Source organism: Kitasatospora sp. NPDC043950 (assembly GCF_056435345.1).
Genome location: NZ_JBWKER010000044.1, coordinates 15565 through 70533, shown reverse-complemented (window position 1 = coordinate 70533; position 54969 = coordinate 15565). Strand labels below are relative to the sequence as shown.

The window sequence follows — 54969 nt, the reverse complement described above, 5'->3', positions numbered from 1 at the left end:
CCGCCTACGGCGAACGGTTCGCGCCGCCGGCGCTGCTGGAGCGGATCGCGGCGGAGGGGCGTACCTTCACCGACTGACCGTCAGGCCTGAGCGGGTGGGGCCGGGTGCCGGACGGCCCCACCCGGCTCCTCCTGCGGTTGCCCGCCCAGGTCCTTGCTCAGCTTCCCGCTCAGCTCCTCGCCGAGTTCCTTGCTCAGCTTCCCGCTCAGCTCCCCGCCGAGTCCTCCCGCAGTTCCTCGCCGAGTTCCTCCCGCAGCGAGCGCTGGAACGCCGTGACCAGTGCCTGCGCCACCATCGGCTGGATGTGGTCCGTCAGCGCCCTCATCCGGGCGAGCTCGTCCGGCGCCGGCTCGCTCTCCCGGTAAGGCCGCCACACCGTCTCCCGGAACAGCCGCTGCAACTCCCGGGCCGTCGCCCGGCTGTGCTCCAGCACCACCGCCCGCGCGGCCAGCAGCGTCTCCAGCGGGATCGGCACGTCCAGGATCCGCACCCCCAGCGGCAGCAGGCCCGGATCCACCCGGAACAGCTCCGGATCGGCCGTCCGCTCCAACGCCCCCATCGCGACCAGGCGTTGCACCTGTTCCTCCGACAGCCCCCGCCCGGCCCGCCGCTCCAACTGCGCCCGGCCCAGTTCCTCCGCCGCCTCGGGCGTCCAGGACGCCACCAGCGCCCGGTGGATCGCCAGGTCCAGCGGCGTGCTGTCCTCCGGCAGCCGGGACAGGTACCGCTCGATCGCGGCCAACGTCAGCCCCTGGCGCTGCAACTCCTCGATCAGCTCCAGCCGGTCCAGGTGCGCCGCCCCGTACAGCCCGACCCGGCGCGGCCCCAACTCCGGTGGTGGCAGCAGGCCCTTCGTCCCGTAGAACCGCACCGTCCGGACCGTCACCCCGGCCCGCGCCGCCAGTTCGTCGACCGTCAGCCGCACACCGCCCCCGTCTCCCACGGCCCCGCGCTCCCCCATCTGCCGCCTCCTGCACTGGCACACTTCCACTGTGACAGCAGCAGTGTGACAGTGCCCGTCCCCCTGGTCCACCGGCTGTTCCACCGGCTGGTCCACCGGCGACGGCGGCCCGTCGCGCACGTGAGTCCGCCCCCGCCGCTGGGGAGCGGCGGGGGCGGACTCGGGGTGCCGGTGACTCTGGCGGCGCCGCTTCTGGCCGGAGCCTGCTCTGACCGGCGCTGCTCCTGCGCTGCGGCGCGACTGGTCCCGGCCTCCGCGGCGTGGGGCTACCGGGAGGCGGCGTCGGCCAGGTCGGCGTGGTGGCGGCGGGTGACCTCGGGATGGGCCCTCGTGTAGCCCTTCCACTCGTTGAGGCCGAACTCGGCGAACAGCGGGTTGTCCGGATCCTCGGTGGCGCCGGGGGCGTGCCGGGCGAACGGGAAGTCCAGCGGCTCGATGTGGGCGTCGAGACGGGGGTTGTAGAAGAACGGGACGGAGAAGCGCTCGCGGGCGCCGACCGGGCTGACCACGCGGTGGTTGGTGGCCTTGAGGTAGCCGTCGGTGGCCACCTCCAGCAGCTCGCCGAGGTTGACGACGAAGGCGCCCGGCATCGGCGGGACCTCCAGGAAGGTGCCGTCCGGGCGCTCGACCTGGAGGCCGCCGACGGTGTCCTGGAGCAGCAGCGTGATGAAGCCGTAGTCCTTGTGGGCACCGACGCCCTGGCCGGCGCCGTTCGGAGCGGTACCGGGGTAGCGGACCAGCTTGAGCCGCAGGTGGGGGTGGCCGGCGAAGGCCTCGTCGTAGAAGTCGGGGCGGGCGCCGATCGCGGTGAGGAGCTCGTGCAGCAGTCGGCGGGCGGTGCCGCTGAGGTGGTCGATCCAGCCGAGCGCGGCGGTGCGCAGCTCGGGGAGCGCAGCGGGCCACTGGTTGGGGCCCTCCAGCCACCAGTACGGGGGCTCGTCGGTGCCGGGGACGTGCGGGGGCAGCTCGGCGCCGATGTCCAGCTGGTCGCGCCAGTCCTGGCTGCCGCCGGTGCGCTCGTCGCCGGTGCGGGTGTAGCCGCGGTAGTGGGGGGAGTTGAGGTTGCTCACGGCGAGCCGGTCGGCCTCGGGGAGGGCGAAGAAGGCGCGCATCGCGTCGGCGAGCGCGGCCGTCTCCTCCGGGGTGATGCCGTGGCCGACGAGCTGGAAGAACCCGACGTCGGTGGCCGCGGCACGGAGTTCGTCGTGCAGCCGGCGGCGGTCGTCCGGGCCGCCGTCGGCGAGCGAGAGGTCGATCACCGGGAGTGAGTCGGATATGGGGGTGTACTGCTGCGACATGTGTGACATCCGCTGGTCTCGTCCCGGCCGGTCCCGGTGATCGACCGGGGGATGGCCGGAGTGGCCGCCTGGTGCGGCGGGTGCTCCGGGAGCCGGGAGGCGGAGGCGGCCGGGTGGAGGCTGCCCTTGAGGGTGGTGGCGCGAGGTTCAGCTGGAGCGTCGACAGGACATGCTTGTCACGCGGAGCAGGTCCACGTGGCGACGGCGAACAAGGATGAGCACGTCACCAGCGTAGATGACCTTGACCGGAGCGGGCGAGCCCCCTGCGGCGGAGGGCTGCCTCTCACTTGGCAGTGGCCCTTCAAGGGTGGAAAGCCTTCCTGTGTCGCCCCTCTCAGCCGTTGTTGAGGTAGGCCAGCACGGCCAGGACGCGGCGGTTGTCGTCGTCGGAGGGCTGGAGGTCGAGCCGGACGAAGATCGACGCGGTGTGCTTGGCGACGGCCCGCTCGGTGATCACCAACTGCTGGGCGATCGCCGCGTTGGAGCGCCCCTCGGCCATCAGGGCCAGCACCTGCCGCTCGCGCGGGGAGAGGGTGGAGACCGGGCCGGCCGAGGAGTTGTGGGCGAGCAGCCGGGTGATCACCTCCGGGTCCATCACGGTGCCGCCCCGGGAGACCCGCTGCACCGCGTCGATGAACTGGGCGCCGTCCAGCACCCGGTCCTTCAGCAGGTAGCCGATCCCGCCGGTGCTGCCGGCCAGCAGCTCGCGCGCGTACAACTGCTCCACGAACTGCGACAGCACCAGGACGGGCAGCCCGGGGTGTGCCTGGCGGGCGGCCAGCGCCGCCCGCAGCCCCTCGTCGGTGAAGCCGGGCGGCAGCCGGACGTCGACCACGGCGATGTCCGGCCGGTCGGCGGCCACTGCGGCGAGCAGTTCGTCGCCGGTCTCGACCGCCGCGGTGACCTCCATGCCGCTGGCCTCCAGCAGCCGAGTCAGGCCGTCCCGGAGGAGGAAGAGGTCTTCGGCGATGACAACGCGCACGGGATCTCCAGGTTCACAATGGTCGGGCCACCGGATGGGCTGCTGATCGCGAGCACCCCGTCGAAGGCGGCCAGTCGGCGTTCGGTTCCGCTGAGGCCGGTCCCCCGGGACGGGTTGGCGCCACCGCGCCCGTCATCGGTGACCGATATCCGCAGCAGCCCGCCACTGTGCCCTATCTCGATCCACACGTGCGAGGCGCCGGCGTGTTTCACCACGTTGGCCAGCAGCTCGCTCACCGCGAAGTAGACGGCGGACTCCACCGGAGCGGGCGCCCGGCCGGGCAACCCGCCGGTGAAGGTGACCGGCAGCGGGAGGTCCAGCGCGGTCGCCTCGACCGCGTCGGCCAGGCCTCGGTCGGCGAGCACCGGCGGATGGATGCCCCGGACCAGGTCGCGCAGCTCGCTCAGGGCCTTGACCGAGGACATCCGGGCCTCGACCAGCAGGGGTTGCAGGGCCTTCGGGTCGTCCTTCACCTGCTCGGCCACGGTCAGCAGCATGCCCAGGGCGACCAGCCGGGCCTGCGCCCCGTCGTGCAGGTCCCGCTCGATCCGGCGCAGCTCGGCCGCCCCGGCGTCGATGGTGTCCGCCCTGGTCCGGGCCAGATGACTGACCTGGCGGGCGAGTTCGCTCCGTCGGGACGGGCCGAGCAGAGCGCGGGCGGCCCGCTCGTGCACCCGCAGGACCGGCGGCGCGGCCCACAGGGCGGCCAGCGGGGAGATGTAGAGCCCCATCAGGTAGAGGGGCCCCAGCGGGAGGAACGGCCCGTTCCGGCCGAGCACCTGGAGGGCGATCGGGGTCAGCACGACGATCACGGCGGTGATCGGGATGGCGCAGCCGGAGACGAGCACCCAGAGGAGGTCCCGCCACGTCGCCGGATCGGCCAGCCAGCCGCCGGCGCGCAGTCGCTGCCACGGCCCGGCGTCGACGCGGTGGTACGGCACCGGGATCGGCCGGCCGCTCCACCGGCCGACGATCCGCCGGTTCTCCGTCGCGATCCAGCGCGTGCCGAGCAGGCCGAGCACCAGCATCGCCGGCCCCAGGCAGAGGGATCCGGACCGGCCGCCGGGCGGGGCGCCGCCGTAGAGGTCGGTGGCCATCAGCGCGAGCGAGCCCGGCGCGAACAGGACGGCCCCGGCCGCCCGGCCGCCGCCCCCGGTGGCCCAGCAGAGCGCCCAGAGGGCGACCGGCGCCAGCGGCACCAGCAGGATCAGCGGCCCGCCCGGACCGTGGGCGAACGGCTCGGTGTCGTCGGGGCCGAGCAGGGCGGCGGCCAGCAGGACCGGCCCGGCCAGCAGCGCCATCAGCCCCGTGACGGCCAACGTGACCATGTAGAGCGCCCGCACGCCGGCCACGACGGCCCCCTCCAGCTGCGCGACGGCCCTGGACACTGCGCTCGTCCTCATCCCGCGCCTCCCCTCCGGTCGGTGGCCCCGCGGCCCCGGTTGATCATCCGGCGTCAGTCTGCCGCGCCGTGACGTGCGGCGCTCTAGGTCTGCGCCCCCAATCCGGGGTGTACCTGGATACACCCCCGAGAGGCCGTCCAGACGGCTGTCCGCGCCCCGCCCCGGATTCGTAGCGTCATGTCCCGTCAGCCGGCCCGGACTTCCGGCGCCGGACCTCGAATCGTGGAGGGCCCGTGAACGCGCCGATCATCCGGATCCGCGGCGTCAGCAAGACGTACGACCGATCCGACGCCGCCCACCCCGCGCTGGCCGGGCTCGACCTGGAGGTCCGGGCCGGCGAGGCGCTGGCCGTGCTCGGCCGCTCGGGCAGCGGCAAGTCCACCCTGCTGAACCTGGTCGCCGGCCTCGACCGCCCGAGCGAGGGCGCCGTCGAGGTGGACGGTGTGGCCGTCCACGAGCTCGGCGAGGCCGCCCTGGCCGAGTACCGGCGGAAGCGGATCGGCATGGTGTTCCAGTTCTTCAACCTGCTGGACGACCTGAACGTCGAGGACAACGTGCTGCTCCCGGCCCAGCTCGCCGGGATGCGGCGGGAGCGGGCCCGGGTCCGGGCCGGCGAGCTGCTGGAGCGGCTCGGGGTGGCCCGGCACGCCAAGGCCTTCCCCGGTCGGCTCTCCGGCGGCGAGCGCCAACGCGTCGCGGTGGCGCGGGCCTTGATGAACCGCCCGCCGCTGCTGCTCGCCGACGAGCCGACCGGGGCGCTGGACACCGCCTCGGCCGCCGACGTCCGCGACCTGCTCCGGGGGCTCAACGCGGAGGGCCAGACGATCCTGCTGGTCACCCACGACACCGCGCTCGCCGAGGCCTGCGCCGACCGGACCATCGAACTGCTCGACGGCCGGCTGGTCCGGGACACGGCGGCCGTGCCGGCCCCCGGCGGTGTGCGATGAGCGAGCGGTGCGCGATGAGCGAGTGGTGGGGGTGCCCCCGGCCGGAGGCTGGGGGAGAGCGGATCACGGGAGGGCGCGTGCGGGCGAACGCCCCCGCCGGGCGAAGGGAGGCGGGCGCATGAGCGTACTGGGCAAGGTGGTTCGCGCCGGCGTCGGCCGCAAGCGGGTGCAGACCCTGGTCATGGTGCTCACCACGATGGCGGCCGTGACGGCGTGCATCCTCGCCACGGGCCTGCTGGTCGCTTCCCAGGGCCCGTACCAGCGCACCTTCGCCGACCAGCGCGGCGCGCACCTCAACGCGCTGTACGACCCGGCCAGGGCGAGCCCCGCCCAACTCGCCGCGACCGCGCACGCCCCCGGCGTGACGGCCTCGGCCGGCCCCTACCCGGCGCTCACCGTCCAGCCGCGCGCCGGTGACGAGCTGCGGATCCCGCCGGCCGGCAGCCTGCTCCCGCCGGTGACGCTGGTCGGCCGGGCGAAGGACGGCCCGCTGGACGGTCTGCGGATCACCATGGGCCGCTGGCTCGCCGGCCCCGGCGAGGTGGTGTTCCTGGACGGCCACTCGCCGCTGGGCGTCGGCGACAGCATGCAGTTCCCCGACCTCCCCGGGCACCCGGTCCTCAAGGTCGTCGGCCTGGCCGCCTCCCCCTCCTGGAGCGCGGACGGCTGGATCGCCCCCGAACAGGTCGCCGGGCTCACCGCGCCCGGTGCGGCGCCCGCCGCCCAGTACCTCTACCGCTTCGCCCACGCCGACACCGACGCCGAGGTGGAGGCGGACCGCGCCGCGCTCGCCGCCGCGGTGCCGGGCGGCGCCCTCGCCAGGGCCACCTCGTACCGGCCGGCCCAGGCGGAGGCCAACCGGACGGCCGCGACCTTCGTCCCGTTCGTGACGGCCTTCGGGGTGCTCGGCCTGGCCATGTCGGTGCTGATCATCGGCGTCGTGGTCAGCGGCGCCGTCAGCGCCGCCACCCGGCGGATCGGCATCCTCAAATCCCTCGGCTTCACCCCGTCCCAGGTGGCGCGCGCCTACGTCGGCCAGGCACTGATCCCGGCCGGGGTCGGCACGGCGCTCGGCGTGCTCGGCGGAAACCTGTTATCCGTGCCCGTCCTCGGGATGGCGCACAAGGCCCTGCGCGGCGGCCTGCTCGGCATCCCGCTCTGGGTGGACGTCGCCGTTTCGGCGGTGGCCCTGGCGGCCGTGGCGGGCACCGCCCTGGTGCCCGCGCTGCGGGCCGGCCGGCTGCGCACGGTGGAGGCGCTCGCGGTCGGCCGGACGGCGCCGGGCGCCCGGCGGGCAGCCTCCCGCGGCGGCCCGGGTCCGGCCGGGGCGTCGGGTCCGGCCGCCAGGATCCAGCAGCTCATCGGCCGCCTACCGGTGCCGCGCGCCCTGAGCCTCGGGCTGGCGACCCCGCTCACCCGGCCGGGCCGCTCGGCGACCACGGCCGCCGCGGTGGTGCTCGGCACGGCCGGAGTCACCCTGTGCGTCGGCCTGACGCTCTCGCTCGGCTCCTTCCAGGACGGCCTCCAGGCCGGGCGCTCCGGCAAGGTCGTGCTCCAGACCCCGATCGAGAGCTCGACGAAGGCCCCCGACCACGTGGACGAGGCCGCCGCGACCAGGGCGATCACCGGCCGCCCCGGTACCCGGGCCTGGTACAGCACCGCTCCGACGCCGGTCGCCGTGGCCGGGAACACCGGGCGCACCGCGGTGATCGCCTTCACCGGGGACGCCTCCTGGGGCGGCTACCAGCTGATCTCCGGCCGGTGGTTCCAGGGCCCCGGCGAAGTGGTCGTCGCCACCGCCTTCCTGCGCGCCAACCAGGTGCGCGTCGGCGACACCGTCACCCTCACCGACCACGGGCGCAGCACCCCGGTGCGGATCAGCGGTGAGGTCCTGACCACCAGCGACCAGGTGTTCGTCGACCGGGCCGCACTGGCCCCGCTCGGCACCGCCGTCCAGGCCGACGCGGTCGCCTTCCAGATCGACCTCACCCCGGGCACGGACGCGAAGGCGTACGCGGACGGGCTCGACGACGCCGTCCGGCCGCTGGGCCTGAGCGCCGAAGCGGGCGGGCAGCAGATCAGCATCGTGATGCTGGCCATGAACACCCTCGCCGGGACGCTCACCCTGCTGCTGGCCGTGGTGGCCGGCCTGGGCGTGCTCAACACGGTGCTGCTGGACACCCGGGAGCGGGTGCACGACCTCGGGGTGCTCAAGGCGCTGGGGATGTCGCCCCGGCAGACGGTCGGCATGGTGCTCACCTCGGTCTGCGGCAGCGGGCTGACGGCCGGGCTGATCGGGGTACCGATCGGGATCCTGCTGCACCACCAGGTGATGCCGGCGATGGCCCGCGCCGCCGGGGTCGGGGTGCCGGAGGCGGACCTCACCGTGTTCCACCCCTCGGTGGTGGGGCCGCTGATACTCGGCGGCCTGGTGCTGGCGCTGCTCGGGGCCCTCCTCCCCGCCGCCTGGACGGCTCGCACCCGGACGGTCACGGCGCTGCGCACCGAGTGACGGCGGGGCGGGGCGGTAGGGAAGGCCCGCTCCGCCGGTGACTCAGACCAGCCGTGCCGCCGCGTACGCCTCCAAGGCGGCCCGCTGGTACGCGGCCAGGCCCGGGGTGATGGCCTCGTACGCGGCGCTCCACTGGGCGTTCTCCGTGCAGGAGCGCGCGATCGCGCGGAACTCCTCGACGGAGACCGTCCGGAGCGCGCTGAGCGCCCGGTACTCGGCGTCGATGTGGTTCTGCACGGGCTCGGCGTCCGCCGGGTGGCCGGCCGTCAGCAGCTCCGCCAGGCGGATCATCCGCGCCGTCCGCTCGCGCTGTCCGGCCTCGACGTCGGCCTGGCTCATCGCGGCGGTGGCGCGCCGCGCCGCCTCGGCGTGCTCGGGGAAGTCCCGCAGGCTCTCCTCGACGTCGCCGGGCTGGATGCCCTCGAACAGGTTCTCCGGTCGGTTGATGCTGGTCATGGGTGTGCCGTCCTCTCGGGAACGTTCCAGATCGGCGATCGTGCGGGAGACGGTGGCGGCCAGGGTGTCCAGCCGGTCGCGCTCGGCGAGCAGCCGGTGCTGGTGGTCCCGCAGGGCCTCCAGCTCGTCCACCTGGTCGCCCAGGATCCGGGCGATCTCGGTCAGCCCGACCCCCAGCGCCCGCAGTACGAGGATCTGTTGCAGCTGGAGCAACTGCCGTTCCTCGTAGTAGCGGTGGCCGTTGGAGCCGATCCAGGCCGGTGGCAGCAGTCCGATCTCGTCGTAGTGCCGCAGGGTCCGGGCGGTCACGCCCGACATCCGGACGACTTCCGCGATCGGCCAGACCGCTGCCATGCGCCGTCTCCCTCGTTCACGTTCGCTTGGACCAGGGCCGGTTCCTCCGGCCCTGGTCACGACGGTAGAAGCTGACGCTGCGGCAGCTTCAAGCCCCGAGACCGTCCCGGGGCTGGAACCAGTCGAGGGACTGCCCGTGCGGTCCGGTGAAGGCCACCGGCCGCTCGTCCAGGGCGAGCGCGAACAGCCCGGATCCGACGGGCGCGGGGTGGGGGAGACGTCGCTCGACGGTCGGCAGCACCGAGACGGCCTCGTTGGAGATCCAGTGCCCGGGCAGGCCGCGCATGGTCACCGCGAACTCCTCCCGCGCCTCCGGGGACAGGTAGGCGAGCACCGCGCTGTGGAACACCACCGGCGTGGCACCGGCGGGCACCTGTGCCACCAACTCCCTCACCGTCGCGTTGAGGTCGCCGCGCACCAGGTGCGGCGGCTCGGCCCGGGCGACCTGGACGGCGCCGCGCAGCCGCTCCAGCCGGTGGGCCTGCTCGGGCCAGACCAGCGACTCCAGCCAGCGCATGTCCTCCTCGTCCCGGACGTCCAGCGGGTTGAGGTCGATCCCGGCGCGCCACACCACCTCGGGCAGCCGCTCCCGCAACGACGCCGACAGCGGTACCGGCCCGCGCACCGCGCACTCCAGCGTCACCGGGCTCTCCTGGGCGCCGAACTCGATCGCCGGGCCGCCTGCTTCACCCGCTTCGCCTGCTTCGCCCACCTCAACCGTGTATCGGTACCGATACCGGTCCGGGTAGAGGCAGAGCCCCGCCGAGGCCCCCACCTCGATCAGCGCGAGGGGCTGCGGCAGCGCCGCCAGCAGCGGCAGCAGGGTGGCGCACCGGCCGGCCTCGTTGGTCTGCGTCCGCCGTCGCAGCATCGTCGCCGCAACCTCGTCCCAGTGCGCCGACACCCAGGTGCGGAAGGCCGGATAGCCGGCCGTCACCGGTCCGCCGAGGTGGCGGACCGAGCCGAACAGCAGGTTCGGCTGCCGCTTCGCGGCCGGCAGCCCGTCCAGCAGGGCGCACAACTCATCGTCCCCGGCGGCGCGTTCGGCGAGGCCCTGGTAGCTCGCCGAGTTGCCGCGCGCCTCCCGCTCCGCGAAGGCCCGGTAGAGGTCCCCGATAGCACTGTCCACGTTCCGTACTTCCTTTCTCTTCGACTCTCTTCAGCTCTCTTCAGCTCTCTTCAACGAATTGGCACAGCCTTGTCCGTGCCTTTCCGGTCGGGCCGGTGGTCCTACGGCTGCGCCGCCGCCCGCAGCGCGGACACCAGCGCGCCGAGCGCCGGCTGTCCCCAGGCGCCCTCGCGCACTGCGGCGTGCAGCGCACGGACCGGCTCCGGGCCGCGGAGCCGGCGCACGGTGACGCCCGGGTGGCGCTGGGCGAGCCCGAGGGCGGGGACCAGGGCGACGCCCAGTCCGGCCGCGACGAAGCCCTGCGCCGTCGCGTAGTCGGCGCTGTCCACCGCGACGGACGGCCCGAACCCGGCCGCGTCGCAGGCCCCCCGGACGACCTCCCGGCACGGGCCGGGCGGCTCGGCCCCCACCCAGGGCTCGTCCGCGAGCTCGGCGAGGTCCAGGACGCGTTTCGCGGCGAGCCGGTGGCCCTTGGGCAGCACCGCCCGGTACGGGTCGTCGCGCAGGTGGACCAGCCGCAGGCCCGGGTGCGCGGCGCCGTCGGACCGGACCACCACCGCGAGGTCGGCCCGGCCGTCCAGCACCTCGGTGAGCGGGTCCTCCGGGTCGGTCATGCCGAGGTCGAGTCGTACGCCCGGGTGCGTCCGGCGGAACGCGGCCACCGCCGGGGCCACCAACGCGGCGCCGGCCGTGGCGAAGTAGCGCACGGTGAGGCTGCCGCTGCGCCCGGCCCGCAGGTCGGCCAGCGCCGCGCCGGCCTCCGCGACCTGCCGCTCGATGACGGCGGCGTGCCCGGCGAGCAGCAGTCCGGCGGCGGTCGGCCGCACGCCGCGCCCGACGCGTTCCAGCAGGGCCGTCCCGGTCTCCCGCTCCAGCGCCGCCACCTGCTGGCTGACGGCGGACGGGGTGTAGCCGAGCGCGCCGGCCGCCGCGCTCACCGAGCCGTGGTCGACCACGGCCCGCAGGACCTGCATCCGTCGGACGTCGAGCACCTCATTCATGTAGCTCAGCTTAAAGGTGGTGAAGAACATTTCGCTTGTGCTACCGGATCCCGTCGCGGGACCGTCGTCGAACGCCCCGACACCCCCTGACACCCGCCCCCTGACACCCGCCCCCCGACACGCGCCCCCCGACACCCGACATCGACACACCCGACACCGTCACCTCGACAGAAGGAGCACCGCCCGTGCTGCGGATGGCCGTTCTCGCCCTGTTCTGGGGTTCGGGCTTCCTCTGGATCCGGCTCGCGCTCCAGCACGGGCTCACCCCCGTGCAGATCACCGTGCTCCGCTCGGTCCTCGGCGCCGCCGTCCTGCTGCTGCTCGCCCGTTCCGCCCGGCAGCGCCTGCCGCGCGGTGCCGCCGTCTGGCGCCGGCTCACGCTGGCGGCGCTGCTCTGCAACGCGCTGCCGTTCCTCCTGACCGCGTACGGCGAGCGCGGCGTCGGTTCCGGCCTGGCCGGGGTGCTGCACGCGACCACCCCGCTCTGGTCCCTGCTGGTCGGCCTCGCCCTCGGCACCGAACGCGCCCGCGGCCCGCTGCGGTCGGGTGGTCTGGTGCTCGGCTTCGCGGGCGTGCTGCTGATCTTCTCCCCGTGGCGGGACGGCGGTGGCCTCCCCGCCCTGCCCGCACTCGCCCTGCTCGGTGCGGCGGCCAGCTACGCCATCGCCTTCGCCTACATGGCCCGTGCCCTCACCGGCACGGGAGCGGCCCCGTTGGCCCTCTCCGCCGCCCAGCTCACCGCCGCGGCCGGGCTGAGCACGCTCGCGCTGCCGGTCGGCGGCTCGCTCGACCCGGTCGCGGGCGCCGATCCGCTCGGACTCGTCGCCGTCGCCGTCCTCGGCGTCGCCTGCACCGGGCTCACGTTCCACCTCAACTACCGCCTCATCGCCACGGAGGGCCCCACCAGTGCGGCCACCGTCGGCTATCTGCTGCCGGTGGTCTCCACCGCGCTCGGCGCGCTCGTCCTCGGCGAGGAGCTGACGATCCGGACCGTTGCCGGAATGATCGTCGTACTCGCCGGTGTTTTCCTGACGAAACATCACAGGGCCCAGGCCCCCGCCCTCATGCCGACCCCCACCGCTTCACGCGACTGAACGGACCATGCACCCCCACTCCCTCTGGCGAACCGCCGACTTCCGCACCCTCTTCACCGCGACCGCCCTCGCTCAACTCGGCACCAACGTCGGCTACGTCGCCGTCCCGCTGATCGCCGTCGAGGCGCTCGACGCGGGCCCGGGGCAGGTCGGCGTCCTCGCCACCCTGAGCACCCTCGCCTTCCTGCTCATCGGCCTGCCCGCCGGCGCCTGGGTGGACCGGATGCGCCACCGCCGCGTGCTGATCGTCGCCGACCTGGTGAAGGCCGCGCTGTACGCCTCCATCCCGCTCGCCTGGTGGCTGGGCGGGCTCACCCTCTGGCAGCTGTACACGGTCGCGCTGCTCACCGGCTGCGCGACGGTCTTCTTCGACGTCGGCTCGCAGAGCGTGCTGCCCCGGTTGGTCGGTCGCGGGCACCTGGTGCAGGCGAACGCCGCCGTCGTCGGCCTGATGGCGGTCGGCAACGTCGCCGGGCGCGGCGCGGGCGGCCTGCTGGTCCAACTGCTCACCGCGCCGTTCGCGATCGTCGCGACCGCGCTCAGCCACCTCGGCTCGGCGCTTCGCCTGATCGGGCTGCGCCGCACCCCCGCCTCCGAACCGATCGCCGACAGGGGCAGGGGCGAGGGCGGGGACGGGGACGCCGACAGGGGCAAGGGCAGGGGCGAGGGCGGCGGGCTCGGAGCGCAGATTGCCGAGGGGCTGCGGCACGTCCTCGGCAACCGGGAACTGCGCGCGCTCGCCCTCACCGCGGCCCTCACCAACCTGGGCTTCCAACTCGTCAACACGCTGCTCCCGGTGCTGTTCGTGCGGGAACTGGGCCTTTCCGCCGGGGCGTTGGGCCTGTTCTGGGCGGTCGGCGGGGTCGGCATCCTGCTCGGCTCGCGCTGCGCCCGCCCGATCGCCGCCCGACTCGGCTACGGACGTACGCTCGGCCTGGCCGGCGTCTGCGTGGCGCCCGCCGGGCTGCTGGTGCCGCTGATCGGGCACGGCCCCTGGCTGTTCGCGGCGGGGGCGGGCTGGCTGCTGGTCTCGCTCAAGACCGGGATGGACAACGTCCTCGGGGTGAGCCTGCGCCAGCGGATGACCCCGGACGCGCTCCTCGGCCGGATGAACGCCACCTTCCGCTTCCTGCTCACCGGCGCGCTCGCGATCGGCTCCGCGCTGTCCGGGCTGCTCGGCGAACTCGTCGGCCTGCGGGCCACCCTCTGGTGCGGCGGAGCCGTCCTCGCGGTGGCCTTCCTGCCGGTCTTCCTCTCCCCGATCCGCACCCGCCGCCGGCTCCCCGAAGCCGAAGCCGAAGCCGAAGCCTCCGAAGGCCCCGTCCCCGCGCAGACTCCCACCCAGCTCCCCGCGCAGCCCCGACAGGCCTGAGACCTACCAGCCCGGCCCGTGCCCCGGCTGCCAGTCCAGCCCCAGGTGCGGGCGCGGGCGGTGGATCCGCAGCAGCGCGGTCACCGACCAGACGACCAGGGTCAGCAGGGCGTAGAACAGCAGCAGCGCCCAGAACGGCGTGGTGGACATGCTCCCGTCCTCGAACCGGCACCACGCGTCCGGCGGCAGCCAGGACGCGCCCGTCTCCAGCAGCCGTCCGCCGCCGGGTACCAGGCCCTGCTCGCAGCGCTCGCCGAAGTCCAGTGACCGCACGTACAGCAGCCCGTACAGCGAGCCCGCCGCCGCGAGGGACAGGACGGCGCCGAAGGTGAGCAGCACCGCCCGCCGTCGCCCGGTCGCCGTACGGATGTTCGTCACCGGGGCAGCGTACCGGCGCCCCAGCCGGGGCGCCCCGTGATCACCCGAGCAGGCCGCCCATGTGCGCGTCCTCGGCGAGCAGCCGCCACGAGCACCCGGGCGAGGCGAACGCCTCCGGGTCGACGGCCTCGACGAGCCGGTCCACCACGGTGCTCAGCAGCGACTGCGGGTCGAACACCGCCCAGGTGTCCCGGGCCCGCCCGCAGTCCCAGCGCTCCCACTCGGCGCGCAGCCGCTCGTACGTCCACAGCGCGTACAGCAGGGCGGACAGGTCGCGGTTGAGGTAGGCCTCCGGCTGGCCGTCGTCGTACCAGTCCGGCAGCTCCAGGCGGCCGGTGACACCGTCCAGGGCGATCGTCAGATCCGTCGGCCAGTCCCCGAGGGCCAGGAACTCCCGCTGGTACGGGCGCTCCTCCTCGCCGTCGAAGTACTCCGGGTACGCCTCCGCCATCGTGACCAGCGGTTCCTCGCAGACCCCGAACATCGCCCCGCCCAGCGGCAGTCCGATCTCGGTCAGCAGCCGCCGGGTCGGCTCGTGCACCAGCCCGGCGGGCAGCTCCTGCGCCCGGTAGCGGTGCACCAGGCCCGCGCCGCCCTCCTCGCCCGTCAGCGCGGCGAGCTCCGCCACCAGCTCCGGGCCGACCTCGTACGCCGGACCGCCCGGACCGCCCGGCAGCGCGCCCCAGCCCAGTGCTCGCACGAGCAGCGCCGTGCCCCAGTGCGCGGGCGGCGTCGCGGACCGCCCGAACAGCCCGGGGTCGATCTCCCGCATCCGCCGTTCGGCCCCGGCCGTCACCTCGGCGACCACCGCGGGGCCGCGCCGCCCGTCCAGCGCGTCCGCCCGCCGGGCCGACTCGGCGACCGCCTCCACCTCCCGCACCAGCCCGGCCAGCGCGGGCAGACCGGAGGCCAGCAGGTCCCGCCGCGGGCCGGGTTCGCCGAGGAACACCTCGCCGGTCGTTCCGTCGAGCAGCACCAGGCCGCCGGCCGCGGCGAACGGCGCGCAGTACTCCGTCTCGCCCAGGACGAACAGCCGCTCCGCCTCCGGCAGCGCCGGAGGCGGCCCGCCGCCGAGCACCCCGAAATCCAGGAACGCCCCCGAGAGCGGCAGCCCCTCCCGGATCAGGAACTCCCGGCTCCCCGGATGCACCACCCCACTCGGCAACCTGTCCGCCGCCACCCGCGCACACCCCGCGTCCCCCATGCCCCCCACGTCCCCCCGCCCTCCACCGCCCCGACCCTTGACCCCCAGACCCTAGCCGCCCCATCCGACACCAGAGCCGGCAAGCCGCCGCAAGCCGCCGCAGGGCTCCAGCTGGACCAGAGCGGACCAGGGCGGACCAGGGCGAGCCGGTTTCCCGGATCCGCCCCCCACCCCACCCGGGCGCCGTACGGGGCGGGTCAGACGAGCCCGCCGGCCTCCTGGGCGGCCCGCTCCACGCGGGCGTGGTGGGCCTGCCACCAGGCCGCGTCGCCGGGGGCGGTGTTGATCCCGTCCGGGCGCTGGCCGGTGGTGCCGTCGACGAGTTCGCGGAGGAGGTCGGCGTGGCCGGCGTGGCGGTGGGTCTCGGCGATCATGTGGACGAGGACCCGGTGCAAGGTCTGCTCGGCCCGCCGGCCGAACGGTATCCGGCCGATCGCGTCCAGCGGCAGCGCCTCGATGGTGGCGTCGGTGTGCGCCCAGACCCGGCGGTAGCGTCCGGTGATCTCCTCCGTGGTCTCGTCCGCCCGCGCCCACAGGTCGGCGTTCGGCTCGGCGTCGCCGGTGAACCACAGCGGCGTCGGTTCGGGGAACGGCCGCCCGAAGGTGTCGCCGAAGTACATCGCCTCGGCCCCGGTGACGTGTTTGACCAGCCCCAGCAGATTGGTCCCGGTCGGGGTCAGCGGGCGCCGGAGGTCGTATTCGGAGAGGCCGTCGAGCTTCCACAGCAGGACGTCGCGGGCGTCCTGGAGATAGATCCGGAGGTCGGTCCTGGGATCGGTCTTGGGATCGGTTGCCGTCATGGCATCAGTCTGTTGATCGCGTCGGACCTGTCCACCGAATTCCGCGCACCCAGGGGCCGGCAAGGGGAACTACGGAGTGTGACGGGTGGGGCGGGGAGGGTGTGGACTTGAATCTTTGCGAACGAATGTTCGATCCTGGGGTTGTGTCCGTTTTCGAACCTGTTTTCGATTCCATCGCCGAGCGACCGACGCTCCGGCCGGTGGCGTCGGCCGCCGTGCCGGCGGAAGGGCGGGCCGGGCGGGGCGTGGTGCCGGTGGTGCCGGCGCTGCGGGAGGTGCTGCCGGACGGCGGGCTGCGGCGGGGGACGGCGGTGTCGGTGGCGGGCGGGGACACCGGGCTGCTGCTGGCGCTGGCAGCCGGGGTGAAGGAGACCGAGGGCGGCTGGGCGGCGGCCGTCGGGCTGCCGGACCTGGGGCTGGCCGCGGCCGAGGGGTACGGGCTGGACCTGCGGCGGCTGCTGGTCGCGGACGACCCGGGGCCGCACTGGGCCGAGGTGGTGTCGGTGCTGGCCGGCGCGGTCGAACTGGTCATGCTGCGCCCGGACGGCCCGGTGCCGCCGAAGCTGGCCACCCGGCTGGCGGCGGTGCTGCGGCGCAGCGGCTGCGTGCTGCTGGTGGCCGGGCCGTGGCCGGGGGCGGCCCTGCGGCTCGGGGTCCGGTCCGGGCGCTGGTTCGGGCTGGGGGACGGTTACGGGCAGCTCGCCGGGCGGCAGGTGGAGGTGGTGGCCGAGGGGCGCGGTTCGGCGGTGCGCGGGAGGACCGCCCGGCTCTGGCTGCCGGACGAGCACGGCGCGGTACGGGCGGTCCCGGACAGACCGGTCCTGGACCGGCCGCCCCTGGAGCGCCCCGTCCTGGAGCGTCCCGTTCCGGGGCGGCCCGGGGCCGTCGAGCAGCCGCTCGAACGGGTAGCGGTGGTGTGAGCGATGGCGGACGACAGGACACCGCGGGTGCTGGTGGTCTGGTGCCCGGACTGGCCGGTGGCGGCCGTCACCGGCGACGACCCGGTGGCGGTGACCGAGGGCGGGCGGATCCTCGCCTGCTCGGCGGGTGCCCGGGCGGCCGGGGTGCGGCAGGGGCAGCGGCTCAAGCTGGCCCAGCGGCTCTGCCCGGCGCTGGAGCTGCGCGACCGCGACCCGGAGGCGGAGACCGGCCGCTTCGAGCCGGTGGTCGCGGCGGTGGAGGCGTTCACGCCCCGGGTGGAGGTGGTCCGCCCGGGCCTGTGCGCGATCCCGGTGAAGGGGCCGGGCCGCTACTTCGGCGGTGAGGAGGCGTTGGCGGCCAAGGTCCGGACGGCGGTGGCGGATGCGCTGGCGCGGGAGCCGGTCCCGGACGCCGCCCCCGGCGCGGTCTCCGTGCCCGGTACGGACGCCACCCCCGCCACCACACCCCCCGCCACCCCTGCCGCCACGCCCCCCGCCCCCACCGGGACCGAGCACCCCCCGCCCCCGCCCGCCCAGGTCGGGGTCGCCGACGGCCTGTTCGCCGCCGTGCTCGCCGCCCGCGCCGGAGTGCTGGTGCCGGCCGGGCGGACGGCGGAGTTCCTCGCGCCGTACCCGGTGGGCGTGCTCGGCGACGAGGCGCTGGCGGAGGTGCTGGGGCGGCTCGGCCTGCCGACCGTCGGGGCGTTCGCCGCGCTGCCGTCCGAGGCGGTCGTGGACCGCTTCGGCCCGGCCGGGGCGGTGGCGCACCGGCTGGCCCGGGGCTTGCAGCCGCGTCCGCTGGTGCCGCGCGACCAGGAGCCGGACCTCGCCGTCGAGCAGCGCTTCGACCCGCCCGAGCCGCTGGCGGAGCCGCTGGTGTTCGTCGCCCGCACACTGGCCGAGCAGCTGCACCAGCGGCTGGCCGGGGCCGGGCTGACCTGCCGCCGGGTGGCCGTCGAGGTGGCCTGCGCGGACGGGCGGACGGCCTCGCGGCTGTGGCGGCACGAGGGCGGGCTGTCGGCGACGGCGCTGGCCGAGCGGGTCCGCTGGCAGCTCCAGGCCTGGCAGGGCGCGGGCACGTTCGCCGCGTCCGGGGAAGCGCCCGACGCCGGGTTCGCCCTGCTCCGGCTGGCCCCCGACGGCCTCTCCCCGGACCAGAGCCGTCAGTTGGCGCTGTGGGGCCAGGCGGTCGCGGACGACCGGGTGGAGCGGGCGGTGGCCCGAGTGCAGGCGGTGCTCGGACACGCCGGGCTGCGCCGGATCGAGCCGGCCGGCGGGCGCGGTCCGGGTGAGCAGGCGGTCAAGGTGCCGTGGGGCGAGCCGTACGAGGCGGCGGGGCCGGCCGGCGCGCCCTGGCCCGGGCGGCTGCCGGACGTGTGGCCGGCGGTGGTGCTGCGGGAACCGGTGCCGGTGCGGGTGCTGGACGAGGCCGGGCTGCCGGTCACGGTGGACGGCCGGGCGGGGGTGTCGGCCCGGCCGGCCCTGGTGGTGTTCCAGGGCCGGCCGGGCCGTGGGGGACAGGGGCGACAGGAGCGGGTGGACGGCTGGACCGGCCCCTGGCCGGCGGTCGAGTACTGGTGGGACCAGTCGCTCGCCCGCCGCCGGGCCCGGTTCCAGGTCGTGCTGGGCGGTGGCCGGGCGCTGCTGCTCACGGTGGAGGGGGGCGCGTGGTACCTGGAGGCCGGCTACGACTGACGGCCGCCGGCCCGAGGGGGGGATCCGAGGGGGACCCGAGGGGGGAGAGGTGACGAACCGCGAGAACGAAGGCGACCCCCGATGGGCTTCACCAGCCACCCCACCCTCCCCTGGAGCGAGCTGCACCGCCGCCTGACCGGCGCCGTGCCGGACCGTACGGTCGTCCCCCTGCGCCGCCCCGCCCAGGAGGAGCCCGCCCCCGGAGTCCCCGGAGCCCCCGCCCCCGGAGCCCCCGGCGACGGCGGCGAGCCCTGGGCCGAACTGCACGTCCACTCCGCCTTCAGCTTCCTGGACGGCGCCAGCGACCCGGAGGACCTGGTCGCCGAGGCGGCCCGGCTGGGCGTGGAGACGCTGGCGATCACCGACCACGACGGCCTGTACGGCGCGGTCCGGCTGGCCGAGGCGGCCCGGGGGACGGGCGTGGCCACCGCGTTCGGCGCCGAACTGACGATCCGTCACAACGGCGCAGAGGTGGAACACTTGCTGGTCCTGGCCCGAGACCCGGCCGGCTACCGCCGGCTGTCCGCCGCGATCGCCGCCGCCCAGCTGGCCGGCGGCGCGAAGGGCCGCCCGGCGTACGACCTCGCGGCACTGGCCGGGGCGCACGACGGGCACTGGGCGGTGCTCACCGGCTGCCGCCTCGGCCGCGTCCCGGCAAAACTCGACGACGGCACGGCCGGGCACCAACTCCGCACCCTGACCGATGCGTTCGGCCGCGACAACGTCCACGTGGAGCTGATCGACCAGTGGCTTCCCGGCGACGACCGGCGCAATGACGCCCTCGCCGCGCTCGCCGCCGAGCAGGGCCTCCCGGTGGTCGCCTCCACCAACGCCCACCACGCCGGCCCGGCCCAGGGCCGGCTGGCACAGAGCCTGGCCGCGCTGCGCGGGCGCCGCACCCTCCAGGACGCGGTCGGCTGGACACGGGCCGCGGGCACCGCGCACCTGCGCTCCGGCCGGGAGATGGCCGCCCGGCTGGCCCGCTTCTCGGGGGTGCGGCGGGCCACCGCCGAACTCGGCCGTTCCTGCGCCTTCGACTTCACCGGGCTGGACCCGGAGCTCCCGGGTTTCCCCGTCCCGGAGGGCGAGAGCGAGATCAGCCACCTGCGCGCCCTGGTCGCCGCCGACGGCCCGGTCCGCTTCGGGCCCGGCAACGCCGCCGCCCGACGCCAGCTGGCCCTGGAACTGGACGTCATCGACGACCTCGACCTGGCCGGCTACTTCCTGATCGTGCACGACATCGTCGACTTCTGCCGGAGCCAGGACATCTGGTGCCAGGGCCGCGGCTCGGCCGCCAACTCGGCGGTCTGCTACGCCCTGGGGATCACCGCCGTCGACCCGGTCCACTACAAACTGCTGTTCGAACGCTTCCTGTCCATCGCCCGGGACGGCCCGCCCGACATCGACCTGGACATCGAGAACCGCCGCCGCGAGGAGGTCATCCAGTACGTCTACCGCCGCTACGGCCGCGAGCACGCCGCGCAGGTCGCCAACGTGATCACCTACCGGCCCCGGCTGGCGATCCGCGACGCGGCCAGGGTGCTCGGCTACCCGCAGGGCCAGGTGGACGCGTTCAGCCGGCAGACCGACTTCCGCTCCGCGCCCGGCGCGGACGCCGTGATCCCCGCCGACGTGCTCTCGCTCGCCGGCCAACTCCACGGCCTGCCGCGCCACCTGGGCATCCACTCGGGCGGCATGGTGCTCACCAGGGAGCCGATCGGCGAGATCTGCCCGACCGAGTGGGCCCGGATGCCCGGGCGCTCGGTGCTGCAGTGGGACAAGGAGTCCACGGCCGGCGCCGGGCTGGTGAAGATCGACCTGCTCGGCCTCGGCATGCTCGCCGCGCTGCACGACGCCTGCGACCTGGTCGCCGAGCACCACGGCCTGCGCTACGACCTGGCCACCATCCCGGACGGCGACGCGGGCGTGTACGCGATGCTGCGCCGGGCGGACACCGTCGGCGTGTTCCAGGTCGAGTCGCGGGCCCAGATGGCGACGCTGCCCCGGCTCAAGCCGGACCACTTCTACGACCTGGTGGTCGAGGTCGCGCTGATCCGGCCCGGCCCGATCCAGGGCGGCTCCGTCCACCCGTACCTGCGCCGCCGGGCGGGCGCCGAACCGGCCGGCTGCCCGCACCCGTTGATGGAGAACGCGCTCGGCAAGACCCTCGGGGTGCCGCTGTTCCAGGAGCAGATGATGCAACTCGCCATCGACTGCGCCGGGTTCACGCCCGCCGAGGCGGACCGGCTGCGGCAGGCGATGGGCGCCAAGCGCTCGCACGAGCGGGTCGCCCGGCTGCGCGAGCGGCTGCTCGGCGGGATGGCCGAGCGCGGCATCCCCGAGGAGGTCGCCGAGGACGTCTACGGCAAGATCGAGGCGTTCTCCAACTACGGTTTCCCGGAGAGCCACGCGATCAGCTTCGCCTACCTGGTGTACGCCAGCGCCTGGCTCAAGTACCACTTCCCGGCGGCCTTCACCTGCGCCCTGCTGGCCAACCAGCCGATGGGCTTCTACTCGCCGCTGAGCCTGGTCGCGGACGCCCGGCGGCACGGCGTGCGGGTGCGCGGGGTGGACGTCAACGCCAGCGCGCCGCGCCCCACCCTGGAGCCGCACCGGGGGCCGACGCCGGAGCCGCCGCTGACCGCGGGCCGCCCGCAGCCGGCGATCCGGCTGGGCCTGGAGACGGTGCGCGGCATCGGCGCCCCGCAGGCCGCGGCGATCGCGGCCGGTCAACCGTACGCCGACCTGGAGGACTTCGCGCGCCGTACCGGTCTGCCCGCGCCGGCGCTGGAGGCGCTGGCGACGGCGGGCGCCTTCGACTGCTTCGGGCTGACGAGACGTCAGGCGCTGTGGACCGCCGGTGCGTTCGCCGGTATCTCGGCCGCACTGATCCCGGGGACCACCCCCGGGACGGAGGTGCCGCCGCTGCCCGGCATGAGCCCGGTCGAGGAGACCATCGCCGACCTGTGGGCCACCGGAACCTCCGCCACCAGCCACCCGCTCCAGCACCTGCGCGCCCGCCTGGAGCGCGGCGGCGCCCTGTCCGCCGCCGAACTCCCGGACACGGCACCGGGATCGGAGGTGGTGGTCGGCGGCCTGGTCACCCACCGGCAGCGGCCGCCGACGGCCGGCGGGGTGCTCTTCCTCAGCCTGGAGGACGAGACCGGCCTGATCAACGTGGTCTGCAACCGCCCGGTCTGGGAGTCCCAGCGCCGTACGGCCCTCGACCGGGCCGGCCTGCTGGTCCACGGCCGCATCGAGCGCGACCGCGGCGCCACCAACCTGATCGCCACCCGGCTCACCCCGCTGCGGATCGGACTCTGAGCGGGGCAGGGGGGTGGCCTCCAGGCCTGCCGTCCGCACCGCCGCAGATGGCGACCCGGTCGGCTCAGGCGGGCGTCCGCCCCTTGCCCGGGGCGCCGGCGAAGACCTGGGCGATGGGGAGCCAGGCGGTCGCGGTGGGGCCGGTGGCGGTGAGGGCGAGGTCGTCGCGGTGGCGGCGCTGGGTCACCAGGAGGCAGAAGTCCAGGGCCGGTCCGGTCACCCGGTCCGTGGCGCCGTCCGGCCCGAAGGTCCACAGGCCGCCGTCGGGCGCGGTCAGTTCGAGCCGGACGGGCGACTCGGGGGCGGGCAGCCCGTGCAGGGTGAACGCGAAGCCGAGGGTGCGCAGCCCCAGGTGGGCGATGTGCCGCAGTCGGGCGGTGGGCTCGCGGGCGGCGCCGAGCGCGTCGGCGACGTCCTGGCCGTGTGCCCAGGTCTCCATCAGCCGGGCGGTGGCCATCGAGGCGGGCTTCATCGGCGGGCCGAACCACGGCAGTCGGGTGCCGGCCGGGGTGGCGGCCAGTGCGGCCGACACCTCCTCCCGGCCGGCGCGCCAGCGGGCGAGCAGGTCCGCGGGTGCGGCGGCCGCGCCGCCGGCCGCGCCCTCGTCCACCGGGTCGACGCCGGCGGCCGGCAGCGTGCCGAAGCGCTCGTCGCGCGCGGCGGCGAAGCCGTCCGCGTCGCGCGCGGCCAGCGCCGTCCAGTCGTCGGTCCAGGCGAGGTGGGCGATCTGGTGCGCGATCGTCCAGCCCTCGGCGGGCGTCGGGCGCGCCCAGCCGGCCGGGTCCAGCCCGGCCACCAGGGCGTCCAGCACCGCGCTCTCGGCCCGCAGGTCGTCCAGCAGCGCGGTCAGGACGTCCGCCGCGGGCGTCGTCGGGGTGTTCGGGTCCGTCATCGGTTTCCCTCCTTCCGGGTCCGGCGCGTTACCCGCCGGTAAGCCACGGCCGCACCCTACGCCCGGCCCGGCCGCCGCGCCCGCCACTCCGTCGAAGACGCGGGGAACACCCACGTCAGCACTCTCGCCAGCGGCCGTGCCGCGTGTGACAATCTCGCGATGACAAGGGCGAAGACGGGCCCCGGGGCCGCGGACACCCTCACCACCCCGGCGCACCCGGACGATCCCGGGCTCGCCGCCCGCGCCGCCGAGTTGGTGCGGGACGCCGTGCTCGGCGACCTCGCGCGGCGGGTGGTGGCCGAGTGCGGGGCCGACGTCGGACTGGTCGGCGTGCCGCAGCCGCCGTCCGGGCCCCGGGGGAGCGACGCGGGCATGGTGCTGCGCCACTGGGCCGGCACCCGGGCCGACCTGCTGCACGACCGGGCCGTCCCGACCGGCACCGGCCTGGGCGGGCGGGCACTGGCCGAGCGGGCGCCCAGCTGGGTGCCCGACTACCGTGCCGCCACCACGATCTCGCACGACCACGACGCCGCCGTCAGCGCCGAGGACCTGTACGCGATGCTCACCGTGCCGCTGCTGCACGGCGACACCGTGTACGGCGTGGTGTACGCGTCGCTGCGCGCCGTCGTCCCGTTCGGGGACGTGCGGATCGCCGCCGTCGGCGAACTGGCCGCGACCGCGACCCGGGCCCTGGCCGGGGCGGCCGCCTGGCGCTCCGCGCCGCCCCGACGGGCCGCCCCCGTACGGCCGTTGACCCCGCGCGAGCACGAGGTGCTGCGCTGGGCGGCGACCGGCCGGACCAACCCGGAGATCGCCGCCCGGCTGGGCCTCACCTGCAACACCGTGACGGGCTACCTGAAGTCCGCGATGCACAAGCTCGGTGTTCGCAACCGCACCGAACTCGCCCTGGCGGCGCGCGAGTCCGGCCTGGTCGACCGGTGAGCGCACCCGGTCGGCCGGTGGCGGGCCTCAGCCGACCTGCCGATCCCGCCCCGTCCAGTACGGCTCGCGCAGCCGGAACTTCTGTAGCTTCCCGGTGGCGGTCCGCGGCAGGGCCGCCCGGAACTCCACCGAGGTGGGCGACTTGTAGCCGGCCAGCCGCTGCTTGCAGTGCGCGATCAACTCGGCCTCGGTGACGGCCTCCTGGCCCTCTCGGAGGACCACCAGCGCCTTGACGGTCTCGCCCCACTTCTCGTGCGGCACTCCGATCACCGCGGCCTCGGCGACCGCCGGGTGGCCGTACAGGCAGTCCTCCACCTCGATCGAGGAGACGTTCTCCCCGCCGCTGATGATGACGTCCTTCTTCCGGTCCGAGATGGTCAGTTGGCCGTCCTGGCCGAGGACGCCGCCGTCGCCGGTGTGGAACCAGCCGTCCCGCAGGGCGTCGGCGGTGGCCGCGGGCTGCTGCCAGTAGCCGTCCAGCACGGTGTTGGAGCGCACCAGGACCTCGCCGGAGGCGTCGACCCGCAGCCGGGTGCCGAGCGCCGGGGCGCCCGCCTGCACCAGCTTCTCGGCCCGTTCGGCGGCGGGCAGGGCGTCCCACTCGGCGCGCGAGCGGTTGACCGTGACCGCCGGGGAGGTCTCGGTCAGGCCGTAGAGCTGCATGAACTCCCAGCCCAGCTCGGACTCGACCTGCTGCACCACCGAGGTCGGCGGCGGCGCGCCGGCCACCACGATCCGCACCCGGTCCCGGCCCGGCACCGGGCCGTCCCACTCGGCGGCCGCGTCCAGCACCATCTGGACCACGGCGGGCGCGCCGCTGAGGAAGGTCACCCCGTGCCGCTCGACCCGGCGCAGGATCTCCGCGCCGTCCACCTTGCGCAGCACGATGTGCCGGGCGCCGAGCCCGGTGAGGGCGAACGGCAGGCCCCAGCCGTTGGCGTGGAACATCGGCAGGGTGTGCAGGTAGACGTCCCGGTCGCCGACGCCGTAGTGCAGGCCCATCAGTACCGCGTTCAGCCAGATGTTGCGGTGGGTGAGCTGAACGCCCTTGGGGCGGGCGGTGGTTCCGCTGGTGTAGTTGATCGTGGCGGTGTCGTTCTCGGCGATTTCGTACCGCCGGGGGGAGTTGTCGAAGTCGTGCAGCAGCGCGTCGCTGTCCGCGCCGAGCACGAACTTGTGCTTGGCCGCCACCCCGTCCAGCGCGTCGGCGAGTTCGGGGTCGACCAGCAGGACGGACGCGCCGCTCTGCTCGACGATGTACGCCACCTCCTCGGCCTTCAGCCGGAAGTTCACCGGGACCAGCACCCGCCCGTGCCCGCTCACCCCGAACAGGGAGGTCAGCAGCCGGGCCGAGTTGTGCGACACGACGGCGACCCGCTCGCCCGGCCCGACGCCCAGCCGGTCCAGCCCGGCCGCCTGCGCCCGGGCCAGTTCGGCGACCCGGCGGTAGCTCAGCTCGCCCCAGGATTCGGCCGGCTGCACCGGCTCGTCGACGATGCCGACCCGGTCGCCGTAGACCAGCTCGGCCCGGTCGAGGAAGTCCATCACGGAGAGTGGAATCTGCATGCGCCCACTGTCCTCTCCCGGCCGCCCGCCGGACACCCCCGATCGGGGGTGTCACCTGCGGAAGGGCGGAAGGAGGGTGAAAGTCGGGCGGAAGGGGCGGATTCCGTCTGCTGAGCCCGTCGCGAACGGACGGGCGACCAATGCGGTGGGCCGGCCGGCCTCCTGCTGGGAAGATCGCAGCGAACGGCCACACACCCACGGGGAGAAGCACCATGAGCGACCGACGACCCGGGCACCCTCCACGAGGCCGGGGGACTGCGGTGACCGCCCCCGCCACCGCGCACCCGAGGGCCGAGGGCCTGCTGCTGCGCCCCTTCGAGGACGCGGACGCACCGGCCCTGATAGCGGCGTACCGGGACGAGACGCTGCGCCGCTTCACCCGCGTCCCGGTGGGGAACGCCGAGGAGGCCGCGCACTGGCTCGGGTTGCAGTACCGGGGCCGGGCGGAGGGCCGCCGGTACAGCTTCGCGGTGCTGGAGCCCGGCACGGGCGAACTGCTCGGCAACGTCGCGCTCAAGCGCGGCACCCCGGGCGGGGAGGCGGCCGAGGTGGGCTACTGGACGGCGGCCGCCGCCCGCGGCCGGGGGGTGGCCCCGCGCGCGGTGGTGGCGCTCACCGCCTGGGCCTTCGACGTGCTCGCCGACGATGGCCTGGTCCGGATCGACCTGCTGCACCAGGTGGACAACCCGGCCTCCTGCCGGGTCGCGGAGAAGAGCGGCTACACCTTCCAGGAGGTGCTGACGGCCTTGCCGCCGGAGTTCCCGTCGGACGGTCACCGGCACTCCAGGAAAAGGCTGGACGGAACCGAACACGGCAGGTCAGAGTAGCCGGATGGGATCTCTGGTACGACACGTGACGATCGACTGCGCCGACCCGTACGGCCTCGCGCAGTTCTGGGCCCAGGCGCTGGACGGCACCCTGGCCGAGGACGACAACCCGGGTGACGAGGAGGCGGTGGTGCAGTCCGCCGGCGCCTCGCTGCTGTTCATCAGGGTGCCCGACGGCAAGTCGGTGAAGAACCGGGTCCACCTCGACCTCCAGCCGCAGGACCGCAGCCGGGACGAGGAGGTGGAGCGCCTGGTCGCGCTCGGCGCGACGGTGCTCGGCGACCACCGCACCCCGGACGGCAAGGGCTGGGTCACCCTGGGCGACCCCAACACACGTGACTACCAGTTCTGTGCAGCTTAGCCGCAGGTCAGCACCAACGACAGAGCCCCGCCCGGCGCTTGGCCGAACGGGGCATCTTGCTATCGGGGCGGACTCACTCGGAGGGGCGAACGTCGTGGTGCGGCACTGCCCAGCAGTCACGCGACCAGAACCGGGTAACCCCGTCTGTCCACGGTCGGCAGTCGTTCGACGTGCGGGGGTCGTAGCGGACCGCGTAGCGGGCTCCGGCGAGGATCTGCCACCCGTCCCGCTCGCACCGCAGCAGTCCCCTTGTGTTGCCCCTGCGGGTGCCGTCCGGAAGCCGCCTGATGAACACCCGAGCCATCACGCCACCGGCCCAGCGAGAGCGTGTGCGCCGGGGTAGGTGTATCCGGGGTCGGGGAGGCCCAGCACCACCGCGCGGAGCGCTTCCCGCCGCTCCCACTGGCGCTGCCTCTCGTCGTACTCGCGTTGCATCTCGTCCAGCTCGGCGAGCCATGCACCGTGGTCTATGTACGGGCGGACCACTGTGCCCGTGTACAGCTCGCGTGACTCGGCCCACGGTCCGCGCAGGTGGGGCCGAACAGCCCCGGATATGGGTATCGGAGTAGAGGCGGAGCCGGTTGCGGAGCGGTATCGGCTGCGTGCCGGAAGGCCGAGAACCAGGACTCGGAGTATGGCCAAAACGATAAGATGACGCACGTCGGCAGCTCCCTAATAGCTGTGCGGACGAATGGCCCCGGTGACTGGTCGCACAGTCCCGGGGCTTCTTTGGTTGGCGGTGCGGATTTCGACCGTACCCAACTCCTATAGGTACGTCTAGATACGTTCATGCTCGTAGCGAAACGCGCGAGGTCGTTTGGGTCGCCCTACGCTTTTGAGCATGGACGTAACCCCGATCGACCCGGACGCCGAGGCGCACCCGTATCAGCAGATTGCGGCGGACATCATCCGGGCCATTCAGTCCGGGGAACTGCGAGTCGGGGCCCGCGTGCCGTCCGAGAGCACGTTGATCCAGGCATACGGCGTTGCCCGGAACACTGCCCGCCATGCGGTCGAGCACCTGCGCTCCGAAGGGTGGGTCCGGACCCTTCCGCAGCGCGGCACGTTCGTGGCGGACCGCACTGGCCAGACCGCCGGAGACCAGCAGGCACCGCCCACCGGACTTGACCAGTAGGGCGGAGCCGGGTGGGTGCGGGTCAGGCTCGGACGAGTTCGGCAGCGCGCTGCCCCAGGTCTGCGGCGCCGGGGATTCCGCGACGGGCCCAACTTGTCATTGTGGTACGGACTTTGTGAAGGTCCTTCTTGTGCCGGTCCGAGACGACTCCGCCCATGAAGTCCAGCGACTGGCCCCAGATCCCCACGGCTTCGTCGTGGCGCCGCTGGGCAGCGACGGACCGGGCCAGATTCCCGAGCGTCAGGGCGTGAATGCGCCGGAACGCCTCGGGGTCACGACCGGCGAGGGCGGCCCGGTGGTGGCGCTCGGCCGCCTGGTGGTCTTTCAGCTCCGCCAGCGTCTTGGCGGTGTGAGAGGCGACGGTTGCCGCTACCGGCCCGGTAGCCGCCGTGAAAGACGCGGGCGGTGTCGCGGTGTCGAGCATGGCGTCCTCGGCTGCGAGAAGCGCCGCCGCAGCCCTCTTCCCGCTTCCCACGGCTCCGTACGCCCTGGCGCTCGTGATCAGCAACAGGGCCTCGGTCTGCGGGTCCACCTTCCCGCGTGCTCGCCGTAGCGACTCCTCCGCCAGTTCGACGCAGAACTCCGGCTGCTTGAGGTTGAGAGCCTGATGGGCGAGAGCGCGCATCATCCAGGCTCCGTGTCCTGCCGGATCACTCTCGCAGGCGAGTTGGTAGCCGAGGAGGTAGTACCGCTGTGCGGCGCCCTCCCGGCCCAGGTCGTGGTACTTCCAAGCGGCGAGGTACGACAGTTCGGCCGCCACGCCGTAGGCGTCCCGGCGAATCGCTTCGGAGGGATACACGGCCTGGAGCATCGGCACCACCGTGTCGGTCAGGTAGGTGGTCACCGCGCTCAGCCCGTGCCCACCCCCAAGGCGCTCGTCAGCGGCGGTGAACACGCTGGTGATGTGCCGGACCGTGGTCACCTCGCCGACGCCCACCCTGCCGCCGGTCCTTCCTGCTCGCAGGGTGGCGGCGACCGCTTGGTGATCGTAGGTCAGCGGCAGTGCCACGGCGGCGGTGGCGAACGCACTGGCGAGGAAGTCACGGCGGGACTGCATCACGGCTCTCCCGAGGTCGGCGGCGGTGGCCAGCGGGTCGGCACTCATAACCTCCCCGATCGCTTCCGACCCTAATCCGATCTCCGCAACGGTCACCTTGCGACGCGTCCTCCGGGTGAGCGCCTCGGCAAGGTACAGCGGAGTGCGCCCCGTGGGGGTTCCGCCGGCCACCCAGTGAGCGACGGCCGAGGGTGCCGTTGCCAGGTGCTCCCCTGCCTCGGAAGCGACCGCGCGCACTGTCGTCGCCAGTGCCTGGTACGTGCATCCGGCCTCGACGATGGCACGGGCCAGTGCCTCGTTTGGTGTCTTAGTGTCCGTCAACTGTCGCCCCTAATTGCGATCTTGAACGGGTTGAACGGGATCGGTGTGCTCCCACCGTACCCCCGGAGCGTGACTGGCTGTTCACTGATTGCACCGACAGGTCAGGGCTCCCGCCCGGCCGGTACGGCAACACCGGCCGCAAGCCGCGCGGTGGACCCGCCAGCGGTTCGCAGACTCCTCTCCGAACCTCGGAGGGGAGCACCAATCCGCAGTAGTTCCCATGGAAGGAGCAGGACTATGCCCGCCAACATCGAGGTCAGCAACCTGACGCGCCGCCTGGACCACTCGGTGCCGGACGGCGACTTCGCGCCCGTGGCCGTCGCGTCCCTGACGCGGAACCTGGACCACATGGTCCCGGACGGCGACTTCGCGCCCGTGGCCGTCGAGGTCTGACGGCAACTAGCAGTTGATGCCGAGTAGTTGACGGCATGGCGGGTCGGCTCGGGCAGCCACCGGGCCGGCCCGCATCGCCTCACAGTCCCGAGCAAGGAGAGTCCGCAGTGAACACCACCATCGCCACCAGCGTCCCGGCAGGCTCCTTCTTCGACCTCAGCCGGAAGGACCCGGAGCTTCTCCGCCTGCGGGAGCAGGGCGCCGAAAGCGCCCTGCCGTTCGCCCTGATGGAACGCCTCATCAAGTCCGGCACCCCCTACGCGCAGCACGCCCGTTCCCTGCGCAGCGAGAACGTGACCGTGGCCGGTGTGTCCTTCGACTGGTTCGACGCCCAGCTTCCCGGCGAGATCGCCGACGAGATCAGCCTGACGAACTACGAGATCGCCGAGCACACCGACGAACGCCGCGAGGCACTGTCCGAGGCGTTGGACCGGCTGTCGCTGGTCCACCCCGAGGGATTCGCCCGCGTGCGCGAGTTCGTCCGTGGCCTGCTGTGGGTCGGGCTCACGCCCGGTGTCCGCGCTTCTTCGCTGACCAGTTCCAGTGACCCGGCGCTCCCGTACGTCGTCGTGTTCTCCGACAAGGCCCGGCACCACATCCCCCCGAACACGGTCAGCCCGGAGCCGTCTCCCCGCTTCCTGGCGGAGAACCTGCTGCACGAGGGGACGCACCAGTCGATCAGCTTCCACATCCTTCAGCACCAGGTCTTCGCGGACGGGTACTCGTCCAAGGAGTCCCCGAAGATCGAGATCCGGTGGCGAGCGGGGCAGGGCGTCGCGCGCAACCAGTACTGGGAGGTGGACCGGGCCTTCCACGCGACCTGTGTCTACAACCAGCTGTTGAGGTTCCGCCGCACCGAGCTGGACCGGAACGACCTGACCGCCAACGAGCGCGCGTGCTTCCGGGCCGCTTATGACGAGGGCCTGCCCGCCGTCCGCTACCTCATGCGCGAACTCGAACTCCTGAGTGAGAACTTCACCCCGCACGGGGTGGAGCTGCTGGCCGACCTGCGCCAGCAGACCGACCGCCTGTAGTGCCACCCTGAGCAGAACCGAACGAGGAGGGTCCGGTGCTCCAGCACCTCATCACACAAGACGCCGGCCTGCGGATGATCCCGACCGACCGTGACAAGTTGACCACGGCGATTGGCCAACTCCAGGACGATCTAAGGGCTTTGCCCGAGGAAGCCGACCCCGCTCGCACCCGGACCCTGTCCAGGTGGATCGGCATCGGGCAGATGTGCTTGGGCCGCCATCAGGAGGCCCTTACGTTCCTGCGGCAGTCGCTCGACTTGGCCGCAGCGAGCGGCAACACCCGAGCGGTCGTCGCCACCAGCCTCAACCTCGGCGACGCCCACCGCTACGCCGGTGACATGAGGGCAGCGGACGCGCTCTACCGCAGCGCCCTGGGGACCGCGCGGAGCCACAACCCAGAGCTGGTGGACTTCGCGCTCCAGCACACCGGTAAGTACCTGATGGAGCGCGGTGACCTCGCGGGTGCTGAGGCTCATCTCCGGGAAGCGCTGCGGCTGCGGATCGCCAAGGGCGACACCGAGCTGATCGGCTCCACACAGGCAGCACTCTCGCGGGTGGAACTGCTGATCGACCGCGCCGCCGCACCGGGATCGGACGACACCGCGCCTCGCCAGTGGAACGGCCGGTGGACCACGTGGCTCCAGGCCCACACCACCGCCCGCAGCCCGGACCGGTGGGCGGAGGACTTCCCCGCCATCCGGGGCGCCGTGCGCGGGCTGACCGCGCATCAGCGAGTCCACCCGCGACACCTGCGCGACCAGCCGTTCCCGGCTGAGCTGATCACCGCGATGGCGCAGGAGGCGGAGGAGGCCCTGACCACCAACGGCTACCTTCACAACGGCAAGTGGAACGCGGCCGTGGGCGACGCCGCGAACCGGTTCACCGGGCAAGTCGATCTCGCCGCAGTCGTCACGGAATCCACCGGCCTGGAAGTCGAGCAGCCGCACAACGGCGTCTACATCGCCTACCTGGAGGAGGGGCAGTTCCTCGACTTCCACGTTGACGAGTTCGGGTTCGGCGAAGCCAACCTGATCCTCTGTCTCAAGCACGAGCGTTCCGCTGCGGCTCCCACCGTGAGCGCTACCGTCTTCATCGGCGCCGACGGCTACCGTGCATGCGATCTCGCAGCGGGCGAATGCGTCGTGTTCGATGGTGCGATCACCCCGCACGGAAGGACGCCTCTCGGCGCCGGAGAACGCGTGACCCTCATCAGCTTCGGATTCCGTGCCCGTGATGCGGCCAAGCGTTCAGCCGCTCACCTCCCGGCGGCCCCGCACTGAGCACAGCGGGCACCCGCGCTTCGCGCTGACTGCGACGCGATTCGCCAAACGCAGAAAGGCCCCGCCCTGACCCCGCAGAGAGGGGACAGGACGGGGCCCTTGCGATTCCGACAATTGATCAAGTCGCATGGATTGATGGGGCGTTCAATCCCAGATGTCGGAGTCGTCGTCCGGCTGGGGCGGCGCTATGGCCACGCGAGCACTCGGCGACAATCCCAACTCTCGAATATAGCGCGCAAGTTGGGAGCGGTACTGTGCCGCGATGGTGGCGGCGCCGTTCTTCACCGTGCCACGCTCGGCCGTGACCATGAGTCCGCGTTCGGACAGGTCGCGCTCGGCCTGGTCGATACGGGCCACACAGACGCACAGATCCTTGACGGTCGAGTGGTCCACCTCACCGAGTCCGGCGGCCACTTCGAGAATCGGCACAACACGCTGCCACTCAGCCGAAGCCATTTCCCGACAGCGGATATTGGCTGCCTGGATCTCGGCGGCCGGCGATTCCTTGAACACGTCTCGCCAGTCGGGCTCGGCGAGAACAGCTCGCGGGACAATCACCCCCTCTCTGATCTCGGCCTTGGACGGGTTTCCCTCGCGCGCCCGTATTGCCGCTGGCTTGGGTCGATATCGGTCAGCCATGGTCTCCATTCTTGCCTTCCTTGGTGGCGTCCGGGGCTTCCAAGAACGGCCACAGCCCCGGCGCGCTTTCTTCCCCTCCCTGTCGATCACCCTCGGGTACGGAGGGGAGTACCCCCCTGAGCGGCGGGTCGCTCAGTCGCCCTGTGCGGCCACGTAATCCTCACGCTGGGCAACGAGAGTCTGATTGAATTCTTCGGCAAGCTTTGCCGATTCCTTCTCAAGCCGATCAACGATTTCATCGAGCATCTGCGCCGCGTAATACCGCTGCTCGGGCACGGTGACGGCCTCACCGATGGTCCGCTGTGCGCGCTGTGCTTCATCCATGACGTGCCCTCGCTTGTATCGGGCGGCCCGGTACTCGACATACGCCGCGAACCAGGGCTCCGCCGACAGCGCGTCATAGAACCGCTGACGGGCTTCATCGCCGGAGTTCGCTGCCTCGCTGGCTCGCTCCGGCCAGTTCCTGGCGAAGTCGCGGCTGTACTCGATCTCTCGTTCCGCTCGGCGCGCCTTCTCGGCGTCCTCGGCGGCGCGCAACTGTGCCTCGGCATCGGCCAGCGGGCCGGAAACCTTATCGATCTGTGCGCGCAGCTTGGCGACCCGCTCGGCGGCCTTCTCGATCTCGGCGCTCATATCAGTTGCCACCCTTCGTGGTGTCGTGCCCGAACTGGGCCGCAATCTTCTTCGCGTTCTCGTAGTAGCCGAGGGAAATGCGGACAGTGGTGCTCATGCGGTCGTACGCCTCGGGGTTCGAGTCGCGCATTGCGGCCAGCTTCTCCATGCGCTCGTCTCGCTGCCACTCGGCAGCACGGGCCGCATCCTTGTCCCGGGGGCCGTCAAGGTAGCCAGTTCGGTGCAGGGTGTCGCTCATAGTGTTCTCCGTCATTCACAGACCGCAGGGTGTTGCGGCCTCTGTAGGTAGTGGGGAGCGGACCTTGCCGGACCCCTTGCGGTGCCGACGGCGAGGCTGTTCCGGGATGAGTAGGGACCGGGCCTTGCCGGACCCCCGAACGGGACTTCCCCGGTAGGAGTGGGGAGCGGACCTTGCCCGCCCTCTCCCCTGTAGTAGATGGGGAGCACTGGTTTCCGGCTAAGGGTGGCGAGGTGGCGAGAGTGGTCCTGTTTCTGTTTTTTCTTAGTTTTTTCTATGTGTTCAAAAAAATAGGGAAGAACCACCACCTCATCACCGCTCTTGCCGCTGTCGGCCGGTCCGGTGCCGGCGAACCCCGAGGCCGCAGGCGCCCGTCTGCGGACACAAGAGAGCTCCGGCCGACCACGGGGGGCCGACCAGGGCCGTACGGGGCTCTATGGGGCCTTTACGCGGCTGCGGGCAGCATCTCGGCCCTGGCCTCGGACTCAAGGTCGAGAGCGACCGCCAACAGTTCCTCGGCGGCCGGGTCGAGTTCCCCGGACATGGTGAAGTCCACGCGCCGGGTGTCGAGCTTGCGCCACCCGCCACGGGTGCCCCGGCGGACGTTCAGGCGGACTCCGGCGTCAACGAGCATGCCGCGCCGCTTGGCCGTGTCGGCGGTCTTCCAGTCGTCTGCGAAGGTGCGCCCGGTCGCTGTGGTGATGCGCTGCGGCTCGGTCTTCTCGCGGGACTCCAGCTCGGCTATACGGCTGTCCAGCGCATCGTGTCGCTTCTGCCATTCCTGCGCGGCGTGCTTGGACTTCTGCTGTCCCTGGATTTTCAGGTGCGCGGTGAACTCGGCCACGGTCGCGTTCAACTCCGGCTCGGGGTCGTAGCCGGGGACCACCACGGTGGTCCTGGTCTGGATTCCTCCGACCAGGCGCAGGAACTCGGCTGTCACGTACTCGTCTGCCCAGTCTCCCCGGATGTTCGCGGGCGCTTCGCACTTGTCGCCCCGGGCGTGGTAATTGCACTTGTACGTGGGCTGCTTGCCGTCCTGCTTGTTGAGGTACATGCGTCCGCCGCACGAATCGCAGTGGATGACCCGCAGCAACAGCGCTTCCGTATCGGACCGCTCGCCGTTGTTGATGCTGCGTTCGTCCAGGACGGCGCCGATCTGGTCGAACTCCTCGCGCGTCAGAATCGGCGTCTCGCTGCACATAACCGGGTTGCCCTTGTCGTCCCGCACGGGAACGCCGTTGTGCATCTTCCAGCCCAACAACACCTCGTTGCGGAGCATCCGGGTAATGACTGCCGGGGTCCACTGGAACGACTCCCGCACGACGTGCGAGCCCTTCGTTCCGCCGGTCTTGCCGCCCCGCTCGCGGCCCATCCTGTCGGCCCAGTAGTCCCGGGGACTGAGAACACCATCGGCATTCAGCCCCGCAGCGATGGCGGACACCGTGGCGTCCTCCAGCAGCTCACGGACGATGCGCTCGATGACCGCCACGGCGTCCGGATCGGGCACCAGGGTCCAGCCCTTGCCGCCGAACTCCTCGGGCATCGGGGCGGGCATGTAGCCGTACGGCGGACGGCCACCACCACGCCAGCGAAGCGGCATCTTGCGCATGGCGGCCTGCGCCCCGCTGACGCGGTCGCTGATGGACTGCGACTCGAACTGTGCGGCGAAAGCCAGCATGAACAGTTGGAGTTCCGCCATGGGGTCCATGGGGTTGCGGAAGTCGAACACCTGCCGACCCCCGCCCAGACCCTCGGCGAAGATGAGCACCTTCCGGTGCTCGCGTGCCCAGTTGGCGAGGGCGTACATGTGCCCCATGGACCGGATGGCGCGATCGAACCTCCAGAAGCACAAAGCGTCGTAGGCGTCCGGGTCGTTCAACCAGCGCACAAGCTGCGGGCGCTCCCACGGGGACGTCTTGGACGCGCTGACGTCAAGGTCCACCGCTTCGCGCAGCCCGTCACCCTCGCCGAAGGTGACCCGCAGTTCTGCGCCTACGTGGTCGCACGCTTCGCGCTGACGCTCGGGGCTGGTGGTCTCGTCCGTCAGGACGGACAGTCGGATGCACCGGACGCCCCGAAGGGTCTCGGTGAACACGGTGCCGGACAGTGGATTGCGAGCATCTTCCATGCTCTGTGTGGGGAGCAAGGGTTGCCCGCCGGGGAGCGTGGCCGATGTACCTTCCATGCCCACTGTGAAGGGCGAAGGTTGCCCGCTGCCCCGCTCCGAGCCCCTGACCAGCGCAGATGCCGCTGCCATCTCTCACACTCCAGAACATCCAGTTCTGTGTGTCGGGAGACCCCGAGGGCAACGAGCTGTGCGTCGAGCGCAGCCAGGCCGAGCGCATCGCCACCGGCAACGCCTGAGCCAACGCCTGAGCCAACGTTCGGGCCACCGCCTGGGCCACCGCCTGAACGAACGGCCGCCGAGTCCACGAGGACCCGGCGGCCGTTCGTTTCGCCCCGCCCGGTGCACCCGTCACACGACAGGCCGATGTCTCGGGCCGTCGCAGTAGAACCGTCCGATAATCGAACCTGGCTGATGCCACGTCGCGGCGATTTTCCCCGACCCCGCCACCCGAGAGACAGGCAGGTACCCCATGGCCAGGATCGCCGTGATCGGCGCCAACGGCACCATCGGCAGCGCCGTCGTCGCGGAGGCGGCCGCGCGCGGGCACGAAGTCACCGCGGTGGTCCGCGACCCGGACCACTACCGGGGTGAGGCGGCCTTCGTCGAACGCGCGGACGTCCTGGATCGGGCCCAGGTGGCCCGGGTGGCGGCCGGCCAGGACGTCCTGGTGAGCGCGGTCGGCGGCGGCGACGGCCCGGGCCACCTGGCGCTGATCGAGCCGGCCGCGCGGTCGCTGGTGGAGGGCCTGCGCTCGCTCGGCGACGCCGCACCCCGGCTGATCGCGGTCGGTGGCGCGGGCAGCCTGGAGACCGCGCCAGGGGTGCGGGTCTGGGACGCGCCGGGACTGCCGGAGCCGGTGCTGGAGATCATGCACGCGCACGGCGCGGCGCTGGACTACTACCGGGCGGTCTCCGACGTCCGCTGGACGGTGCTCAGCCCGGCCGCCGAGATCGGCCCGGGGGAGCGGACCGGCCGCTACCGGACGGGCCTGGAGCAGCTGCTCACGGATGCTGCCGGGCGCAGCCGGATCTCGGTGCCGGACTACGCGGTCGCCCTGGTCGACGAGGCCGAGCAGCCCGAGCACATCGGCGAGCGCTTCACCTGCTGCGCGCTGTGACTCTCGGTTACGGCGAGCCCGGTCAGCCCAGCTGGATCGACCGCTTGGCGAGCCCCATCCAGAACCCGTCGATGACGCTGCGCTGGCTGCCGAGGTCGGCCTCACCGGCGCCGAGGGTGACGAAGAGCGGGGCGAAGTGCTCGGTGCGCGGGTGGGCGAGCCGCCCGGCGGGGGCCTTGCGCTCGAAGTCGAGCAGCGCGTCCAGGTCATGGGCGTCCAGGGCGCGCCGGCCCCAGTCGTCGAACTCGGCCATCACCGAGCTGATCCGGCCGTCGTTGCTGAGCGCCCGCAGGTTGTGGGTGAAGAAGCCGCTGCCGACGATCAGCACGCCCTCGTCGCGCAGCGGGGCGAGCCGGCGGCCGATCTCCAGCAGTCGCTGCGGGTCGAGCGTGGGCATGGAGATCTGGAGGACGGGGATGTCGGCCTCCTGGAACATCTCCACCAGCGGGACGTACGCGCCGTGGTCGAGGCCGCGGTCGGGGATGTCCTGGACGGGCGTGCCGGGGGCGCGCAGCAGCTTGCGGACGCGGTCGGCGAGCGCCGGTGCGCCGGGAGCGGCGTACTGGACCTGGTAGTAGTGCTCGGGGAAGCCCCAGAAGTCGTACACCAGCGGCACGGTGGTGACGGCGCCGAGGGCGAGCGGTGCCTCCTCCCAGTGGGCGGAGACCATCAGGACGGCCTTGGGCCGGGGCAGGTCGGCGGACCAGGCGGCCAGTTCGCCGGGCCAGACCGGGTCGTCGGCGAGCGGCGGCGCGCCGTGCGAGAGGTACAGGGCGGGCATACGCTCGGGGGCCGCGGTGCTCATGGCGTCCTCCTCCTGGGTCGAACGGAACGGGTGGCTCAGAAGAGTAGTTCAAATTTGAACCTCTACTCGCTGACCGTACACCTTCGTTCGAATTTGAACAACAGGAGTAGACTTCACCACATGTCCACACTGAACGAACCCCGCTGGCTGGACCAGGACGAGATGGCTGCCTGGCGGGGCTTCGTCGTCGCGAGCAACCTGCTCAACCGCCGACTGGAGCGCCAGCTCAAGGAGGACTCCGGCCTCTCGCACCAGCAGTACGAGATCCTGGTGCACCTGTCCGCGGCCCCGGCCCACGCGCTGCGGATGACCGAACTCGCCGACAAGCTGGTCACCTCCAAGAGCGGCCTCACCTACCAGGTCACCCAGCTGGAGCGGATGGGCCTGGTCGCCCGCCGCTCCTGTCCCAGCGACGTGCGCGGCGTCATCGCCGAACTCACCGACCAGGGGCGGGAGTCGCTGCGGCAGGCCGCACCCGGGCACGTCGCCCTGGTCCGCGAGCTGCTGATCGACGTGCTCACCCGCGAGCAGCTGGCCGTGCTCGCCGAAAGCCTCGGCGAGGTCAGTGCCCGGCTGCGCCTCGACGACACACCCTGAATTCCTGAAGCCCCGAGCCCCTCAGTCGGTCCCCCCCCGCGCCGCTCCCCGCAGCAGCAACTGCCGCTCCCGTTCGGCGATCTACCGAGCCGGAGCCGGAGCCGGAGCCTGAGCCCGGGCCCGGGCCGGCTGCGGGGCGCAGAGCAGGGCGGTCCGCAGGTCGAGCCGGTCCCGCAGCCTGGCCAGGCTGCGGCCGGTCAGCTCCTCGATCCGGCGGATCCGGTAGTGCACGGTGTTGACGTGGATGCACAGCGCCTCGGCCGTCCGCGCCCACGAGCCGTCGTGGTCCAGGAAGACCGCCAGGGTGCCCAGCAGCGAGACGCTGTTCTCCCGGTCGTGGGCGGCCAGCGGGGCCAGCAGCCGGACGTGGAAGGCGGCCGTCACCTCCGGCGGGATGCCGCGCAGCAGTCCGTCCAGCGAGTCCAGTTCGGCGGCGCTGCCGACCGGGCCGGCCGAGCCCTCCAGGACGTAGCGGGCCTGCACCAGCGCCGCCCGCAGTGCGGCGGGGGCGGGCGGGGCGGCCGGGCCGACGCCGACCCGCAGGGTGCGCCGGCCGGTCAGCCGGCTCTGCAGCGCGGGCCGGGCCCGGCGCAGCCGTTCGGCGACCTGCTCGACCGGCGCGGCGACCAGCGCGGCGGACCGCCCGTCGCGGTCGGTCCCGGCGGCGTACGGCGCGCCGAGCGAGTGCAGTGCCTCGGCCAGTGCGTGCGCCGCCCAGGCGGCGGGCGGGCCGTCGCCCGGCGCGGCACCCGCCTCGCCCGCCCGGCCGCCGTCGATCCGCGCGGTGACCGCCACCAGCGACTCGGCCCCGCCCAGCCCGCAGGCGGCGAGCGGCTCGGTGAGCCCGGCCTCCCCGGCGAGCGCGTCCAGTAGCCGCCCGGCGGCCCGGCGCCGCGCGCTCGCGTCGGCGTGGGCACGGGCGGCGAGCGGGGCGAGCAGTTCGGCCAGGGACTGGAGCGCCGGTTCGGCCGCCGCCGAGCGCAGGTGCGGGCGCAGCCGCCAACCGTCGAACGGCGAGCCGTCCTGAGGCCCGACGGGCAGCCCGGTGTCGCCGCGCCCGGCGGGCGGGACGGATGCGGCGGTGGTAGGTGCGGCATTGGCGGGTGCGGGTGCGGGTGCGGCGGTGGCGGCGACGGCCCGGCCGCCGGCGGTGGTGATCGAGCAGTCCGGTACCCCGAGCCGGCCGACCGCGTGGGCCAGCACCTCGCCGGCCCCGGCGTCCGCGTGCAGCAGGTCGAGCAGCTCGTGCCGGACGGTCTCCGGGATTGCCGCGGTGTCCTGGGCGCCGGCCCGCAGGTCCCCCCAGAGCCGCAGGTGGACGCGGTCGGTGACGGCGCGGAAGCTGACTCCGGCGGGCACCGTCAGCAGCGGGATGCCGTGGGTGCGACAGGCGTCGGCGAGGCCGTCCGGGACGCTGCCGTGGGTGCCCTCGCCGGCCAGCAGCGCCGCCACGCCCGCGCTGCGCAGGGCGGTGGCGAAGCGCAGCGCGCCGGAGGCGTCGGCGGGCCGCCACCAGACCAGGCCGGTGAGGACGAGTTCGCCGGGCTGGAGGTAGCGGGCCGGGTCCTGGAGGTCGGTGGAGCTGAGCCCGGTGACCGGGCGGTCGAGCAGGTCCGGGGTGCCCCAGGCCAGGCGGATGTCCAGGTCGTCGAGGTGCAGCAGGTCGCCGACGATCATCTCTCGCTCATCTCGCTCTCGCCCTTGTGTGCCGCGCCCGGCTGTGCCTCGCAAGTGCAAGGTTCAGGTGCTCGTGGGCATCGTAAATGCAAGTCATGCGGCAGTGATTCTTCTTGTCGGATCATCCAGCGTGGGCCCCTCGGCGGGTGTGCGGAACCAGTCGTCCACCCGATTGCGGTGCTGCTTCCAGCGGTTTCCGCCGGCTTCGATCGGCTTCCGCCGGTGCGGGGCGCGTCGAGCCGTCTCCTCGGACATGCCCGCCCGTGCCATCGCAGCTGCTGGCGGTAAGCGGCTTCACCCATCGCAGATACCGCTGAAATCATCCTTTCGGTGCCGCAGCTGCGAATGCCCGGGCCCTCCCTCGGGTAACCCCCTCCCGGGTCGCGGCGGCGCGGCCCGGGAGGAGGGAGCGCCATGACCCCGTCGAGCCCCACCGTCCGGTTGCACGGCCACTTCGACCGGCCCGCCGAGCTGTCGGTCGACCAGCTGCGTGCCCTCCCCGCGCACCGCGTCGAGGTCAGCTTCGACTGCCTGGCCGAGGGCGAGCAGCGGCACGACTACGAGGGGCCCGCGCTCTGGGACGTGCTGCGCGCGGCCCGGCCCCGGATCGACTTCTCCGGCCGCAAGCAGCGGCTGCGCTTCCTGCTGTCGGTCAGCGGCGCGGACGGCCACCGGGCCGTCGTCTCCTGGGCCGAGATCGACCCCGACTTCGGTGGCCAGCGGATCCTGCTGGCCACCAGCATGGACGGCGCCCCGCTGGACGCCGCCGGCCCGCAGCTCGTCGTCCCCGACGACCACTGCGGCGCCCGCTACGTCAGCGGGGTCACGGCCGTGTGGCTCGGCCCGCTGGGTGAACCGGCGGCCTGAGCCCCGGCCGCGGGCGGGCCTTGTCCCCGCCCCGGGGCCCGCTCTCGCCGAGTGCTCCGCGGTGGAGCATCGTCGCTGCTCGGAGGGGGTGCGGGCGATCGCGGGGAATACCGGAAAACAGCTCGCCGGATGCCTGTTTCCGTGCCAACATGCCCCATATGGGGACGATTCTGCACGGCACCCTGGTGACCCTCCGCACCGCCGACACCGACGACATCCCGGCGCTCGCGGCCATCCGCGGCACGCCCGAGGTGTTCGCCCGCTGGCGGGGCGGTGACGACCTCGCCGACGCCGTCGCCAGCGACCTGGAGGAGCCCGACACCGAGACCCTCGCCGTCGAGGTGGGCGGGAAGATCGTCGGCGCCATCCAGTGGTACGCCAACAACGACGACGAGTACCGGCACGCCGGCATCGACATCTACCTCGACCCGGAGGTCCACGGCGTCGGCCTCGGCACCGACGCCGTCCGCACGCTGGCCCGCCACCTCGTCGACCACCACCACTACCACCGGCTGATCATCGACCCGGCGGCCGACAACACGGCCGCGATCCGCTGCTACGCGAAGGTCGGCTTCCGCTCCGTCGGCACCATGCGCCAGTACGAGCGCGGCCCGGACGGCACCTGGCACGACAACCTGCTGATGGACCTCCTCGCGGACGAACTCCGCTGACCGGTGCGCCCGCGCGGTGGTGGGCGGCCCGGCAGCGGCTCGACCGAACCGGAGCGCGCGTGACGCGGAGTCAGATCACGGCTGCGCCCGCGGTCGCCCGCTCCGGCGCCGGGCACCCGCAGGTGCGTCGCAGCACCAGCCGGGCCGGGAAGGTCCGCGCGCCGGTGGAGCGCCGCTCGGCCCCGCCGAGGACCAGGTCCACCGCGGCGCGGGCCATCTCGTCCTGCGCGGTCGCGACGGTGGTCAGCGCCGGGCCGGCGATCACCGCCTCGGCGATGTCGTCGAAACCGGCCACCGCGAGCTGCTCCGGCACCCGGATGCCCAGGTCGTCGGCGGCCCGCAGCAGGCCGATCGCCTGGTCGTCGGTCGTGCAGAACACGGCGGACGGCCGGTCGGGCCGGGCCAGCAGGGCGAGCGCCTCGGCGTGCGCCCGGACGCGGTCGAACGGCGCCGGCACCAGCCGCCCCTCGGTCGCCAGCCCGGCCTCGGCCAGCGCGGCGGCCCAGCCGGCCGTCCGCCCGGTGACCGGGTCGTGCGGGCTGAGCGCGAGGGTGCCGCCGAAGCAGTGCACCTCGGCGTGGCCGTGCCCGAGCAGGTGCCGGACCACCTCGCGGGCGCCGCCCTCGTCGTCCGCCACCACCGCGACGCCGTCGGCGGTCTCCGCCCGGTGGTGCAGCAGCACGACCGAGGTGCCGTCACCCACGTCGAAGCCGGTGAGCCCGGGGGTGGCCGGGTCCTGGGTGACCAGGATCAGCCCGTCGACCTGCATGCCGAGGAACGCGCGGATGTAGTGCGCCTCGCGCTCGTCCACGTAGTCGGAGTTGCCGATCAGCAGGAGCCGGCCGTGGTCGGCGGCGGCCTGCTCGACGGCGTGCGCGAGCCCGGCGAAGAACGGCTGGCGGGCGTCCGGCACGACCATGCCGAGCAGGTTGGTCCGCCGCCGTGCCATCGCCTGGGCGACCCGGTTGGGGCGGTAGCCGAGCTCCTCGACCGCCGCGAGCACCCGCGCCCGGGTCGCGGGCGCCACCGGCCGCGGCCCGTCGTTGATCACATAACTCACGACCGCCGTGGACGTCCCCGCCACCCGCGCCACATCGTCCCGTGTCACCCTCGCCATGCCCGCGAGCCTACACAGCGCCTCCGACGGCTCCGGGCTGCCGTCGCCGCCGGACGCCCGCCGCGGTCAGTACGTGTGGTCCGCGGTGATGTCCGCCGAGAGGCCGAGGGCCTGTTCGGCGGGTCGCCCGCGCAGCGCCAGCAGGGTCTGGGCCAGCGCGTCGACGGCGGCCAGGTGGGCGAGCCGGCTGGCCGTGGTCTCCAGGCCGAAGACCAGGTCCTGCCCGCCCGCGACCAGGGTGTGGGTGGCCGTCTCGGTGAGCGGTGAGCGGGCGTAGCTGGTGAGCGCGACCACGGCCGCCCCGGCCGCCCGGGCCCGGCGCGCGGCGTCGATCACCAGCGGGGTGGCGCCGCCGTGGCTGACCGCGAAGCAGACGCCGCCGGGCGGGAGCTGGGCGGCGGCCAGCTGGGCGGTGAGCGGGTCGGCGGGGGCGTCGACGCGCAGGCCGAGCGCGCGCAGCCGGTAGGCGAGGTCGAGTACCACCGCGCCGGACAGTCCGGAGCCGACCAGTACCACCTGGCCGGCGCCGGCCAGCACCTCGGCGGCCGCCCGCAGGTCGTCGGCGGTGAGCGTGGCGGTGATCCCGTCCAGGGCCGCGCGGGCGGCCCGCAGGGTGTCGGCGAGGGCCCGGGCGGCCGGGTCGCGCGCGTCGTCGGCGGGGGCCGGGGCCGTGGCGGGGGAGTGCCGGGCGGCGGCGATCTTCAGCTCCTGGTAGCCGCGGAAGCCGAGCCGCTGGCAGGCCCGGACCACGGAGGAGGGGGCGGTGCCGGCCAGTGCGGCGACGTCGCTGACGCTCAGGTGCACCAGGCCGGCGCCCCGGTCGAGCACCACCTCGGCCACCCGCGCCTCGGCGCCGCGCAGGTCGCCGAGCCGGGCCCGGATCCGCGCGGCGAGCTGGGACTCCAGGGGCGTCATGTCGGAATGTCCTTCCATGGCGCTAGGGTAGCGTGGAATTCGGTTCCAGGCCGTGCCGGATCGCCGGAAGGCCGTCGGAGGGGAGCTTCGCCATGTCCGAGATCGTGCCGGCCGTGCCGGTGGCCGTGCTCGCCGCGGCCGTGCTGCACGCTGTCTGGAACGGCCTGGCCCACCGGATCGCGGACAAGCTGGTCGGCTTCGCGCTGATCAACCTGACCTACACCGCGTGCGCGCTCGTCCTGGTGCTGCTCAACCCGCTGCCGGCGGCCTCGTCCTGGCCGTACCTGCTGGCCTCGGTCGCCGTCCAGACGACGTCGACGGTCCTGCTGCTACGCGCCTACCAGCTGGGCGACTTCGGGCAGATGTACCCGATCGCGCGCGGCTCGGCGCCGCTGCTGGTGGCCCTGCTGTCGGCCACCGTGCTCGGTCAGCACCCGGGCGCGGGCGAGCTGCTGGGCGTGGTGGTGATCTCCTGCGGCCTGATCGGGCTGGCCTTCGCCAAGGGCGTCCCGGGGCGGGCGCAACTGCCCGCGCTCGGGGCCGCCGCCGGGACGGGCGTGATGATCGCCGTCTACACGGTGCTGGACGGCAGCGGCGTCCGGCACGCCGGGACGGTCGGCGGCTATGTGGCCTGGTTGTTCCTGTTGCAGGGGCCGACGCTCGCGCTGATCGCCTGGGCCCGGCGCGGCCGTTCGCTGCTGACCGGGGTCGGCAAGGTGGTGCCGGTGGGGATCGCGGGAGGCGTGCTCTCGCTGACGGCCTACGGCCTGGTGGTGTGGGCGCAGTCCCGGGGGGACTTGGCGACGATCGCGGCGCTGCGCGAGACGAGCATCGTGATCGCCGCCCTGATCGCCACCGTGGTGTTCCGCGAGCGGCTCGGCCGTCTGCGGCTGAGCGCCAGCCTCACCGTGTTGGCCGGGATAGCCGTCCTGGAGCTGGCCCGGCCGTAGGCCCTGTCCGGCCGATCGCGGGCCGATCCCCCGAGACCGGCCGGACAGGGCCCGGTGGCCGTCAGCCCTTCTCCGGCACGATCACGGTCAGCGCGGTGCTCAGCAGCTCGAAGCCCAGGGACTCGTAGAGCCGGCGGGCCGGGTTGCCGTCGGTGACGGCCAACTGCACCTCGACGAGCCCGCGTTCGGCGGCGTCGGCGAGGGCGCGGCGCAGCAGGTCCGCGCCGAGGCCCCGGTAGCCGAGCTCCGGGTGCCGGAAGACGTCGGCGATCCACGGCAGGCCGCCGCGGTCGGTGAGGACGATCCCGGCCACCACCCGGTCCTGCGCGTCCACGGCGAGCAGGCTGGACGGCAGCACCGGCCCGATGACCTCGCCGGCGAGCAGCGGGGCGATCCGTTCCGCCAACGCCTGCCGGTCGTCGCCCGCGAAGTGGTCCGGGTGCCCCGGGGCGAACGCGGCCCGCCAGGCCTCGAACAGGTCCTCGGGCGCGCGGTCGCAGGGCACGGCCCGCAGGCCGCCGCGCAGCGGGGCCCCGGTCCAGTCGGCGGGCGGCGGGTCGGCGACCAGGTCGCGCCGCATGGCGTGGGCGTGCCGGAGCACGGTGGCGCCGTGCTCCAGCAGGGCGAGGCCGAATTCGGGCGTCCCGGAGACCACCCACCCGGCCATCTCGGTGCGCACGAACTCCACCGGGTCGATGCCGCCGGTCTCGTCCACCACCTCCAGCAGGTCGGCCCAGGGCCGGCCCTCCCGCTCGCCCGGGAGGTAGCGCACCACCGGTACGCCCTCGCCGTTACGCCCGATCATCAAATCCGTCTCGGTCACACCAAGCCCCATTCGTACGGTCGTTCGTCCGCTGTCATGGTCGACGAGAGCGCTCCCGGGGGCAACCGAATTGTCAGGCCACCACCGCGGCGCGGACGCAGAGCACGTCCGGCAGGTGGGAAGTCAGCAACGACCAGCTCTCGCCCTCGTCATGGCTGCCGTAGACGTCGCCGGTCCGGTTGCCGAAGTAGATCCCGGCCGGTTCGGCGTCGTCGGTGCGCAGCGCGTCGCGCAGCACGATGCCGTAGTGGTCGTCGCCGGGCAGGCCGTCGGCGAGCGGCTGCCAGTTGGTGCCGCCGTCGGTGGTGCGGAAGACCCGGCAACGGCGGTCGGGCGGGATGCGGTCGTCCGCGCCGCCGAGCGGGAACAGGTAGGCGGTGTCGCCCCGGCGCGGGTGGGCGGCGACGGCGAAGCCGAACGCGGCGGGCAGTCCGTCGGCGACGGAGCGCCAGCTCGCGCCCCAGTCGTCGCTGCGGTAGACACCGCCGTGGTTCTGCAGGTACAGCCGGTCGGGGTCGACGGGGTCGGGGGCGATCTTGTGCACGCACTGGCCGAACTCGGGGTACTGGCCCTCCTCCGGGAGGAACTCGGCGCGCAGACCGGTGTTGGCGGGCTCCCAGCTGTCGCCGCCGTCCTTGCTGCGGTAGACGCCGCCGGTGGAGACGGCGACCAGCAGCCGCTGCGGGTCGCGGGGGTCGGTGACGACGGTGTGCAGGCCCTGGCCGCCGTAGCCGGCGCCCCAGTCGGTCCGGTGCGGGTGGTTCCAGAGCGACTCGACCAGGCGGAAGGTCTCGCCGCCGTCCTCGGAGCGGAACAGCGCGGCGGGCTCGGTGCCCGCGTAGACGACGCCGGGGGCCTCCGGGCCGGCCGGCTGGAGCTGCCAGACCCTGGTGAGCGAGGCGCCGGTGGCTTCGGGGAAGCGGATCGCCGGCCGCGGCGGCTCGTACCAGGTGGCGCCGAGGTCGTCGGAGCGCCAGACGGAAGGCCCCCAGTGGCTGCTGTCGGCGCCGACCAGCAACCGGGTGCGGCCGTCGCGGCGGTCGATGGAGACGGAGTAGATCGCGTTCATCCGGAAGTGCGGCCCGCTGAACTCCCAGTCCAGCCGGTCGCGGCTGCGGCCGAGAAAGAGGCCCTTCTCGGTTCCGACGGCCAACAGCACTTCGGTCATGCCCCACACCACCTGGTGACGAGTACGGCCCCCCGGGACGGCCCCCGGCGCCCAGTGTCCCGCCGTCCACCGGTGGCCACATCTCGCCGCGCCCGATCACCCGGAAGGCCCGCTCACCAGGAAGGCCCGTGCGTCCGGCTCACCCGTGCGTCCGGCTCACCCGTGCGTCCGGCTCACCCGTGCGTCCGGCTCACCCGCCCGGCTCACCCCCGGCAGCCCTCCAGCAGCCGCAGCCACACCTCGCTGATCGTCGGGTAGGAGGGCACGGCGTGCCAGAGCCGGTCGATCGGCACCTCGCCGACCACGGCGACGGTCGCCGAGTGCAGCAGTTCGGCGACCCCGGGGCCGACCAGGCAGGCGCCGACCAGCACCTCGCGGTCCAGGTCGAAGACCACCCGGGCCCGGCCGCGGTAGTGGTCGCCGTACAGCGAGGCCCCGGCGACGGCGCCGAAGTCGTGGTCGACGGCCTTGACCCGCAGACCGGCCCCTTCGGCCGCCGCCAGGGTCAGTCCGACGGCGGCGACCTCCGGATGGGTGAACACGACCTGCGGCGCGCCCGCGCTGTCGGCCGACGCGGCGTGCGCGCCCCAGCGGGAGGTGTCCAGCGCACGCCCCTGGGCGCGGGCCACGATCGCCGCGCCCGTGATCCGGGCCTGGTACTTGCCCTGGTGGGTGAGCAGCGCCCGGTGGTTGACGTCCCCGGCGGCGTACAGCCACTCGCCGTCGACGCCGAGCACGGTGCAGCTGTCGTCCACCTCCAGCCAGCCGCCCGGCTTCAGCCCGACCTGCTCCAACCCGACGTCGGCGGTGCGCGGGGCCCGTCCGGTCGCGTACAGCACCTCGTCCACGGTCAGCCGCTCGCCGCCACCGAGCGTCAGGACCACCGGCCCGGCGCCGTCCGCCCGCTCCAGCGCGGTGGCCTCCGTCCCGAACCGGAGGTCCACCCCGGCCTCGCGCAGGCCCTCCGCGACCAGCTCGCCCGCGAACGGCTCCATCCGCGGCAGCAGGTGGTCGCCGCGCACCAGCAGCACCACCTCGGAGCCGAGCGCCCGCCAGGCGGTCGAGAGCTCCACCCCGACCACGCCGCCGCCGACCACCGCCAGCCGCCCGGGCACGGCCGGAGCGGCGGTCGCCTCCCGGTTGGTCCACGGGTGGGCCTCCGCAAGCCCCGGCACGCCCGTGGGCAGCACGGGACGGCTGCCGGTGCACACGGCGACGGCGTGCCGGGCGGTGAGCACCCGTTCGGTGCCGTCCTCGGCCTCCACGGTGACGGTCCGCACGCCCGCCAGCCGGCCGTGGCCGCGCACCAGCTCGATGCCGGCGTCCCGCAGCCACTGCACCTGGCCGTCGTCGTTCCAGTGCGAGGTGAAGGAGTCCCGCCGGGCCAGCACCGCGGCCGGGTCCAGCCGCCTGCCGCCGACCGCCTCCCGGGAGCCGGCCACCGCGCGGGCGTCGGCCAGCGCGGCCACCGGGCGCAGCAGCGCCTTGCTCGGCATGCAGGCCCAGTACGAGCACTCGCCGCCGACCAGTTCGGCCTCAACGACGACCGTGCGCAGCCCGGCGGAGGCCGTCCGGTCGGCGACGTTCTCACCGGTCGGGCCGCCCCCCAGGACGATGACGTCGTACTCCTCGGCGCTGCTGGTCATACCCGGTCCTCCGTGGTGTCGATGGCCACCCCGGCCCGCAGGGCCAGGGTGACGGGCGTGTGGTCGCGGACGTCGAGCAGCCGGGCGCGCCGGGCGTCGGCCGGCGCGCCGGTGAGGGAGACCTTCCGGGAGGTCGGCCCGCGGCTGCCGTTCGTCTCGTACCCGAGCCTGACCCGAACGGCCTCCGGCGGCCACTTCTCGCGCTCCGCGTGCATCCGCAGGGACTCGCCTTCCCGTGGGATCCGGCCCCCGGCCGGACGGGCGCCGGGCCGCGTGCCCGGCGCCGTGCCCATCCTGCGACGCCGGCGGGGCTTCGCGCAGTCGAACCCGTCGACGGGCCCGAGCCGAGGGCGGGTGGGAGCCGAGGGCGGGTCAGAGCGCCGCGAGCTCGGCCAGCACCGCCGCCGTGTCGGCCGGGCGGGAGAACATCGGCCAGTGCCCGGTGGGCAGTTCGCGCAGCTCCCAGTTCGGCCCGTCGAGCCCGGCGAACCACGGGTGCCCGGCCGTGATCATCGCCTGCACCTGGGCGAGCGGGAAGGAACAGGTCACCAGCGCCTGCGGCAGCGCGGCCGAGGCGCCCGTCAGCCGCAGCCGGTCCCGGTACGCCCCGGCCGGGTGCGGGGTGGCCCGCTCGCGGATCCGGGCGAGCGCGGCCTCGTCCAGGCCCTCCACGTCGGCGCCGTCGGCGGCGAGGTCGGCCCAGGAGGGCATCGGGAGGCGGCCGTCGACCACCGAGGCATCGGCCGCCGCACGGTGGTCGGGCTGCCAGAGGTCGTACAGCGAACCGCCGTCGATCATCGGGCCGCTGTCCAGGTAGACCACCCGGCGGATCCGCTCCGGCATCCGGTCCGCGATACCGCCGGCCGGGGCGCAGGCACCGCTGTGCGCGACCAGCACCACCTCCCAAAGGTCCTCGCGGACCAGCAGGTCGGCCAGCGCGGCGATGTGCTCCGCCAGCCCGATCGGCTCGGCCTCGCCCGCGCGCTCCGCCAGCCCGGGCAGGGTCACGGGGCGGACGGTGTGCCCGGCGGCGCGCAGCGGCGCGGCGACCTCGTCCCAGGCCCAGGCGCCGAGCCAGAAACCGGGGACCAGTACGAACGTGCTCATGGTGGGTCGCTCCTCGCGGTCGGGCGGGATCTCCGTCGCGGACGACTCTAGGACCGACCCCGGCCGGACTTCGTCCGGATTTCCGAGCGGCCGGGCCCGGGGAGCATGACTCCCCGGGCCCTCGGACGAACGGACGCCCGGACGCCCGGGCGCCCGGGCGGGTCAGGCCTGGCCCCCGGCCGCCTGCTCCTGCGCCACCTTGCGCTTCACCTCGGCCATGTCCAGCTTCCTGGCCTGGCCGATCAGGTCCTCGAACACCGACTCCGGCAGCGCACCGGCCTGCGAGAAGACGAGCACGCCCTCACGGATGATCGCCAGCGTGGGGATCGACTGGATCCCGAACGCGGCGGCCAGCTCCACCTGCGCCTCGGTGTCCACCTTGGCGAAGACGAGGTCCGTGTGGCGCTCGGCCGCCTTCTCGTACACCGGGGCGAACTGGCGGCACGGCCCGCACCACCCGGCCCAGAAGTCGATGAGGACGAAGTCCTGGCCCTCCGGACCAGGGACGATGTCGTCGAAGTTCTCCTTGGTCAGCTCGACCGTGCTGCTCATCTCGCGATTCCTTCCCTTCCGGAGGCGGCGCTACCGATCACGTGCTCGCGACAACCGCGCGCCCCGACGGGGTATTCCGCGGCCGCGCGCCGGTGGCCGCCTCTGCCGGCAGCTGCCCGCGCCGGTTCAGCGCCCGGGCGCCACACACCGTGCGGAGCGGAAACCCCACGGGCGGGAGACCTCGTACACCGCCAGCCGCTCGACCCGGGCCGGCCCCTGCACGCCGGGCCAGCGCGGGTTCGGCGTGCCGTCGCCGATCAGGTGCTGCCGTTGCCAGATGCGGTTCCAGCCGACCCGCAGGGCGGGCTCGAAGCTGTGCCACCGTCCGCAGGGGCACGGCTGTCGCACCCAGGCGCAGGTCCGGCAGAGTTCGGCCAGGCCGTGGCCGGTCGAGCGCGACAGCACCGGCTCCTCGTCCCCGCAGGCCGGGCAGCCGGGCAGTTCGGCGCCGTCCAGCAGCGCGTTCTGCCGACGGACGTAGTCGGGCAGCCGCAGCGGCGGGTGGAGGAAGGGGTCCGCCCGCCAGGCCGCGTCCGGTGCGCCCCACCAGGGGCGGTTCCACCACACCGGCTCGGGCGGTTGCCGCCGCCCGGCCCGCTTCTCCGCCCGGCGCCGCGCCGCGTACTCCTGCGCCCCGGCCAGCCACAGGACCCGTGCCTCGTGCAGTTCCTCCACGGCCCGCACCAGCGAGTCCGGGTCGGCCTCCAGCAGCCGGGGCATCCGGGCGCTGAGCGTGAGGTGGTGGTAGGTGGCCCGGAAGCCGTACGGCGCGAAGCAGGTCAGGCAGGTCCGCAGGGCGTTGAACCGGCGGCGCGCCGGCAGCCGCTCGTCGTGCACCCGGGCCCGGTGGGTCAGGAAGCTGGTCACGGCTGCCCCGCGGCGACATCGAGGGCCGACTGTGTGCGCATCACCGGGTGATCATGTCGGACGGCCCGCCCGTCGGGCCAAGGCGTTACCCCGCGTCCGCCGCGATCCGGGCCAGGACCCGGCCGCAGCGCCGGGCGAAGGCCCGTTGCGCGAGCGGCAGCAGCGGCCCCGCCAGCCGGGCGTACCGGGCGACCGGACGGCTGAAGGCGGTCACGCTGAACCAGACCGCCCCGTCCGCCTCCAGTTCGACCAGGAACGTCTCCTCGCCGCGGGCCAGATGGCCGGCCCGGGTGCCGTAGGTGAAGCCGTACCGGTCCGGGCCGTCGACGGTGGCCAGCACCCGGTTGGGGGCGCCGGCCCGGAGCGGGCCGACGCCGATCGCGCAGTGCACGGCGACGCCGGGGGCGGCCCGGTCCGCGTCGGCGTCGATCCGCACGCCGGCCAGCCGGTGCATCCGCCAGCCGAGCAGGGCGGCCCCGGCCACCTCCAGGGCGGGGCGGCCCCGGCCGACGAGCGCCCGGTGGCGCAGGTGGCGGTACCCGCCGGGCAGGTGGCCGGTGGCGCTGGCGCCCTGCTCCGGGTAGCTGAGGTCGGTCATCGGTGGTCCTCCGCGGTGGTGATCCGGCGCCAGGCGAGCAGCGAGCAGAGCGCGAAGCCGAGCGCGTTGCCGACGCCGTGGGTGGCGGCCATCCAGGCCAGGGTGGGGTGGGGGAGCCCGGACGCCTGGCCGAGGGCCCACCACAGGGCGAGCAGCATGGTGAGGGCGAGGACGGCCGAGGAGGCGGTGAGCAGCCGGGCGGTGACCGGGTCGGCGGCGCGCGGCCGCAGGTCGCGCCAGGTGACCAGGCCGACCAGCCACATCCCGGTGGTGAGCACGCTGGCCCCGGCGAACTGGACCCAGGTGCCGAGGAAGTACCCGGCGAGCACCAGCAGCGTCCCGGCCGGCACGCTGAGCGCGGCGCAGCGGGCGGCGCCGGAACCCGCCGGGGTGCTGCGGCAGACCAGCCCGGCGACGAGGGCGGCGGTGAATCCGGCGTAGTGGAAGTGCGGGACGGTCAGCGCCAGGACGTGTGGTTCGAAGTCGAACAGCGGGTAGCCGGAGCGCTCGGCGACCAGGGCGGTGCCGGCCACCGCCGGGGCGGCGAGCGCGGTGAGGACGGCGAGTTCGGCGGGCGCGAGCGAGCGGGTCCGGCGCAGCCGCAGCGGTGCGTGGAGGGCGACGGCCAGGGTGCCGAGCGCGTAGAGGGCGGCGCTGCCGGTGGCGAGGCCGCCGCGCGGGAGCCAGAGCGAGAGCGCGCCGGGGACGGCGGCGAGCGGCCAGAGCCGGCGGACGCGGGCGAGGCCGGGTTCGCCGATCAGGGCGAGGCCGAGCGGGACGACGGCGCCCATACCGAGCAGGACCAGCAGGTTCACCAGCTCCGTCGTGCCCTTGCCCATGCCGGAAGCGCCTCCTTGAACGCGTTCAAATCTTGGTCGTCGACGACTCTACGCCGCAGAGTTGAACGCGTTCAACTCGCCCCCGGTCCGCCTGCCCTGGTGTTCACGGTGGGTGCGGCGCACTCTGGAGGAGTAACCGATGGAGGTGATCCGCCATGCAGACTCTGGTCGGTTGGCACATCGAGATGGAGTTCCGCGAGGACGGCCCGCGCACGACCGCCGCGGCCATGCTGCGGCTGCGCGACGGCAGGGAACTACGGGCCCACGGCTACAGCAGCCGCCACCCCTCGGACCCGGAACAGCTGCGGGTCGGCGAGGAGATCGCGGGGGCCAGAGCCCTCAACGACCTGGCCTCGCAGCTGCTCACCAAGGCCCACGGCGAGATCCAGGAGGTCAGCCCGGTCCCGACCCACCCGTTGACGTGAGCGCCCCGCACCCGGACGGCGGCCACGCCGGCGGCCGGGAGCACCGTCCGCGCATCCCGCTGATCTGCCCGCGCTGCGGGCACGAACAGCAGGTCGTGCCCGGCGGCCCCGACCGGGCGGTCAGGGTCGTGCACGTGGCGACGGGCCGGGAGGCGTGCGAACCCGGGGACCTGGCGAAGGCGCCGGACGACGGGCCCTGACAGCGCTCCCCGGCAGCGCGAACGCTTCACCACGCGAACGGCGCCGGGGGCCGGGCCGGTCCGTGCCCGGTCCTGCCCCCGGCGCCATCAGGTGGCCCGACGGGGTCAGTTGACGCAGTACGTCGTCGGCAGCTGCCACTCGGGCCCGACCAGCCGCTGCTCCAGCTCGTTGAGCGTGATCCGGATGCCGACCGTCCCGGCCAGTCCGACCCGGAACCGGCTGCGGGCCAGGGCGATCAGCGCCGTCAGGCCGTACTTGTTGATCAGCGAGGTGCGGTAGCGGGCGGTGTCGTCCGGGTCGCAGAGCCGTGCGCGGGCCGGCACCGGCCGCCCGGTCGGGCGCCCGTGGGAGTCGCACGGGCCGACCAGCACCCGGGGGTGGCGCCGGATCCGTTCGGCCTCGCCGGAGTGGGCCGGGGTCCAGACGCCGAGCGCCGTGCCGTCGGGCACCACCCAGATCTGCGAGTCCTGGCGGGTGCCGTCCTCGCCGAAGGTGGTGAGCAGGAGGTATCTGTTGTCGGCGAGCTGGTCGGATCGGTCGTGCATCTGTCCTCCCTCTGGCGTGGGGACCGGGGTCGTGGGTCAGTGCCCGTGGCCCTCGGTGATCTCGCGGTACTCCTCGGCGGTGGGCTTGACGATCCGGGCGTGTTCGCCGTGGAATCCGCGGGACAGCCGGGCGCGGGTGCGGGTGAGCACGTCCGCGCTCCGGGCGACTCCATTCTCGTCGACGGGGGCCGGCAGTTCGAGGGGGCGGGGCTGCTCGTGTGCGGTGAGCCGGTGCAGTTCGGCGGGCGCGAGCCCGGCGTGCACCTCGGTGAACTCGCCGTGCGGCAGGCGCTTGACGACGCCGGTCTCGCGTCCGTGCAGCACCTTGTCGCGGTCGCGGCGCTGGAGGCCGAGGCACCAGCGCTTGGTGATGACGAAGACGGCCACCGGGACGGCGAAGAAGCCGATCCGCACCGCGTAGGTGATGGTGTCGAGCGACAGGTGCAGATGGGTGGCGATGAGGTCGTTGCCGCCGCCGGCCAGCATCGCCAGGTAGAGGCTGATCCAGGCGGCGCCGAGCGCGGTGCGGACGGGCGCGTTGCGCGGCCGGTCCAGCAGGTGGTGTTCACGCTTGTCGTCGGTCACCCAGCTCTCGATGAACGGGTGGACCGCGATCGCGCCGAGGATCACCGGGAACAGCGTGAACGGGATCAGCACGCCGAGGTTGAGGGTGTGCCCCCAGAGCCCGACCTCCCAGCCGGGCATCACCCGGATCAGGCCCTCGGCGAAGCCCATGTACCAGTCGGGCTGGGCGTCGGTGGAGACCTGGTCGGGGCGGTACGGGCCGTACGCCCAGATCGGGTTGATGGTGGCGACGGCGGACATCAGCGCGACGATGCCGAAGACCAGGAAGAAGAACCCGCCGGCCTTGGCCAGGTAGACCGGCATCAGCGGCATGCCGACGACGTTCTTCTCGGTCCTCCCGGGCCCGGCCCACTGGGTGTGCTTGTGGTGGAAGACCAGGATCAGGTGCGCCACCAGCAGGCCGAGCATGATGCCGGGCACGAGCAGCACGTGGACGGTGAAGAACCGCGGGATGATGTCGTGCCCGGGGAACTCGCCGCCGAACAGGAACATCTGGAGGTAGGTGCCGACCAGCGGGATGGCCAGCAGCACGCCCTCGATGAACCGGATGCCGGTGCCGGAGAGCAGGTCGTCCGGGAGCGAGTAGCCGAAGAAGCCGTCCAGCATGCCGAGGAAGAGCAGCAGGAAGCCGAAGACCCAGTTGACCTCGCGCGGCTTGCGGAACGCGCCGGTGAAGAAGACCCGCATCATGTGCACGAACATGGCCGCGACGAAGACCACGGCGGCCCAGTGGTGGATCTGCCGGATCAGCAGCCCGCCGCGGACCTCGAAGCTGATGTCCACCGTCGAGGCGTAGGCCTGCGACATGGGCACGCCCTTGAGCGGCACGTACGAGCCGTCGTAGATCACCTCGCCCATGGAGGGCTTGAAGAACAGGGTCAGCCAGACGCCGGTCAGGATGATGATCAGGAAGGTGTACAGGCAGATCTCGCCCAGCATGAAGGACCAGTGGTCCGGGAAGATCTTGCGCAGGTTGGCCCTGGCCAGGGTGTGGATCCCCAGCCGGCCGTCCGCCCAGTCGACGGCCCGCCGCCCCCGTCCTGGGTTCTGATTCCGGGTCATGTGCACGCACCTCGGTCGGAAGGAAGTGGGGATAGTTCCCCGCTTCTCGCTGGGGCCACCATAATCGGGGAGCGGTCCCCACTTCTACCCGGGGTCGCTGTGATCCAGACCCCGAATGGCCGACCCCGGAACCGTCGACCCCGGAACCGTCGACCCCGGAACCGTCGACCCCGGAACCGTCGACCCGGAACGGCGAGCGGCCCGCCCGGAGCCCCAGGAAGGGGACACCGGACGGGCCGCGTACGCACCCGAGCAACCCGCAGGCGTCAGTGCACCAGCACCGGCACCTCGTCGTTCTTCGCCGCACCGGCACCCGACGCCGACGCCGCGTCCGGGCGACCGGCGTTCACGAGGGTGAAGGCGATCGCGGAGGCCGCCACCAGGATCCCGAAGGACACCCAGATCGCGGTCGTGAAGCCGTGCACCATGCCCTGGAACTGCAGGGTCTGGGCGGCGGCCGGCGACGGGGGGGGGGGGGGGGGGGGGGGGGGGGGGGGGGGGAGGGGGGGGGGGGGGGGGGGGGGGGGGGTGTGGGGGGGGGGGGGGGGGGGGAGGGGGA

Annotated in this window: 54 protein-coding genes and 1 pseudogene (1 of these 55 only partly in view); 22 read left to right on the top strand and 33 right to left on the bottom strand. The window is 73.7% G+C overall.

Annotation, left to right across the window (positions count from 1 at the left end):
• Window positions 1–77, top strand: partial view of a 3-hydroxyacyl-CoA dehydrogenase NAD-binding domain-containing protein gene (locus tag AC07BF_RS27130; RefSeq protein WP_400844796.1) — the end only. Its footprint begins 2116 nt before the window's first position; the window shows 77 of its 2193 coding nt (coding positions 2117–2193); the start codon falls outside the window, past its left edge; its stop codon occupies window positions 75–77.
• A gap of 128 nt (window positions 78–205) precedes the next feature.
• Here AC07BF_RS27130 and AC07BF_RS27125 read toward each other — a convergent pair whose 3' ends face one another.
• The 4 genes from AC07BF_RS27125 to AC07BF_RS27110 form a co-directional block, all read right to left on the bottom strand.
• On the bottom strand, window positions 206–961 hold the full coding sequence (locus AC07BF_RS27125) for a MerR family transcriptional regulator (RefSeq protein ID WP_363625264.1): 756 nt from the start codon (window positions 959–961) through the stop codon (window positions 206–208).
• Between the two features lie 266 nt (window positions 962–1227).
• On the bottom strand, window positions 1228–2259 hold the full coding sequence (locus tag AC07BF_RS27120; RefSeq protein WP_478319453.1) for an isopenicillin N synthase family dioxygenase: 1032 nt from the start codon (window positions 2257–2259) through the stop codon (window positions 1228–1230).
• A 334-nt stretch (window positions 2260–2593) separates the two neighbouring features.
• The gene (locus AC07BF_RS27115) at window positions 2594–3241 is read right to left on the bottom strand and encodes a response regulator transcription factor (protein WP_363585673.1); all 648 of its coding nucleotides are present in this window, start codon (window positions 3239–3241) and stop codon (window positions 2594–2596) included.
• Window positions 3193–4644: a sensor histidine kinase gene (locus tag AC07BF_RS27110; protein WP_478319452.1), complete on the bottom strand. Its 1452-nt coding sequence runs from the start codon at window positions 4642–4644 to the stop codon at window positions 3193–3195. The genes AC07BF_RS27115 and AC07BF_RS27110 overlap by 49 nt, the downstream gene beginning before the upstream one ends.
• A 233-nt stretch (window positions 4645–4877) precedes the next feature.
• Here AC07BF_RS27110 and AC07BF_RS27105 point away from each other — a divergent pair, with 233 nt between their 5' ends.
• Window positions 4878–5591: an ABC transporter ATP-binding protein gene (locus tag AC07BF_RS27105; RefSeq protein WP_478334042.1), complete on the top strand. Its 714-nt coding sequence runs from the start codon at window positions 4878–4880 to the stop codon at window positions 5589–5591.
• A gap of 118 nt (window positions 5592–5709) precedes the next feature.
• Entirely contained in the window at window positions 5710–8103 is a 2394-nt protein-coding gene (locus AC07BF_RS27100; RefSeq protein WP_400811399.1) for an ABC transporter permease, read from the top strand.
• A 42-nt stretch (window positions 8104–8145) separates the two neighbouring features.
• On the opposite strand, the gene AC07BF_RS27095 is transcribed toward AC07BF_RS27100, so the two are convergent.
• The 3 genes from AC07BF_RS27095 to AC07BF_RS27085 form a co-directional block, all read right to left on the bottom strand.
• Window positions 8146–8913 carry a MerR family transcriptional regulator gene (locus AC07BF_RS27095; RefSeq protein ID WP_478334041.1) on the bottom strand — a complete coding sequence of 256 codons (768 nt, stop codon included), beginning with the start codon at window positions 8911–8913 and terminating at the stop codon, window positions 8146–8148.
• A gap of 88 nt (window positions 8914–9001) precedes the next feature.
• Complete coding sequence (locus tag AC07BF_RS27090) at window positions 9002–10042, bottom strand: DUF2332 domain-containing protein (protein WP_478334040.1); 1041 nt, start codon at window positions 10040–10042, stop codon at window positions 9002–9004.
• A 101-nt stretch (window positions 10043–10143) separates the two neighbouring features.
• Window positions 10144–11016 (bottom strand): LysR family transcriptional regulator, encoded by an 873-nt coding sequence (locus tag AC07BF_RS27085; protein ID WP_363585710.1) that lies wholly within the window; start codon window positions 11014–11016, stop codon window positions 10144–10146.
• Between the two features lie 221 nt (window positions 11017–11237).
• Between AC07BF_RS27085 and AC07BF_RS27080 the strand changes: the two genes are divergently transcribed.
• Window positions 11238–12137, top strand: coding sequence for a DMT family transporter (locus AC07BF_RS27080; RefSeq protein ID WP_363585709.1), 900 nt, complete (start codon window positions 11238–11240; stop codon window positions 12135–12137).
• Between the two features lie 7 nt (window positions 12138–12144).
• Entirely contained in the window at window positions 12145–13509 is a 1365-nt protein-coding gene (locus AC07BF_RS27075) for an MFS transporter (RefSeq protein ID WP_363631420.1), read from the top strand.
• Between the two features lie 3 nt (window positions 13510–13512).
• Here the strand turns inward: AC07BF_RS27075 and AC07BF_RS27070 are convergent, their stop codons facing one another.
• The 3 genes from AC07BF_RS27070 to AC07BF_RS27060 form a co-directional block, all read right to left on the bottom strand.
• A complete protein-coding gene (locus tag AC07BF_RS27070) occupies window positions 13513–13887 on the bottom strand; it encodes a hypothetical protein (protein ID WP_159398386.1) in 375 nt (124 codons plus the stop codon).
• Window positions 13888–13927: 40 nt separating this feature from the next.
• Window positions 13928–15091 carry an SUKH-4 family immunity protein gene (locus AC07BF_RS27065; protein ID WP_478334039.1) on the bottom strand — a complete coding sequence of 388 codons (1164 nt, stop codon included), beginning with the start codon at window positions 15089–15091 and terminating at the stop codon, window positions 13928–13930.
• Window positions 15092–15288: 197 nt separating this feature from the next.
• Window positions 15289–15891 (bottom strand): DinB family protein, encoded by a 603-nt coding sequence (locus tag AC07BF_RS27060; protein WP_363631416.1) that lies wholly within the window; start codon window positions 15889–15891, stop codon window positions 15289–15291.
• A 200-nt stretch (window positions 15892–16091) separates the two neighbouring features.
• On the opposite strand from AC07BF_RS27060, the gene AC07BF_RS27055 reads away from it, so the two are divergent.
• From AC07BF_RS27055 to AC07BF_RS27045, 3 genes are all read left to right on the top strand, one after another.
• Complete coding sequence (locus AC07BF_RS27055) at window positions 16092–16811, top strand: hypothetical protein (RefSeq protein ID WP_363631415.1); 720 nt, start codon at window positions 16092–16094, stop codon at window positions 16809–16811.
• Between the two features lie 3 nt (window positions 16812–16814).
• On the top strand, window positions 16815–18506 hold the full coding sequence (locus AC07BF_RS27050) for a DNA polymerase Y family protein (protein WP_363631413.1): 1692 nt from the start codon (window positions 16815–16817) through the stop codon (window positions 18504–18506).
• An 81-nt stretch (window positions 18507–18587) separates the two neighbouring features.
• A complete protein-coding gene (locus AC07BF_RS27045) occupies window positions 18588–21830 on the top strand; it encodes an error-prone DNA polymerase (protein ID WP_363631411.1) in 3243 nt (1080 codons plus the stop codon).
• A gap of 64 nt (window positions 21831–21894) precedes the next feature.
• On the opposite strand, the gene AC07BF_RS27040 is transcribed toward AC07BF_RS27045, so the two are convergent.
• Complete coding sequence (locus tag AC07BF_RS27040) at window positions 21895–22722, bottom strand: TIGR03084 family metal-binding protein (protein ID WP_400989493.1); 828 nt, start codon at window positions 22720–22722, stop codon at window positions 21895–21897.
• A 159-nt stretch (window positions 22723–22881) separates the two neighbouring features.
• Between AC07BF_RS27040 and AC07BF_RS27035 the strand changes: the two genes are divergently transcribed.
• Window positions 22882–23664 (top strand): helix-turn-helix transcriptional regulator, encoded by a 783-nt coding sequence (locus tag AC07BF_RS27035; protein WP_363585659.1) that lies wholly within the window; start codon window positions 22882–22884, stop codon window positions 23662–23664.
• Window positions 23665–23691: 27 nt separating this feature from the next.
• Here AC07BF_RS27035 and AC07BF_RS27030 read toward each other — a convergent pair whose 3' ends face one another.
• The gene (locus tag AC07BF_RS27030) at window positions 23692–25230 is read right to left on the bottom strand and encodes an AMP-binding protein (protein WP_363585658.1); all 1539 of its coding nucleotides are present in this window, start codon (window positions 25228–25230) and stop codon (window positions 23692–23694) included.
• A 260-nt stretch (window positions 25231–25490) separates the two neighbouring features.
• Here AC07BF_RS27030 and AC07BF_RS27025 point away from each other — a divergent pair, with 260 nt between their 5' ends.
• The 3 genes from AC07BF_RS27025 to AC07BF_RS27015 all read left to right on the top strand — a co-directional run bounded on the left by AC07BF_RS27025 (window position 25491) and on the right by AC07BF_RS27015 (window position 27553).
• A complete protein-coding gene (locus AC07BF_RS27025; protein ID WP_478334038.1) occupies window positions 25491–26057 on the top strand; it encodes a GNAT family N-acetyltransferase in 567 nt (188 codons plus the stop codon).
• Between the two features lie 4 nt (window positions 26058–26061).
• The gene (locus AC07BF_RS27020; protein ID WP_478334037.1) at window positions 26062–26418 is read left to right on the top strand and encodes a VOC family protein; all 357 of its coding nucleotides are present in this window, start codon (window positions 26062–26064) and stop codon (window positions 26416–26418) included.
• Between the two features lie 841 nt (window positions 26419–27259).
• Window positions 27260–27553 (top strand): winged helix-turn-helix domain-containing protein, encoded by a 294-nt coding sequence (locus AC07BF_RS27015; protein WP_478334036.1) that lies wholly within the window; start codon window positions 27260–27262, stop codon window positions 27551–27553.
• Window positions 27554–27575: 22 nt separating this feature from the next.
• Here AC07BF_RS27015 and AC07BF_RS27010 read toward each other — a convergent pair whose 3' ends face one another.
• Window positions 27576–28931, bottom strand: a complete 1356-nt coding sequence (locus AC07BF_RS27010; RefSeq protein ID WP_478334035.1) for a tetratricopeptide repeat protein — start codon at window positions 28929–28931, stop codon at window positions 27576–27578.
• Between the two features lie 237 nt (window positions 28932–29168).
• On the opposite strand from AC07BF_RS27010, the gene AC07BF_RS27005 reads away from it, so the two are divergent.
• The 3 genes from AC07BF_RS27005 to AC07BF_RS26995 all read left to right on the top strand — a co-directional run bounded on the left by AC07BF_RS27005 (window position 29169) and on the right by AC07BF_RS26995 (window position 31638).
• On the top strand, window positions 29169–29324 hold the full coding sequence (locus AC07BF_RS27005; protein ID WP_388014597.1) for a hypothetical protein: 156 nt from the start codon (window positions 29169–29171) through the stop codon (window positions 29322–29324).
• A 107-nt stretch (window positions 29325–29431) separates the two neighbouring features.
• Window positions 29432–30358: a hypothetical protein gene (locus AC07BF_RS27000; protein ID WP_478334034.1), complete on the top strand. Its 927-nt coding sequence runs from the start codon at window positions 29432–29434 to the stop codon at window positions 30356–30358.
• 35 nt (window positions 30359–30393) lie between these two features.
• Entirely contained in the window at window positions 30394–31638 is a 1245-nt protein-coding gene (locus AC07BF_RS26995) for a tetratricopeptide repeat protein (protein ID WP_478334033.1), read from the top strand.
• A 144-nt stretch (window positions 31639–31782) separates the two neighbouring features.
• Here the strand turns inward: AC07BF_RS26995 and AC07BF_RS26990 are convergent, their stop codons facing one another.
• The 4 genes from AC07BF_RS26990 to AC07BF_RS26975 all read right to left on the bottom strand — a co-directional run bounded on the left by AC07BF_RS26990 (window position 31783) and on the right by AC07BF_RS26975 (window position 35276).
• The gene (locus AC07BF_RS26990; RefSeq protein WP_478334032.1) at window positions 31783–32286 is read right to left on the bottom strand and encodes a phage terminase small subunit P27 family; all 504 of its coding nucleotides are present in this window, start codon (window positions 32284–32286) and stop codon (window positions 31783–31785) included.
• Between the two features lie 123 nt (window positions 32287–32409).
• Window positions 32410–32910, bottom strand: coding sequence for a hypothetical protein (locus tag AC07BF_RS26985; protein WP_363626332.1), 501 nt, complete (start codon window positions 32908–32910; stop codon window positions 32410–32412).
• Window position 32911: 1 nt separating this feature from the next.
• The gene (locus tag AC07BF_RS26980; RefSeq protein WP_478334031.1) at window positions 32912–33148 is read right to left on the bottom strand and encodes a hypothetical protein; all 237 of its coding nucleotides are present in this window, start codon (window positions 33146–33148) and stop codon (window positions 32912–32914) included.
• 445 nt (window positions 33149–33593) lie between these two features.
• Window positions 33594–35276, bottom strand: a complete 1683-nt coding sequence (locus AC07BF_RS26975; protein ID WP_478334030.1) for a recombinase family protein — start codon at window positions 35274–35276, stop codon at window positions 33594–33596.
• 469 nt (window positions 35277–35745) lie between these two features.
• Between AC07BF_RS26975 and AC07BF_RS26970 the strand changes: the two genes are divergently transcribed.
• Window positions 35746–36393, top strand: a complete 648-nt coding sequence (locus AC07BF_RS26970; protein WP_478334029.1) for an NAD(P)-dependent oxidoreductase — start codon at window positions 35746–35748, stop codon at window positions 36391–36393.
• 22 nt (window positions 36394–36415) lie between these two features.
• Here AC07BF_RS26970 and AC07BF_RS26965 read toward each other — a convergent pair whose 3' ends face one another.
• Entirely contained in the window at window positions 36416–37198 is a 783-nt protein-coding gene (locus tag AC07BF_RS26965) for a dioxygenase family protein (protein WP_363585654.1), read from the bottom strand.
• Window positions 37199–37327: 129 nt separating this feature from the next.
• Between AC07BF_RS26965 and AC07BF_RS26960 the strand changes: the two genes are divergently transcribed.
• On the top strand, window positions 37328–37795 hold the full coding sequence (locus AC07BF_RS26960) for a MarR family winged helix-turn-helix transcriptional regulator (RefSeq protein WP_063350998.1): 468 nt from the start codon (window positions 37328–37330) through the stop codon (window positions 37793–37795).
• 81 nt (window positions 37796–37876) lie between these two features.
• Here AC07BF_RS26960 and AC07BF_RS26955 read toward each other — a convergent pair whose 3' ends face one another.
• Complete coding sequence (locus tag AC07BF_RS26955; RefSeq protein ID WP_363585653.1) at window positions 37877–39472, bottom strand: PucR family transcriptional regulator; 1596 nt, start codon at window positions 39470–39472, stop codon at window positions 37877–37879.
• 414 nt (window positions 39473–39886) lie between these two features.
• Between AC07BF_RS26955 and AC07BF_RS26950 the strand changes: the two genes are divergently transcribed.
• A complete protein-coding gene (locus AC07BF_RS26950) occupies window positions 39887–40339 on the top strand; it encodes a molybdopterin-dependent oxidoreductase (RefSeq protein WP_363585652.1) in 453 nt (150 codons plus the stop codon).
• 158 nt (window positions 40340–40497) lie between these two features.
• Window positions 40498–41010 (top strand): GNAT family N-acetyltransferase, encoded by a 513-nt coding sequence (locus AC07BF_RS26945; RefSeq protein ID WP_363585651.1) that lies wholly within the window; start codon window positions 40498–40500, stop codon window positions 41008–41010.
• Between the two features lie 70 nt (window positions 41011–41080).
• Here the strand turns inward: AC07BF_RS26945 and AC07BF_RS26940 are convergent, their stop codons facing one another.
• Together AC07BF_RS26940 and AC07BF_RS26935 are read right to left on the bottom strand one after the other, a co-directional pair.
• Window positions 41081–42127, bottom strand: coding sequence for a LacI family DNA-binding transcriptional regulator (locus tag AC07BF_RS26940; RefSeq protein WP_363585650.1), 1047 nt, complete (start codon window positions 42125–42127; stop codon window positions 41081–41083).
• A gap of 66 nt (window positions 42128–42193) precedes the next feature.
• Window positions 42194–43060, bottom strand: a complete 867-nt coding sequence (locus tag AC07BF_RS26935; protein ID WP_363585649.1) for a MurR/RpiR family transcriptional regulator — start codon at window positions 43058–43060, stop codon at window positions 42194–42196.
• Window positions 43061–43134: 74 nt separating this feature from the next.
• Here AC07BF_RS26935 and AC07BF_RS26930 point away from each other — a divergent pair, with 74 nt between their 5' ends.
• Window positions 43135–43992 (top strand): DMT family transporter, encoded by an 858-nt coding sequence (locus tag AC07BF_RS26930; protein WP_363585648.1) that lies wholly within the window; start codon window positions 43135–43137, stop codon window positions 43990–43992.
• Between the two features lie 61 nt (window positions 43993–44053).
• Here the strand turns inward: AC07BF_RS26930 and AC07BF_RS26925 are convergent, their stop codons facing one another.
• The 9 genes and pseudogenes from AC07BF_RS26925 to AC07BF_RS26885 all read right to left on the bottom strand — a co-directional run bounded on the left by AC07BF_RS26925 (window position 44054) and on the right by AC07BF_RS26885 (window position 51592).
• On the bottom strand, window positions 44054–44815 hold the full coding sequence (locus AC07BF_RS26925; RefSeq protein WP_363585647.1) for a GNAT family N-acetyltransferase: 762 nt from the start codon (window positions 44813–44815) through the stop codon (window positions 44054–44056).
• Window positions 44816–44888: 73 nt separating this feature from the next.
• Complete coding sequence (locus AC07BF_RS26920) at window positions 44889–45983, bottom strand: WD40/YVTN/BNR-like repeat-containing protein (protein WP_363585646.1); 1095 nt, start codon at window positions 45981–45983, stop codon at window positions 44889–44891.
• A 203-nt stretch (window positions 45984–46186) separates the two neighbouring features.
• Window positions 46187–47629: a dihydrolipoyl dehydrogenase family protein gene (locus AC07BF_RS26915; RefSeq protein WP_478334028.1), complete on the bottom strand. Its 1443-nt coding sequence runs from the start codon at window positions 47627–47629 to the stop codon at window positions 46187–46189.
• Window positions 47626–47844 carry a hypothetical protein gene (locus AC07BF_RS26910; RefSeq protein WP_363585644.1) on the bottom strand — a complete coding sequence of 73 codons (219 nt, stop codon included), beginning with the start codon at window positions 47842–47844 and terminating at the stop codon, window positions 47626–47628. The genes AC07BF_RS26915 and AC07BF_RS26910 overlap by 4 nt, the downstream gene beginning before the upstream one ends.
• Window positions 47845–48001: 157 nt before the next feature.
• The gene (locus AC07BF_RS26905; RefSeq protein ID WP_363585643.1) at window positions 48002–48736 is read right to left on the bottom strand and encodes an alpha/beta hydrolase; all 735 of its coding nucleotides are present in this window, start codon (window positions 48734–48736) and stop codon (window positions 48002–48004) included.
• A 162-nt stretch (window positions 48737–48898) separates the two neighbouring features.
• A pseudogene (locus AC07BF_RS26900) lies at window positions 48899–49300 on the bottom strand (thioredoxin family protein); the annotation flags it as partial.
• Between the two features lie 114 nt (window positions 49301–49414).
• A complete protein-coding gene (locus AC07BF_RS26895) occupies window positions 49415–50155 on the bottom strand; it encodes a hypothetical protein (protein WP_363585642.1) in 741 nt (246 codons plus the stop codon).
• A gap of 85 nt (window positions 50156–50240) precedes the next feature.
• The gene (locus tag AC07BF_RS26890; RefSeq protein WP_363585641.1) at window positions 50241–50753 is read right to left on the bottom strand and encodes a DUF1990 family protein; all 513 of its coding nucleotides are present in this window, start codon (window positions 50751–50753) and stop codon (window positions 50241–50243) included.
• Window positions 50750–51592: a YndJ family protein gene (locus AC07BF_RS26885; protein ID WP_363585640.1), complete on the bottom strand. Its 843-nt coding sequence runs from the start codon at window positions 51590–51592 to the stop codon at window positions 50750–50752. Before AC07BF_RS26885 ends, AC07BF_RS26890 begins: the two co-directional genes overlap by 4 nt.
• A 155-nt stretch (window positions 51593–51747) precedes the next feature.
• Between AC07BF_RS26885 and AC07BF_RS26880 the strand changes: the two genes are divergently transcribed.
• Window positions 51748–52017 (top strand): DUF1876 domain-containing protein, encoded by a 270-nt coding sequence (locus tag AC07BF_RS26880; protein ID WP_063346968.1) that lies wholly within the window; start codon window positions 51748–51750, stop codon window positions 52015–52017.
• The gene (locus AC07BF_RS26875; protein WP_363585639.1) at window positions 52014–52217 is read left to right on the top strand and encodes a hypothetical protein; all 204 of its coding nucleotides are present in this window, start codon (window positions 52014–52016) and stop codon (window positions 52215–52217) included. Before AC07BF_RS26880 ends, AC07BF_RS26875 begins: the two co-directional genes overlap by 4 nt.
• A 105-nt stretch (window positions 52218–52322) precedes the next feature.
• On the opposite strand, the gene AC07BF_RS26870 is transcribed toward AC07BF_RS26875, so the two are convergent.
• From AC07BF_RS26870 to AC07BF_RS26860, 3 genes are all read right to left on the bottom strand, one after another.
• The gene (locus AC07BF_RS26870) at window positions 52323–52763 is read right to left on the bottom strand and encodes a PPOX class F420-dependent oxidoreductase (protein WP_363585638.1); all 441 of its coding nucleotides are present in this window, start codon (window positions 52761–52763) and stop codon (window positions 52323–52325) included.
• A 36-nt stretch (window positions 52764–52799) separates the two neighbouring features.
• On the bottom strand, window positions 52800–54410 hold the full coding sequence (gene qcrB / locus AC07BF_RS26865) for a cytochrome bc1 complex cytochrome b subunit (RefSeq protein ID WP_363585637.1): 1611 nt from the start codon (window positions 54408–54410) through the stop codon (window positions 52800–52802).
• A gap of 266 nt (window positions 54411–54676) precedes the next feature.
• Window positions 54677–54838, bottom strand: coding sequence for a hypothetical protein (locus AC07BF_RS26860; protein WP_478334027.1), 162 nt, complete (start codon window positions 54836–54838; stop codon window positions 54677–54679).
• Between the last annotated feature and the right edge of the window lie 131 nt (window positions 54839–54969).

What these genes read in the sequence shown, in the direction of transcription:
- AC07BF_RS27125 (WP_363625264.1), bottom strand. Translation starts at nt 961, where the DNA reads ATGGGGGAGCGCGGGGCCGTGGGAGACGGGGGCGGTGTGCGGCTGACG.
- AC07BF_RS27120 (WP_478319453.1), bottom strand. Translation starts at nt 2,259, where the DNA reads ATGTCGCAGCAGTACACCCCCATATCCGACTCACTCCCGGTGATCGAC.
- AC07BF_RS27110 (WP_478319452.1), bottom strand. Translation starts at nt 4,644, where the DNA reads ATGAGGACGAGCGCAGTGTCCAGGGCCGTCGCGCAGCTGGAGGGGGCC.
- AC07BF_RS27100 (WP_400811399.1), top strand. Translation starts at nt 5,710, where the DNA reads ATGAGCGTACTGGGCAAGGTGGTTCGCGCCGGCGTCGGCCGCAAGCGG.
- AC07BF_RS27095 (WP_478334041.1), bottom strand. Translation starts at nt 8,913, where the DNA reads ATGGCAGCGGTCTGGCCGATCGCGGAAGTCGTCCGGATGTCGGGCGTG.
- AC07BF_RS27085 (WP_363585710.1), bottom strand. Translation starts at nt 11,016, where the DNA reads ATGCAGGTCCTGCGGGCCGTGGTCGACCACGGCTCGGTGAGCGCGGCG.
- AC07BF_RS27080 (WP_363585709.1), top strand. Translation starts at nt 11,238, where the DNA reads ATGGCCGTTCTCGCCCTGTTCTGGGGTTCGGGCTTCCTCTGGATCCGG.
- AC07BF_RS27075 (WP_363631420.1), top strand. Translation starts at nt 12,145, where the DNA reads ATGCACCCCCACTCCCTCTGGCGAACCGCCGACTTCCGCACCCTCTTC.
- AC07BF_RS27065 (WP_478334039.1), bottom strand. Translation starts at nt 15,091, where the DNA reads ATGGGGGACGCGGGGTGTGCGCGGGTGGCGGCGGACAGGTTGCCGAGT.
- AC07BF_RS27060 (WP_363631416.1), bottom strand. Translation starts at nt 15,891, where the DNA reads ATGACGGCAACCGATCCCAAGACCGATCCCAGGACCGACCTCCGGATC.
- AC07BF_RS27050 (WP_363631413.1), top strand. Translation starts at nt 16,815, where the DNA reads ATGGCGGACGACAGGACACCGCGGGTGCTGGTGGTCTGGTGCCCGGAC.
- AC07BF_RS27045 (WP_363631411.1), top strand. Translation starts at nt 18,588, where the DNA reads ATGGGCTTCACCAGCCACCCCACCCTCCCCTGGAGCGAGCTGCACCGC.
- AC07BF_RS27040 (WP_400989493.1), bottom strand. Translation starts at nt 22,722, where the DNA reads ATGACGGACCCGAACACCCCGACGACGCCCGCGGCGGACGTCCTGACC.
- AC07BF_RS27035 (WP_363585659.1), top strand. Translation starts at nt 22,882, where the DNA reads ATGACAAGGGCGAAGACGGGCCCCGGGGCCGCGGACACCCTCACCACC.
- AC07BF_RS27030 (WP_363585658.1), bottom strand. Translation starts at nt 25,230, where the DNA reads ATGCAGATTCCACTCTCCGTGATGGACTTCCTCGACCGGGCCGAGCTG.
- AC07BF_RS27020 (WP_478334037.1), top strand. Translation starts at nt 26,062, where the DNA reads ATGGGATCTCTGGTACGACACGTGACGATCGACTGCGCCGACCCGTAC.
- AC07BF_RS27015 (WP_478334036.1), top strand. Translation starts at nt 27,260, where the DNA reads ATGGACGTAACCCCGATCGACCCGGACGCCGAGGCGCACCCGTATCAG.
- AC07BF_RS27005 (WP_388014597.1), top strand. Translation starts at nt 29,169, where the DNA reads ATGCCCGCCAACATCGAGGTCAGCAACCTGACGCGCCGCCTGGACCAC.
- AC07BF_RS26990 (WP_478334032.1), bottom strand. Translation starts at nt 32,286, where the DNA reads ATGGAGACCATGGCTGACCGATATCGACCCAAGCCAGCGGCAATACGG.
- AC07BF_RS26985 (WP_363626332.1), bottom strand. Translation starts at nt 32,910, where the DNA reads ATGAGCGCCGAGATCGAGAAGGCCGCCGAGCGGGTCGCCAAGCTGCGC.
- AC07BF_RS26980 (WP_478334031.1), bottom strand. Translation starts at nt 33,148, where the DNA reads ATGAGCGACACCCTGCACCGAACTGGCTACCTTGACGGCCCCCGGGAC.
- AC07BF_RS26975 (WP_478334030.1), bottom strand. Translation starts at nt 35,276, where the DNA reads ATGGAAGATGCTCGCAATCCACTGTCCGGCACCGTGTTCACCGAGACC.
- AC07BF_RS26970 (WP_478334029.1), top strand. Translation starts at nt 35,746, where the DNA reads ATGGCCAGGATCGCCGTGATCGGCGCCAACGGCACCATCGGCAGCGCC.
- AC07BF_RS26965 (WP_363585654.1), bottom strand. Translation starts at nt 37,198, where the DNA reads ATGAGCACCGCGGCCCCCGAGCGTATGCCCGCCCTGTACCTCTCGCAC.
- AC07BF_RS26955 (WP_363585653.1), bottom strand. Translation starts at nt 39,472, where the DNA reads ATGATCGTCGGCGACCTGCTGCACCTCGACGACCTGGACATCCGCCTG.
- AC07BF_RS26950 (WP_363585652.1), top strand. Translation starts at nt 39,887, where the DNA reads ATGACCCCGTCGAGCCCCACCGTCCGGTTGCACGGCCACTTCGACCGG.
- AC07BF_RS26945 (WP_363585651.1), top strand. Translation starts at nt 40,498, where the DNA reads ATGGGGACGATTCTGCACGGCACCCTGGTGACCCTCCGCACCGCCGAC.
- AC07BF_RS26940 (WP_363585650.1), bottom strand. Translation starts at nt 42,127, where the DNA reads ATGGCGAGGGTGACACGGGACGATGTGGCGCGGGTGGCGGGGACGTCC.
- AC07BF_RS26935 (WP_363585649.1), bottom strand. Translation starts at nt 43,060, where the DNA reads ATGGAAGGACATTCCGACATGACGCCCCTGGAGTCCCAGCTCGCCGCG.
- AC07BF_RS26930 (WP_363585648.1), top strand. Translation starts at nt 43,135, where the DNA reads ATGTCCGAGATCGTGCCGGCCGTGCCGGTGGCCGTGCTCGCCGCGGCC.
- AC07BF_RS26920 (WP_363585646.1), bottom strand. Translation starts at nt 45,983, where the DNA reads ATGACCGAAGTGCTGTTGGCCGTCGGAACCGAGAAGGGCCTCTTTCTC.
- AC07BF_RS26915 (WP_478334028.1), bottom strand. Translation starts at nt 47,629, where the DNA reads ATGACCAGCAGCGCCGAGGAGTACGACGTCATCGTCCTGGGGGGCGGC.
- AC07BF_RS26910 (WP_363585644.1), bottom strand. Translation starts at nt 47,844, where the DNA reads ATGCACGCGGAGCGCGAGAAGTGGCCGCCGGAGGCCGTTCGGGTCAGG.
- AC07BF_RS26905 (WP_363585643.1), bottom strand. Translation starts at nt 48,736, where the DNA reads ATGAGCACGTTCGTACTGGTCCCCGGTTTCTGGCTCGGCGCCTGGGCC.
- AC07BF_RS26890 (WP_363585641.1), bottom strand. Translation starts at nt 50,753, where the DNA reads ATGACCGACCTCAGCTACCCGGAGCAGGGCGCCAGCGCCACCGGCCAC.
- AC07BF_RS26885 (WP_363585640.1), bottom strand. Translation starts at nt 51,592, where the DNA reads ATGGGCAAGGGCACGACGGAGCTGGTGAACCTGCTGGTCCTGCTCGGT.
- AC07BF_RS26880 (WP_063346968.1), top strand. Translation starts at nt 51,748, where the DNA reads ATGCAGACTCTGGTCGGTTGGCACATCGAGATGGAGTTCCGCGAGGAC.
- AC07BF_RS26870 (WP_363585638.1), bottom strand. Translation starts at nt 52,763, where the DNA reads ATGCACGACCGATCCGACCAGCTCGCCGACAACAGATACCTCCTGCTC.
- qcrB (WP_363585637.1), bottom strand. Translation starts at nt 54,410, where the DNA reads ATGACCCGGAATCAGAACCCAGGACGGGGGCGGCGGGCCGTCGACTGG.
- AC07BF_RS26860 (WP_478334027.1), bottom strand. Translation starts at nt 54,838, where the DNA reads ATGGTGCACGGCTTCACGACCGCGATCTGGGTGTCCTTCGGGATCCTG.